General features: G+C 59.7%; 54 protein-coding genes and 1 other annotated feature (1 of these 55 cut by a window edge). Of the genes, 27 read left to right on the top strand and 27 right to left on the bottom strand.

Annotated elements, in window-relative coordinates; translation table 11 throughout:
• From FUU19_RS23745 to FUU19_RS23685, 13 genes are all read right to left on the bottom strand, one after another.
• A protein-coding gene (locus FUU19_RS23745; protein WP_141969151.1) for a glutathione peroxidase crosses the window boundary here: on the bottom strand, positions 1-420 show its 5' portion. It extends 132 nt beyond the left edge of the window; the window shows 420 of its 552 coding nt (coding positions 1-420); its start codon is at positions 418-420; its stop codon lies beyond the left edge, outside the window.
• 45 nt (positions 421-465) lie between these two features.
• On the bottom strand, positions 466-1,473 hold the full coding sequence (gene btuC / locus FUU19_RS23740; RefSeq protein ID WP_230490505.1) for a vitamin B12 ABC transporter permease BtuC: 1,008 nt from the start codon (positions 1,471-1,473) through the stop codon (positions 466-468).
• 179 nt (positions 1,474-1,652) lie between these two features.
• A complete protein-coding gene (locus tag FUU19_RS23735) occupies positions 1,653-2,069 on the bottom strand; it encodes a DUF2502 domain-containing protein (protein ID WP_049271951.1) in 417 nt (138 codons plus the stop codon).
• Between the two features lie 552 nt (positions 2,070-2,621).
• Positions 2,622-2,918: an integration host factor subunit alpha gene (gene ihfA / locus FUU19_RS23730; RefSeq protein ID WP_004931414.1), complete on the bottom strand. Its 297-nt coding sequence runs from the start codon at positions 2,916-2,918 to the stop codon at positions 2,622-2,624.
• A gap of 4 nt (positions 2,919-2,922) precedes the next feature.
• Entirely contained in the window at positions 2,923-5,310 is a 2,388-nt protein-coding gene (gene pheT, locus FUU19_RS23725; RefSeq protein WP_230490504.1) for a phenylalanine--tRNA ligase subunit beta, read from the bottom strand.
• A 14-nt stretch (positions 5,311-5,324) separates the two neighbouring features.
• Positions 5,325-6,308 carry a phenylalanine--tRNA ligase subunit alpha gene (gene pheS / locus FUU19_RS23720; protein WP_043143373.1) on the bottom strand — a complete coding sequence of 328 codons (984 nt, stop codon included), beginning with the start codon at positions 6,306-6,308 and terminating at the stop codon, positions 5,325-5,327.
• Between the two features lie 187 nt (positions 6,309-6,495).
• Positions 6,496-6,618 (bottom strand) — a sequence feature (Phe leader region).
• Positions 6,570-6,614, bottom strand: a complete 45-nt coding sequence (gene pheM, locus FUU19_RS23715) for a pheST operon leader peptide PheM (RefSeq protein WP_121626058.1) — start codon at positions 6,612-6,614, stop codon at positions 6,570-6,572. Its footprint overlaps the feature before it by 45 nt.
• Positions 6,619-6,731: 113 nt before the next feature.
• A complete protein-coding gene (rplT, locus tag FUU19_RS23710; RefSeq protein WP_004931417.1) occupies positions 6,732-7,088 on the bottom strand; it encodes a 50S ribosomal protein L20 in 357 nt (118 codons plus the stop codon).
• Positions 7,089-7,132: 44 nt separating this feature from the next.
• Positions 7,133-7,330 (bottom strand): 50S ribosomal protein L35, encoded by a 198-nt coding sequence (gene rpmI, locus FUU19_RS23705; protein WP_004931418.1) that lies wholly within the window; start codon positions 7,328-7,330, stop codon positions 7,133-7,135.
• 98 nt (positions 7,331-7,428) lie between these two features.
• Entirely contained in the window at positions 7,429-7,980 is a 552-nt protein-coding gene (gene infC / locus FUU19_RS23700) for a translation initiation factor IF-3 (protein ID WP_048233542.1), read from the bottom strand.
• Positions 7,981-7,983: 3 nt separating this feature from the next.
• Positions 7,984-9,912: a threonine--tRNA ligase gene (gene thrS / locus FUU19_RS23695; protein ID WP_141969159.1), complete on the bottom strand. Its 1,929-nt coding sequence runs from the start codon at positions 9,910-9,912 to the stop codon at positions 7,984-7,986.
• A gap of 218 nt (positions 9,913-10,130) precedes the next feature.
• On the bottom strand, positions 10,131-10,754 hold the full coding sequence (locus FUU19_RS23690; RefSeq protein WP_141969161.1) for a hypothetical protein: 624 nt from the start codon (positions 10,752-10,754) through the stop codon (positions 10,131-10,133).
• A 239-nt stretch (positions 10,755-10,993) separates the two neighbouring features.
• The gene (locus tag FUU19_RS23685) at positions 10,994-12,043 is read right to left on the bottom strand and encodes an AAA family ATPase (RefSeq protein ID WP_141969163.1); all 1,050 of its coding nucleotides are present in this window, start codon (positions 12,041-12,043) and stop codon (positions 10,994-10,996) included.
• Between the two features lie 520 nt (positions 12,044-12,563).
• Here FUU19_RS23685 and FUU19_RS23680 point away from each other — a divergent pair.
• Positions 12,564-13,250: a MarC family NAAT transporter gene (locus tag FUU19_RS23680; RefSeq protein ID WP_255703310.1), complete on the top strand. Its 687-nt coding sequence runs from the start codon at positions 12,564-12,566 to the stop codon at positions 13,248-13,250.
• A 37-nt stretch (positions 13,251-13,287) separates the two neighbouring features.
• On the opposite strand, the gene FUU19_RS23675 is transcribed toward FUU19_RS23680, so the two are convergent.
• From FUU19_RS23675 to FUU19_RS23650, 6 genes are all read right to left on the bottom strand, one after another.
• A complete protein-coding gene (locus tag FUU19_RS23675; RefSeq protein WP_141969167.1) occupies positions 13,288-14,421 on the bottom strand; it encodes an ABC transporter substrate-binding protein in 1,134 nt (377 codons plus the stop codon).
• Positions 14,422-14,571: 150 nt separating this feature from the next.
• Positions 14,572-15,855, bottom strand: a complete 1,284-nt coding sequence (locus tag FUU19_RS23670; protein WP_141997909.1) for an SLC5/6 family protein — start codon at positions 15,853-15,855, stop codon at positions 14,572-14,574.
• A gap of 257 nt (positions 15,856-16,112) precedes the next feature.
• Positions 16,113-17,450, bottom strand: a complete 1,338-nt coding sequence (locus tag FUU19_RS23665) for a c-type cytochrome (RefSeq protein ID WP_043143369.1) — start codon at positions 17,448-17,450, stop codon at positions 16,113-16,115.
• 12 nt (positions 17,451-17,462) lie between these two features.
• Positions 17,463-19,244, bottom strand: coding sequence for a GMC family oxidoreductase (locus tag FUU19_RS23660; protein ID WP_025302609.1), 1,782 nt, complete (start codon positions 19,242-19,244; stop codon positions 17,463-17,465).
• Positions 19,245-19,246: 2 nt separating this feature from the next.
• A complete protein-coding gene (locus tag FUU19_RS23655; RefSeq protein ID WP_049295472.1) occupies positions 19,247-19,972 on the bottom strand; it encodes a gluconate 2-dehydrogenase subunit 3 family protein in 726 nt (241 codons plus the stop codon).
• A gap of 307 nt (positions 19,973-20,279) precedes the next feature.
• Positions 20,280-20,945 (bottom strand): transglycosylase SLT domain-containing protein, encoded by a 666-nt coding sequence (locus tag FUU19_RS23650; protein WP_049295470.1) that lies wholly within the window; start codon positions 20,943-20,945, stop codon positions 20,280-20,282.
• 109 nt (positions 20,946-21,054) lie between these two features.
• Between FUU19_RS23650 and ghoS the strand changes: the two genes are divergently transcribed.
• From ghoS to FUU19_RS23620, 6 genes are all read left to right on the top strand, one after another.
• Positions 21,055-21,354 carry a type V toxin-antitoxin system endoribonuclease antitoxin GhoS gene (gene ghoS, locus FUU19_RS23645; RefSeq protein ID WP_038877599.1) on the top strand — a complete coding sequence of 100 codons (300 nt, stop codon included), beginning with the start codon at positions 21,055-21,057 and terminating at the stop codon, positions 21,352-21,354.
• 131 nt (positions 21,355-21,485) lie between these two features.
• Positions 21,486-22,430 carry a metal ABC transporter substrate-binding protein gene (locus tag FUU19_RS23640; RefSeq protein WP_100396324.1) on the top strand — a complete coding sequence of 315 codons (945 nt, stop codon included), beginning with the start codon at positions 21,486-21,488 and terminating at the stop codon, positions 22,428-22,430.
• A complete protein-coding gene (locus FUU19_RS23635; RefSeq protein WP_230490503.1) occupies positions 22,427-23,317 on the top strand; it encodes a manganese/iron ABC transporter ATP-binding protein in 891 nt (296 codons plus the stop codon). Before FUU19_RS23640 ends, FUU19_RS23635 begins: the two co-directional genes overlap by 4 nt.
• Positions 23,317-24,177, top strand: a complete 861-nt coding sequence (yfeC, locus tag FUU19_RS23630; RefSeq protein WP_141969173.1) for an iron/manganese ABC transporter permease subunit YfeC — start codon at positions 23,317-23,319, stop codon at positions 24,175-24,177. The genes FUU19_RS23635 and yfeC overlap by 1 nt, the downstream gene beginning before the upstream one ends.
• The gene (locus FUU19_RS23625; RefSeq protein WP_141969175.1) at positions 24,177-25,031 is read left to right on the top strand and encodes a metal ABC transporter permease; all 855 of its coding nucleotides are present in this window, start codon (positions 24,177-24,179) and stop codon (positions 25,029-25,031) included. Before yfeC ends, FUU19_RS23625 begins: the two co-directional genes overlap by 1 nt.
• A gap of 237 nt (positions 25,032-25,268) precedes the next feature.
• A complete protein-coding gene (locus FUU19_RS23620; protein ID WP_033642864.1) occupies positions 25,269-26,138 on the top strand; it encodes a fructosamine kinase family protein in 870 nt (289 codons plus the stop codon).
• Positions 26,139-26,173: 35 nt separating this feature from the next.
• On the opposite strand, the gene FUU19_RS23615 is transcribed toward FUU19_RS23620, so the two are convergent.
• Complete coding sequence (locus FUU19_RS23615; RefSeq protein WP_141969177.1) at positions 26,174-26,734, bottom strand: YniB family protein; 561 nt, start codon at positions 26,732-26,734, stop codon at positions 26,174-26,176.
• Positions 26,735-26,919: 185 nt separating this feature from the next.
• On the opposite strand from FUU19_RS23615, the gene FUU19_RS23610 reads away from it, so the two are divergent.
• The 4 genes from FUU19_RS23610 to FUU19_RS23595 all read left to right on the top strand — a co-directional run bounded on the left by FUU19_RS23610 (position 26,920) and on the right by FUU19_RS23595 (position 31,476).
• The gene (locus FUU19_RS23610) at positions 26,920-28,200 is read left to right on the top strand and encodes an HdeD family acid-resistance protein (RefSeq protein WP_202669396.1); all 1,281 of its coding nucleotides are present in this window, start codon (positions 26,920-26,922) and stop codon (positions 28,198-28,200) included.
• Between the two features lie 63 nt (positions 28,201-28,263).
• Positions 28,264-28,929: a hexitol phosphatase HxpB gene (gene hxpB / locus FUU19_RS23605; RefSeq protein WP_202669395.1), complete on the top strand. Its 666-nt coding sequence runs from the start codon at positions 28,264-28,266 to the stop codon at positions 28,927-28,929.
• A gap of 425 nt (positions 28,930-29,354) precedes the next feature.
• Positions 29,355-29,903 carry a metal-dependent hydrolase gene (locus FUU19_RS23600; protein ID WP_004931456.1) on the top strand — a complete coding sequence of 183 codons (549 nt, stop codon included), beginning with the start codon at positions 29,355-29,357 and terminating at the stop codon, positions 29,901-29,903.
• A gap of 181 nt (positions 29,904-30,084) precedes the next feature.
• Positions 30,085-31,476, top strand: coding sequence for an L-cystine transporter (locus tag FUU19_RS23595; RefSeq protein ID WP_038877619.1), 1,392 nt, complete (start codon positions 30,085-30,087; stop codon positions 31,474-31,476).
• Positions 31,477-31,539: 63 nt separating this feature from the next.
• Here the strand turns inward: FUU19_RS23595 and phnX are convergent, their stop codons facing one another.
• Together phnX and phnW are read right to left on the bottom strand one after the other, a co-directional pair.
• Positions 31,540-32,349, bottom strand: coding sequence for a phosphonoacetaldehyde hydrolase (phnX, locus tag FUU19_RS23590; protein WP_202669394.1), 810 nt, complete (start codon positions 32,347-32,349; stop codon positions 31,540-31,542).
• Positions 32,350-32,358: 9 nt separating this feature from the next.
• A complete protein-coding gene (gene phnW, locus FUU19_RS23585) occupies positions 32,359-33,462 on the bottom strand; it encodes a 2-aminoethylphosphonate--pyruvate transaminase (protein WP_197781813.1) in 1,104 nt (367 codons plus the stop codon).
• 155 nt (positions 33,463-33,617) lie between these two features.
• Here phnW and phnR point away from each other — a divergent pair, with 155 nt between their 5' ends.
• The 5 genes from phnR to FUU19_RS23560 all read left to right on the top strand — a co-directional run bounded on the left by phnR (position 33,618) and on the right by FUU19_RS23560 (position 38,327).
• On the top strand, positions 33,618-34,337 hold the full coding sequence (phnR, locus tag FUU19_RS23580; RefSeq protein WP_047576048.1) for a phosphonate utilization transcriptional regulator PhnR: 720 nt from the start codon (positions 33,618-33,620) through the stop codon (positions 34,335-34,337).
• Positions 34,338-34,512: 175 nt separating this feature from the next.
• On the top strand, positions 34,513-35,523 hold the full coding sequence (locus FUU19_RS23575; protein ID WP_197833886.1) for a 2-aminoethylphosphonate ABC transporter substrate-binding protein: 1,011 nt from the start codon (positions 34,513-34,515) through the stop codon (positions 35,521-35,523).
• A gap of 8 nt (positions 35,524-35,531) precedes the next feature.
• Positions 35,532-36,656 (top strand): 2-aminoethylphosphonate ABC transport system ATP-binding subunit PhnT, encoded by a 1,125-nt coding sequence (gene phnT / locus FUU19_RS23570; protein ID WP_230490558.1) that lies wholly within the window; start codon positions 35,532-35,534, stop codon positions 36,654-36,656.
• A gap of 1 nt (position 36,657) precedes the next feature.
• Positions 36,658-37,521, top strand: a complete 864-nt coding sequence (gene phnU, locus FUU19_RS23565; RefSeq protein WP_230490502.1) for a 2-aminoethylphosphonate ABC transporter permease subunit — start codon at positions 36,658-36,660, stop codon at positions 37,519-37,521.
• Positions 37,522-37,523: 2 nt separating this feature from the next.
• Entirely contained in the window at positions 37,524-38,327 is an 804-nt protein-coding gene (locus FUU19_RS23560; RefSeq protein ID WP_060419250.1) for an ABC transporter permease, read from the top strand.
• A gap of 46 nt (positions 38,328-38,373) precedes the next feature.
• Here the strand turns inward: FUU19_RS23560 and kdgR are convergent, their stop codons facing one another.
• On the bottom strand, positions 38,374-39,165 hold the full coding sequence (kdgR, locus tag FUU19_RS23555) for a DNA-binding transcriptional regulator KdgR (RefSeq protein ID WP_089194667.1): 792 nt from the start codon (positions 39,163-39,165) through the stop codon (positions 38,374-38,376).
• Between the two features lie 231 nt (positions 39,166-39,396).
• Between kdgR and FUU19_RS23550 the strand changes: the two genes are divergently transcribed.
• Positions 39,397-40,791: an MFS transporter gene (locus tag FUU19_RS23550; protein WP_230490501.1), complete on the top strand. Its 1,395-nt coding sequence runs from the start codon at positions 39,397-39,399 to the stop codon at positions 40,789-40,791.
• A gap of 51 nt (positions 40,792-40,842) precedes the next feature.
• On the opposite strand, the gene htpX is transcribed toward FUU19_RS23550, so the two are convergent.
• Positions 40,843-41,727 carry a protease HtpX gene (htpX, locus tag FUU19_RS23545; protein ID WP_016927998.1) on the bottom strand — a complete coding sequence of 295 codons (885 nt, stop codon included), beginning with the start codon at positions 41,725-41,727 and terminating at the stop codon, positions 40,843-40,845.
• Positions 41,728-42,097: 370 nt separating this feature from the next.
• Between htpX and FUU19_RS23540 the strand changes: the two genes are divergently transcribed.
• The 6 genes from FUU19_RS23540 to FUU19_RS23515 are packed head-to-tail and all read left to right on the top strand — an operon-like array spanning position 42,098 to position 47,941.
• Complete coding sequence (locus FUU19_RS23540; RefSeq protein WP_230490500.1) at positions 42,098-43,189, top strand: ABC transporter substrate-binding protein; 1,092 nt, start codon at positions 42,098-42,100, stop codon at positions 43,187-43,189.
• Positions 43,190-43,191: 2 nt separating this feature from the next.
• Positions 43,192-44,232 (top strand): FecCD family ABC transporter permease, encoded by a 1,041-nt coding sequence (locus FUU19_RS23535; protein ID WP_230490499.1) that lies wholly within the window; start codon positions 43,192-43,194, stop codon positions 44,230-44,232.
• Positions 44,229-45,014, top strand: coding sequence for an ABC transporter ATP-binding protein (locus FUU19_RS23530; RefSeq protein ID WP_197833889.1), 786 nt, complete (start codon positions 44,229-44,231; stop codon positions 45,012-45,014). Before FUU19_RS23535 ends, FUU19_RS23530 begins: the two co-directional genes overlap by 4 nt.
• A complete protein-coding gene (locus FUU19_RS23525; RefSeq protein ID WP_230490498.1) occupies positions 45,002-45,799 on the top strand; it encodes a nicotianamine synthase family protein in 798 nt (265 codons plus the stop codon). Before FUU19_RS23530 ends, FUU19_RS23525 begins: the two co-directional genes overlap by 13 nt.
• Positions 45,792-47,099, top strand: coding sequence for an opine metallophore biosynthesis dehydrogenase (locus tag FUU19_RS23520; RefSeq protein WP_230490497.1), 1,308 nt, complete (start codon positions 45,792-45,794; stop codon positions 47,097-47,099). Before FUU19_RS23525 ends, FUU19_RS23520 begins: the two co-directional genes overlap by 8 nt.
• Positions 47,096-47,941, top strand: a complete 846-nt coding sequence (locus FUU19_RS23515; protein ID WP_202669388.1) for a DMT family transporter — start codon at positions 47,096-47,098, stop codon at positions 47,939-47,941. The genes FUU19_RS23520 and FUU19_RS23515 overlap by 4 nt, the downstream gene beginning before the upstream one ends.
• A 67-nt stretch (positions 47,942-48,008) precedes the next feature.
• Here the strand turns inward: FUU19_RS23515 and prc are convergent, their stop codons facing one another.
• The 3 genes from prc to FUU19_RS23500 form a co-directional block, all read right to left on the bottom strand.
• Entirely contained in the window at positions 48,009-50,057 is a 2,049-nt protein-coding gene (gene prc / locus FUU19_RS23510) for a carboxy terminal-processing peptidase (protein WP_197833892.1), read from the bottom strand.
• Positions 50,058-50,076: 19 nt separating this feature from the next.
• Positions 50,077-50,787, bottom strand: coding sequence for an RNA chaperone ProQ (gene proQ, locus FUU19_RS23505; protein ID WP_063989661.1), 711 nt, complete (start codon positions 50,785-50,787; stop codon positions 50,077-50,079).
• A 96-nt stretch (positions 50,788-50,883) separates the two neighbouring features.
• Complete coding sequence (locus tag FUU19_RS23500) at positions 50,884-51,381, bottom strand: GAF domain-containing protein (RefSeq protein WP_141969212.1); 498 nt, start codon at positions 51,379-51,381, stop codon at positions 50,884-50,886.
• A gap of 255 nt (positions 51,382-51,636) precedes the next feature.
• Here FUU19_RS23500 and yebS point away from each other — a divergent pair, with 255 nt between their 5' ends.
• The 4 genes from yebS to FUU19_RS23480 form a co-directional block, all read left to right on the top strand.
• The gene (gene yebS / locus FUU19_RS23495) at positions 51,637-52,884 is read left to right on the top strand and encodes a membrane integrity lipid transport subunit YebS (protein WP_141969214.1); all 1,248 of its coding nucleotides are present in this window, start codon (positions 51,637-51,639) and stop codon (positions 52,882-52,884) included.
• Positions 52,853-55,483, top strand: coding sequence for a PqiB family protein (locus FUU19_RS23490; protein ID WP_141969216.1), 2,631 nt, complete (start codon positions 52,853-52,855; stop codon positions 55,481-55,483). Before yebS ends, FUU19_RS23490 begins: the two co-directional genes overlap by 32 nt.
• 102 nt (positions 55,484-55,585) lie before the next feature.
• Positions 55,586-57,022, top strand: a complete 1,437-nt coding sequence (rsmF, locus tag FUU19_RS23485; protein WP_197833894.1) for a 16S rRNA (cytosine(1407)-C(5))-methyltransferase RsmF — start codon at positions 55,586-55,588, stop codon at positions 57,020-57,022.
• Positions 57,023-57,294: 272 nt separating this feature from the next.
• A partial coding sequence (locus tag FUU19_RS23480; protein ID WP_347343977.1) for a spore coat protein U domain-containing protein occupies positions 57,295-57,671 on the top strand: 377 nt, incomplete at its 3' end.

Below are 57,671 nucleotides of genomic sequence, written 5' to 3'. Positions count from 1 at the left end.
GGCGTGCTTAGGCGCACGCCCTTTGCTGGTCATCCGCGCCAGGAACTCGCTGCCCTCCGGGGCGACGGCATCCGGCTGCGCGGCGATCAGCGCCTGGTATAGCGGATGACGATGTTCGCCGTTCACCTCAATCTTGGCGAACATCGGGAATTGCACGCCGAAGGTACCACGGCAAAACGCCAGGATCTCTTCGTTGCTGCCCGGCTCCTGGCCCAGGAATTCATTGGACGGGAATCCCAGAACGTCCAGCCCACGATCGCGATAGGCTTCGTACAGCGCTTCCAGCCCTTCATATTGCTTGGTCAGGCCGCACTCCGAGGCCACGTTGACCACCAGCAGCACCTTGCCCTGGTACGCGCCCAGCGTGGTCGCCTGGTTTTCGATGGTCTGTAACGGCAGGTTGTAGATTGGCTTGCTCATCGGTTGTCATCCTTTGGTTTTTTAATGGCAGGTGAATGAAGAAAACTACCTTACGCCCTTTGTCCGGGTCAGTAACCAGATAAATAGCGGCGCCCCCAGCGTGGCAGTCACCACGCCGATCGGCAGCTCGGCCGCCAGCAGCGCAACGCGGGCAATCACATCGGCCACCAGCAACACGCCGGCCCCCGCCAGCGCGCAGGCCGGCAGCAGATAGTGCTGGTCGGTCAGGCCGGTGAGCCGCAAAATATGCGGGATCACCAACCCGACAAAGCCAATCACTCCGGCGAGCGCCACGCTGACGCCGACCAGCCAGCCGATCGCCAGGACCAGCAGGTTACGCCACAGATGCAGCGACAGCCCAAGTTGCCGCGCCTGCACCTCGCCCAGCGCCATCAGGTTGAGCGCTTTGCCCTGGCCACACAGCCACAGCAGCACCGGCAGCAGAGCCAGCACCAGCCACTTTTGGCGCCAGTCAACGCCGCCGAAGCCGCCCATCATCCAGTACATCAGCTGCCGCAGATCGAGGCTGGTGCTGAAATAGACCGCCCAGGTCATCAGCGCGCTGCACACGATGCCCAGCGCCACGCCAACCAGCAACAGCCGCGCATTGGTCAGGCGCCGGCGCCGAGCGAAGCCCAGCAGCAAAAAGGTCATCGCCAGCGCACCGGCTATCGCGGCGGCGCTCATCAGCGCCACCGGCAACAAACCGTGCCCTAACAGCACGGTCAAGACCAGCGCGACGCCGGCGCCGTTAGCCACCCCCAGCAGACCGGGCTCCGCCAGCGGGTTTTCAAACAGCGCCTGCATCACCGCGCCCGCCACCGCCAGGGCGGCGCCGACCAGCATCACCGCCAGCGCGCGCGGTAAACGCAGTTGCCAAACGAACAGCTGCGCCCGATCGCTGAACCACGCTGACGGCCATATCCATTGGTCACCGGCGCAGAGGCTGAACAGCAACGCCACCGTCACGCCCAGCGCCAGCAGAGTGATCTGGCGTTTATCGCGGTAGCGCTGATGTTGCAACAGTAAGGTGAAAGTACGGCTGGTTGGCATGGCGCGGCGGTTCCCTGCCGGCCGCTGTCGTGGCCGGATAATTGACGTCTGAGTCGAATATTAGGGGGTTAACGCCGCAAGGGGAAGCCTTGCGTAGGCGATGGAGCAGGAAAGCAGCGGCTGGCCCTGCCCGTCATCACCATGATGATGGCAAAACCAGCCGCCGATAAACTCAGGGATTAACGATGCGGGCCGGCGTTGCCCGGAGGATAAGGCTGACCACGGCCGTCATCGCGCCGGTCATGGTCACCCCGATCGTCATGACGGCGATCGCGGTCACGATTATCGCGATCGCCGTGGAACGGATTGCCGCTGCGTTCCGGCTCGCGATGCTCATAGCCACGCGGCGGCGAAGGTTGCCAGCGTCCGCCGTCCCAGTACAAACCGCGCGCATTGCGCTCACCCAGACCGCGGCCCTGGTGCGCATGCCACCACTGCGGTGGACGCCAGTCGTAGCCATCCCAGTAGTAGCCGCGACGGTCCTGATCCCCCAGATGCAGGGAAACGCCCGGCACGTTAATATCGACGGACACATCGGCCTGCGCCGCCAGCGGCAGCAACAGCGGGAAACACACCAGCAACAGGATCTTTTTCATTTTACCTTCTCACTCTATTTTTCTTGCTGCAGTGGTTATATCAGCGTGCTTATTTAACGACTATCTCATCGATGCCTATTTTCAGATCGTTTTCGACGGCCTTACACAATCCCTACACTGTTTGCCGCCGCCTTTAATTATCATAACCACTGACAAGGTTTAACGAATAACTGACGTCTCTCAAGCTGAGCAGCAATTATAATTAAATGGATTCCCACCGGAGGATAATAAAATGATTAAACGTATAGGTATGTTGCTGGCCGTTGTGGCCCTGGCCTCAAGCCTCAGCGCCTGCTGCTGGGGCCCGCATTGGGGCGGCGGTCACCGCGGCGACGGCCCTGGCCATTATTACGGCCGTTATTGATTCGACAAATAAGGTCATCAACCAAATAAAATAAGATATAAGAATATTCCGCAATTAACATAAAATAAATTTTCGCCGTGGCGTTTTAATGAATAATGTTAATTCTTACTTAGCCCATTAGGAATAAACTGAATTTTTCCGAAAAAAGAAAAAGGCCGCGCAAGCGGCCTTTTTTGATGTCACGTCATTCACCCTTTCGGGCTGGCGTTTTCTACCCGGCTTTTCAGCTTCTGCCCCGGACGGAAGGTCACCACGCGGCGCGCCGTAATCGGAATGTCTTCGCCGGTCTTCGGGTTACGCCCCGGACGTTGGTTCTTGTCACGCAGATCAAAGTTGCCAAAACCCGACAGTTTTACCTGTTCGCCATTCTCAAGGGCCCGACGGACCTCTTCAAAGAACAGTTCCACCAGGTCTTTGGCGTCCCGTTTGCTAAGCCCAAGCTTCTCAAACAGGTGTTCTGACATTTCAGCTTTAGTAAGCGCCATAGGTTCAATCCCTCAAGGATGCTTGGAATCGCTGTTTTAGAGCCTCTACGCATTTTGCAACGGTAGCGGCTATCTCCTCTTCTTCCAGTGTACGAGCGGTATCCTGCAATACCAGACTGATAGCCAGGCTCTTGTCACCTTCTGCCACGCCCTTGCCACGGTACACGTCAAACAAGTTTACGCCAACTACCTGATTTGCGCCAACTTTCTTACACTCGGCCAAAATATCTTCTGCGGGGACATTTTCAGCCACCACAACGGCGATATCACGGCGGTTTGCCGGGAAGCGCGAAATCTCCCGCGCCTGAGGCACGGCGCGGCTCGCAAGCTTGTTCCACTCCAGTTCAAACACCACGGTGCGGCCGTTAAGATCCAGTTTACGTTCAAGTTCCGGGTGAACCACACCGATGAAACCTACGCGTTCGCCGTGCAAATAAATCGCCGCACTTTGCCCTGGATGCAGGGCCGGATTGGCTTCCGCCCGGAACTGAATTTCGGATAATTTACCGGTCAGCTCGAGGACAGACTCCAGATCCCCTTTTAAATCATAGAAGTCGACGGGCTTACGCGCCAGATCCCAATGCTCATCGTGCGTATGGCCGGCGATCACGCCCGCCAGCATGACGTCCTGACGGATACCCAGATTTGCCGCACTATCAGGCACAAAGCGCAGGCCGCTTTCGAACAGGCGCAGGCGCGTCTGCTGGCGGTTCTGGTTGTACACTACCGCAGACAACAGGCCAGTCCACAGCGACAGGCGCATCGCCGACATTTCGACCGAAATCGGGCTCGGCAGGATCAACGCTTCTTCATTCGGATGCAGCAACGCCTGCACTTTCGGATCGACGAAGCTATAGGTGATCGCTTCCTGATAACCGTGATCGACCAGCATGGTCTTCACGCGCTTGAGCGTCAGGTCGGCTTCGCGATGCTGAGTCATCACCAGATCGGCGCGCACCGGCACATCCGGGATGTTGTCGTAGCCGTAAACGCGCGCCACTTCTTCCACCAGGTCCTCTTCGATCTCCATATCGAAACGCCAGCTCGGCGCCACTGCCTGCCAGTTGTCGCCCTGTTCGGTCACCTGGCAACCCAGGCGGCGCAGAATGTCGCTAACCTGCTCGCTCGGCACCACGTGGCCGATCAGGCGATCCAGCTTCTCGCGGCGCAGCGTGATGGTAGCGCGTTTCGGCAGTTCGTTTTCATTGGTCACGTCAATAACCGGGCCGGCCTGGCCGCCGCAGATGTCCAGCAGCAGGCGCGTAGCGCGTTCCATCGCTTTGTACTGCAGCGCCGGATCGACGCCGCGCTCATAGCGGTGAGAAGCATCGGTATGCAGGCCGTGACGGCGTGCGCGGCCGGTGATCGACAGCGGGCTGAAGAAGGCGCATTCCAGCAGCACGTTCTGAGTTTCCCCGTTAACGCCGGAATGTTCGCCGCCGAAGATGCCCCCCATCGCCAACGCTTTTTGGTGATCGGCGATCACTAAGGTGTCGGCATTCAGTTTGGCTTCGTTACCGTCCAGCAGCGTCAAGGTTTCCCCTTCTTCCGCCATGCGCACCACGATACCGCCGTCGATGCGGCTCAGATCGAAGGCGTGCATCGGCTGGCCAAGCTCCAACAGCACATAGTTGGTGACGTCTACTACGGCATCGATAGAGCGGATACCGCAACGACGCAGTTTTTCACGCATCCACAGCGGGCTTGGCGCCTTGACGTCGATGCCTTTCACCACGCGGCCCAGATAACGCGGGCACGCCTGCGGCGCGTCAACGCGGATCGGCAGCGTGGCGTCGATGGTGGCGGCCACCGGGCTCATGTCCGGCTCGGTCAGCGCAACCTGGTTCAGTACGCCCACGTCACGCGCAACGCCGATGATGCCCAGGCAGTCGGCGCGGTTCGGGGTAACGCTGATCTCGATGGTGTTGTCGTTCAGTTTCAGATAGTCACGGATGTCGGTGCCGATTGGCGCATCCAGCGGCAGCTCAATGATGCCGTCATGATCGTCGGAAATGCCCAGCTCGGAGAACGAGCACAGCATGCCTTCCGAAGGTTCGCCGCGTAGCTTGGCGGCCTTGATTTTGAAATCGCCCGGCAGCACTGCCCCCACAGTGGCGACCGCCACTTTCAGGCCGGTACGGCAGTTCGGCGCGCCGCAGACGATGTCGAGCAGGCGATCGCCGCCTACGTTAACCTTGGTGACGCGCAGTTTGTCGGCGTTCGGGTGTTGGCCGCACTCGACCACTTCGCCCACCACAACGCCGTTAAACGCGCCGGCAACCGGGTCCACGCCGTCCACTTCCAGACCGGCCATGGTGATTTGATCGGATAATGCTTCGCTGCTGATGGCCGGGTTTACCCACTCGCGCAACCAGAGTTCACTGAATTTCATGTGATATTCCCGCCTTACTTAAACTGTTTGAGGAAACGCAGATCGTTTTCGAAGAATGCGCGCAGGTCGGTGACGCCGTAACGCAGCATCGTCAGGCGCTCCATGCCCATGCCGAAGGCGAAGCCGGAGTAAACTTCCGGATCGATACCCACGTTGCGCAGCACGTTCGGATGCACCATGCCGCAGCCCAGTACTTCCAGCCACTTACCGTTCTTGCCCATCACGTCCACTTCAGCGGACGGCTCGGTGAACGGAAAGTAGGACGGACGGAAACGAACCTGCAGATCTTCTTCAAAGAAGTTGTTCAGGAAATCGTGCAGCGTGCCCTTCAGGTTGGTGAAGCTGATGTCTTTATCGACGATCAGCCCTTCCATCTGGTGGAACATCGGAGTGTGAGTCTGATCGTAGTCGTTACGATAAACGCGGCCCGGCGCAATGATGCGGATCGGCGGCTGCTGGTTCTTCATGGTGCGGATCTGCACGCCGGAAGTCTGGGTGCGCAGCAGACGCGTGGCGTCAAACCAGAAGGTATCGTGGTCGGCACGCGCCGGGTGATGCCCTGGAATGTTCAGCGCGTCGAAGTTATGGTAATCGTCTTCAATCTCCGGGCCGGTGGCAACGGAGAAGCCCAGCTCGCCGAAGAAGGTTTCGATACGGTCGATGGTGCGGGTCACCGGATGCAGACCGCCGTTCTCCATACGACGGCCCGGCAGAGACACGTCGATGGTTTCAGCCGCCAGGCGCGCGTTCAGCGCGGCGCTTTCCAGCGCGTTCTTACGCGCGTTCAGGGCGTCTTGCACCTCTTGCTTGGCCTGGTTGATCACCGCGCCGGCCGCCGGGCGGTCTTCCGCCGGTACGTCGCGCAGAGACTGCATCTGCAAGGTGAAATGACCTTTCTTGCCAAAATATTCGACGCGTACCAAATCTAACGCGGCAACATCCTGGGCATCTTCTACGGCTGCCTTGGCACTGGCAACCAGCTCTGCGAGATGTGGCATTGCTTTCCTCTTCCTCTGGCCGGGATGGCCCTAAGTAATTGTTATCTATTATTCGAACACGCCTTTGAGCAATCTTCAAAGACTTTTCAATGCGTTGCCGGTCGGACGGCTCTCCTGCGCGGCGCAGGGCCGGCTGAGTACCCGCCGTTCTCACCGCAACGCTTTGCAAGGCGAGGCGATGGCCAAAAACAAAAAAGCCTCCACGAGGGAGGCTTAGGCGCTACTTTTCGTTTCTTTTCTTACGCGCAAAGCCTCCTGAAGTCAGGCGCTAAAGTAAAAAAAGAAACGAAAAATAGCTGCGTGCATGATTGCGGTACCTTGTCGATGATTGTCCACCAGTGATATAGCGGTGGCCAATAAAAGTCAATATTTGTCGCTGAAAACAAAGATTAAAAGAGGGAGCAAGCTCCCTCTTCTACTGACTTACGCCAGAGCTGCTTTCGCTTTCTCAACCAGTGCGCCGAAGGCCACTTTGTCGAAGACTGCGATGTCAGCCAGGATCTTACGGTCAATTTCGATCGACGCTTTTTTCAAGCCGTTGATGAATTTGCTGTAAGACAGACCGTTCTGACGAGCAGCTGCGTTGATACGTGCAATCCACAGCTGACGGAACTGACGCTTACGTTGACGACGGTCACGGTAAGCATACTGGCCTGCTTTGATTACTGCCTGGAAGGCAACACGATATACGCGCGAACGGGCACCGTAGTAACCTTTCGCCTGCTTCATAATTTTCTTGTGACGTGCGCGTGCAATTACACCACGTTTTACGCGAGCCATATGCTCTCTCCTAAAGTCTTATTCTAAATTCAAAAAAAAATGGCTTATGCGTACGGCAGGCACGCGGTAACCAGGACCAGATCGTTTTTAGACACCATGCCTTTCGGACGCAGGTGACGTTTACGCTTGGTTGCTTTTTTGGTCAGAATATGACGCAGGTTGGCATGTTTACGCTTAAAACCACCGCTGCCGGTTTTTTTGAAGCGCTTGGCTGCACCACGTACAGTTTTAATCTTTGGCATTTTAATTAAATCCACTTCGCATTGTTAAACAACGAATCAGTTGGGCGAATGGAACCCACACGGCGCAAGCGCCGCGCGGGTTCCATTACTTGTAAGCCTTACTGTTTCTTCTTAGGAGCGAGCACCATAATCATCTGGCGGCCTTCGATCTTCGTAGGGAAGGATTCGACCACTGCCAGATCCATATCTTCACACAGGTCTTTACGGACGCGGTTAAGCACTTCCATACCGATCTGCTGGTGCGCCATCTCACGCCCACGGAAACGCAGGGTGATTTTGGCTTTATCGCCATCTTCCAGAAAGCGAATCAGGTTGCGTAGTTTGACCTGATAGTCGCCATCATCGGTGCCAGGACGGAATTTGATTTCCTTAACCTGGATAACTTTTTGCTTCTTCTTCTGTTCTTTCGTCGACTTGCTCTTCTCGTAGAGGAATTTGCCGTAATCCATGATTCGGCAAACTGGCGGTTCGGCATTTGGGCTGATTTCTACTAAATCAACGCCCGCTTCCTCAGCTTTTTCAAGAGCTTCATTCAGACTGACAATACCAATCTGCTCGCCATCGACGCCGGTTAGGCGAACTTCTTGCGCGCGAATTTCTCTGTTAATGCGATTAGGACGCGCCGGTTGAACTCGTTTTCCGCCTTTAATACTTTATTCCTCCAGTTGATGAAGACTACGGCTGCGAATCTCTTTCAGCAGCTTGTCTACGACTTCGTTTACGTCCAGGCTTCCCAAGTCTTTGCCACGGCGGGTACGAACGGCAACTTTGCCTGCTTCGACCTCTTTGTCACCGCACACCAACATGTAAGGGACTCGACGTAAAGTATGTTCGCGAATTTTAAAGCCAATCTTCTCATTTCTCAAGTCCGCTTTCACGCGAATACCTGCATCCTGCAGTTTTTTGGTCAATTGCTGGACGTAATCAGACTGGCTGTCGGTGATATTCATCACCACCACCTGCACCGGAGCGATCCAGGTCGGGTAGAACCCGGCGTATTCTTCGGTAAGGATACCGATGAAGCGTTCCATGGAGCCCAAAATGGCGCGGTGAATCATTACCGGCACGACGCGATCGTTGTTTTCGCCAACGTACGAGGCGCCCAAACGGCCCGGTAAGAAGAAATCGAGCTGCACGGTACCACATTGCCATGCGCGATCCAAACAATCATGCAGGGTAAATTCAATTTTCGGTCCGTAGAAGGCGCCCTCACCCGGCTGATATTCAAACGGAATGCCGTTCTCGGTCAGCGCGGCGGCCAGGTCTTCTTCCGCGCGGGTCCACATGTCGTCGGTGCCGATGCGTTTTTCCGGACGCGTAGACAGCTTGACGGCGATCTTGTCGAAGCCGAAGGTGCCGTACACGTCATAGACCATGCGAATGCATTCGTTCACTTCGGCACGCACCTGCTCTTCAGTACAGAAGATGTGGGCGTCATCCTGCGTGAAACCGCGCACGCGCATCAGGCCATGCAGGGAACCCGATGGCTCGTTGCGGTGGCAGCTACCAAATTCGCCCATGCGCAGCGGCAAATCGCGGTACGACTTCAGGCCCTGGTTGAAAATCTGCACGTGACCCGGGCAGTTCATCGGCTTGATGCAGTATTCGCGGTTTTCCGACGCGGTGGTGAACATGGCGTCTTTGTAGTTTTCCCAGTGGCCGGTTTTTTCCCATAGCACGCGGTCCATCATGAACGGACCTTTCACTTCCTGGTACTGGTACTCTTTGAGCTTCATGCGCACGAAGGCTTCCAGCTCGCGGAAGATAGTCCAACCGTCGTTGTGCCAGAACACCATACCCGGCGCCTCTTCCTGCATGTGATACAGGTCGAGCTGTTTGCCGATCTTGCGGTGGTCGCGCTTGGCCGCTTCTTCCAGACGCTGCAGGTAGGCGTTCAGCTGCTTCTTGTCTGCCCAGGCGGTACCGTAGATACGCTGCAGCATTTTGTTTTTGCTGTCGCCGCGCCAGTAAGCGCCGGAGGTTTTCTGCAGCTTGAAATGGTGGCAGAAACGCATGTTCGGCACGTGCGGGCCACGGCACATGTCGACGTATTCTTCGTGGTGATACAGGCCAGGACGATCGTCATGGCTGATGTTCTCATCCAGGATCGCCACTTTGTAGACTTCGCCGCGCTCAGCGAAGGTGTCGCGGGCTTCTTGCCAGCTGACCTTCTTCTTGATGACGTCGTAATCCTTATCGGCCAACTCGTGCATCCGCTTTTCCAGCAGATCCAGGTCTTCCTGCGTCAGGGTGCGGTCGATGTCCACGTCATAATAGAAACCGTTGTCGATCACCGGACCGATCGCCATTTTGGTATCCGGCCACAGCTGCTTGATCGCATGACCCAGCAGGTGCGCGCAGGAGTGGCGCATGATTTCCAGACCGTCTTCATCTTTGATGGTGATGATGGCCAGCTGCGCATCTGATTCGATCAGATCGCCGGCATCAACCAGCTCGCCGTTGACACGGCCGGCGATACAGGCTTTCGCCAGGCCAGGGCCGATATCGCGCGCGACATCCATCGGGGAAACGGGGTGGTCGAAATGACGCTGACTACCGTCAGGAAGAGTAATAACAGGCATTAATAATTCCTTATCTACAGTGGTGACCCACACGACAGATCACATGCAGTACGAAAATTGGATTTTGGGTTTGGTCAGCCAGGTTTCAGATCTCGCCCACAATTGCCAGATTGAAACCTCACTGGGTATACAGAATGGAACGCATACCTTCTCAGCCGCATTCGGCTAAGCGAATAGTATCACTAAAATTGTTCCGGATAAATAAAGTGCCGCCGCCCTCACACTTTCGCCTTATTCGGCGCAAAAACGTCTTTCAGGTAGCTGAGGGTGGCCAACAGGCACAGGCCGTAGCCCAACAGTTCGCACCCCTCTTCCACCATGTTTTTCACCACCCGGTTATAGCCGTCCAGCATCAGCGCTTGCCACAGTGCGCCCATGCCGAACAGGCGTGAAAACACCAGAATGCACAGCAGGCCCGCGCACATCATGCCGTAGCCGGGATGCGTCACGAAATAGGCCAGGCCGCGCACCGTCGCCGCAACATGCCTTCCGGCATGCCACAGGCAGGCCAGGGCAACCGCCAGCGCGAACCACACCCAAGCGCCGTGCCACAGCGCATCGAAGGCGAAGTCCATCTCGCGGATCAGCATGCAGAGAAAGAAGCCGCCGACCAGCATCCAGGCGGAGCGGCGTTCAGCCTGCCGCCAGGCCGCAGCGAAGAAACCGCCGGAGATGGCGAGCAGCAACAGTTCCTGCGCCGCTTCGGTCAACGAGGTTTCATGCACGAAGTTATGCAGCCAGTGTACGTCGATAAACACCAGGCCGACCAAGGCCGCTAAAAAAGCGCCGTAGAATAGAAAAGCAACGGCCTTCCCCAGCAAAATATGCAGTTCTTGTTTCATAATCACACTCATTATTATTTACAGCGCATCTATGTTATCCACCTGTTCTCAGGGATCGTGGCAATTGATGCCTAATACCGTACACCGCGATAAAGGTGGTCATTAATCACGCCGCAAACAATAAAAACCCCGGCACATGGCCGGGGGAAGCGCCAGTCTTTCCTGGCTGTCATTTCATCACCGTCAGTATTTCAGGCTCTCATCCCTCTATCATCGAGACGCGCAAACGAGCCTGGAAATTACGCCTGCGGAGATGATACGGTGACACGCCGGGCGTTGGTGTTAACGCCCCACAAACCTGCCAATGCACTGACCACTGCACCAATCAACAATGCAAAGAATGACCACAGAGCAGCCCGAGACAATTCGTCCGCAGCCGCGGCAGCCTGTTCGCGCGCTTTCTGTTTCAGCTCAGCATACTCCTGTTTTGCCTGATTGATTTTTGCTTCGGCTTCATCCAAACGCTGATTAACCATCTGCGCAGTTTTATTTTTGGCGTCGACCAAATTCTTCACAGTCTGGTCTACTTCCTGCGGCGTCATATTGGTATTTTCAACCAGCGCTTTTTTCAGTGCGTCTTGATCCACATCTTGCGAGATGGCCTCACCATGTTTTTTAAGCTTGTCGACCAGTTGCTTAATAATCGCATCGCTATTGTCGGGCTGAAGTGCCAGGGCTTTTACTGCGTCTGCCAAATCAGTCTTGGCCGCATTCAACTGTTGCTGCATGAATTCCGGCTGCAATGACGGAATACCACTTTTTTTAAGCGCCGTAACCACATCACCATGCAGCTGTTCAGGTTCCAACGTGGTGTCTATACCCAACTTGTCAAACACCTTGCCACCCACGTCCGCTAACCCGGTTGCCCCTTTGCCAATCGCTGAACCAGCACCGGAGAGCAAGCTGCCAGAGGTCGAAGCGATAGCACCCAGCGCATTGCCGGTGGCCTTCACTGCAGACCCGACCAGCATCCCGCCCAGCACCGCCGCCACAATAAGTGACGTAGCCCATACCAGGAAGCCATGAATAAGGCCGTCATTAGCAGCCAAACGTCCGGCAATAAAAGCGCCGGCAGCCAAGCTAATAATGATTGAAACAGCGGACCAAATCACTACGGTGGTACCGGCTCCATTGATTGGATCGTCTGACGTGGGATCCACGATGGAAAATCCAAGGCTGGTGCCCAACGTCGACAGCAACAGTGAAACAGCCAATACGGTGATAACACCACCAATGACGCTGCCCCAGGAGATTTTTTTCGCCGCTACCCATTCTTTTGCCACTTCCATAGTAAAACTCCTTTTAAGCTTTTCGATTATAAAGAAATGCCACAAAGCCTTACCAGTATAGAAGTTTTTAAACTCTTAAGCGGTTAAATGGTAAAAACAGTTAAAAATAATTAATAATAATTACAGCACGGACGTGCCTACTCTCGGCGACAACACGCTGACAGAGCGTCTTGGCATCACTATCCTTACGTTATTCACTGGTGAACAGGTCTTGAGCTCATAATATGAACCGGTTACTCGCAGTCCTCGTCGTGCTATGCGCGGTATTAGCGACGCTGTATGGGCGGGTGCATTTTGGCGCACGTTCAGTACCACGAGCGATTGCGGTCAACGAAGCGCCGCTGGGGTGTGAGGATGAACCAGAGCTCGCCGGCGAGTGCAACGGCGAAGATGAAACACCGGCTGACGGCTAATTAACCTTACGAGCTATCCCCATTGCCGCCAGGCACGCGGCAGGCTAGGCTGTTCAGCTCATGGGCCGCCGCCTGGCGGCTTGAACGTTGCACAGGGAGTCTATTTTATGACGGGTATTTTGCAGTTATTCCAGGCCATCGGACTGGGTTTGGTGCTGCTGTTGCCGCTGGCCAACCCGCTGACCACGGTAGCGTTGCTGCTCGGTTTGTCCAGCAATATGACGCGCGAAGAGCGTAATCAGCAGTCGCTGATGGCCTCGGTTTATGTGTTCTGCATCATGACGGTGGCGTTTTACGCCGGGCAGGTGGTGATGAACACCTTCGGTATTTCTATCCCCGGCCTGCGCATCGCCGGCGGCTTGATCGTCGCCTTCATCGGTTTCCGCATGTTGTTCCCCCAACAGAGCCCTGAAGAGGCGCCGGAGGTGGAGAGCAAGTCGCACGAGCTGCGGCATAAGACGTCGGCCAACATCGCCTTCGTGCCGTTGGCCATGCCGAGCACCGCGGGGCCGGGCACCATCGCCATGATCATCAGCTCGGCGTCGAGCGTCAAAGCGAACTCGCTGGGTTTTGAACCCTGGGTGCTGGCGGTGGCGCCGGTCGCCATCTTCCTGACGGTCGCGGTGATCCTGTGGGGTTGCCTGCTCAGTTCCGGCGCCATTATGCGCTTGGTGGGGAAAAGCGGCATCGAGGCTATCTCGCGCCTGATGGGCTTCCTGCTGGTGTGTATGGGCGTGCAGTTCATCATCAACGGCGTGCTGGAGATCATCTCCACCTACACACCGGCCGCCTGACGATAAAAAACGGGCGCGACGATCGCGCCCGTTGCCGTTATTTCCCCGCCGGCGCCTGCGCGCCCAAAATGCCCTTGCCTTCCGGCACTTCGGTAAAGCGGCTGAGGATCTCGCTGTAGGTCTTGGCCGGATCCAGATCCGGGAACTGCGCCGGATAGATAAACTTCGCCAGATACTCCAGCCCGACGATGTTGTACGGGTGGTTGTAGAAGTTATGGTAGATGCCGTAGAACCGCCCTTCCTTCACCGCCGACAGCTGCGCGAACCCCGGGCGCTGTTTCATGCGGTTGAAAGCCTCATCCACCTGCTGCTGCGTCACGCCATAGCCGAACGGCACTGCGGCGTTGGTCTTGCTGGCCCACTGTGAGCCGGAAACGATGTAGGCATCCGGCTTCATGCTGATCACTTTCTCCAGCGCCACATCGCCGGTCGCCCCCGGCAGCAGCGCAGATCCGATGTTGCGCGCGCCGACCGCCTCGACCAGCGCCCCCCAACCGACATGGGCATGGGTAAAGCAGCAGGATTCCAGCCCGTTCAGGCCGGCCTTGGCTTCAAAGAACACCAGCGGCTTGGGTTCCACCGCCTGCGTCTTGGCCAGAATGGCCTGATAGTGCTGCTGATAATAATCGGTATATTGCTTGGCCTCACTTTCGCGGTTGAGGGTTTCCCCCAGCAGCGTCACGCTTTTGGGCGTGTTTTCCACCGGCTTGAGCATGGTGTCGATAAACAGCACCGGTACGTTCAGCGCCTTCAGCTTATCCAGCACGCCAGTTTGGCTCAGCGACGGTTTGGAGCGCAGCTGGGCGATCATCAGGTCGGGGCGTTTGGCGATCACGCTCTCCAGATTCACTTCACCTTTGTCGCTGAACCCCATATCGATGATGTTTTTCGCCGCCGGCCATTTGCTCTGCAAAATATCCCAGGTCGCCGCGTCGCTTTTCTTCAATAAGTTATTCCAGGCCACCAGCCGGCCGAACGGGTTGGCGCGATCGAGCAGCGCCAGCGTGAGAATATCGCGCCCGTCCTGCACCACGATGCGTTTCGGCTCTTGCTGGAGGGTGAGTGTCTGCCCGGAGGTGTCGGTCAGGGTCAGCGGATAGGTGGTGGCCATCGCCGGAGAGGCGAGCAAGGCGGCGCAAACCAGCGCCGGCAAAGTGATTCGACGGTGCACGAAAGACTCCTTAGTCATGAACACAATCAGGAAATACTAATGAGAATGGCTTGCATTATCAAAGATAACGCCCGGCAACCCGGCGATTAATTGCAAAGGGATGTGTAGAGCGCGGTTGAGAGGCGCGCCAGAGGCGGCGCGCCCAGGGGATCATACCAGGCCGTAGATCAGCGCCGACAGCGCAATCAGGCCCATCACCAGCACGAAGACGTTGCTCGCCGCGCGGTATTGCCGCATGGCCGGCACCGCACGCACCGCGTACATCGGCAGGATGAACAGGATCGCCGCAATCAGCGGGCCGCTGATGGTTTCGATAATGTGCAGCGCGCTGGGATTCCACACCGTCGCCGCCCAGGTGAGCAGGAACAGCGACACCGCCGAGATGCGGTGCGTCATACGCGAGCTGAGCGGTTTGCCGACCGCGCGCGTGACACCGTCGATCAGGCTGGTCGCCCCTTCCGTCACCCCCAGCGAGGTGCCGAGATAGGATTTAGCCATTGCCAGCATCGCCATCACCGGGCCGAGATAGGCGATCAGCGGGTTGGAGAACTTGTTGGCCAGGGTGGTCAGCACCGTGATGTTCTGATCTTTGGCCTGCTGCATGTCTTCATGGGACAGGCTCAGCACGCAGCTGAACACGAAGAACAGCACGGTAACGCAGATCAGCACATAGCTGTAGCGCATGATGCGCGCGCAGCGGCGTTCCGCCTTATCGCCATACAGGCTCTTCTGCGTCGAGGCGAAGGAAGAGATGATCGGCGCATGGCTGAAGGAGAACACCATCACCGGCACCGCCAGCCACAGCGAATGCCACAGCCCCGGCGTGTCGAAGCGGGTGGCAGCCAGGCCATTAACGAAGTTGGCGGTATTCCAGCTCGGCATCAGGTACAGCGAAATGCCCATCAGGAACACCAGCAGCGGGAACACCAGCATGCCCATTGCCGCCACGATGCTGTCTTTGCCGCGCAGCAGCACCAGATTGAGCACCACCACCACCGCCAGGCTCAGCCAGATGCGCGGCAGCGGCGCCACATGGAACTGATGGATCAGGAAGCTGTCCAGCGCGTTAGTGATCGAAATGCTGTACACCAGCACGATCGGGAAGAACGCCATCAGATACAGCACCATGATGATTTTTCCGGCCAATACGCCGAAATGTTCCACCACCACATCGTGAATATTGCCGTCGCGGCTGGAGCCGGAAAGCACGAAGCGGCTGAGCGCGCGGTGCGGCAAATAGGTCAGCGGGAAAGCGAACAGCGCCATCAGCAGCAGCACCAACGGGCCGTTCAAACCGGCGTTGATCGGCAAGAACAACGTGCCGGCGCCCACCGCGGTGGCATAAAGACCGAACATCCAGACGGTGTCGGTTTTGTTCCATTTGGCAGGCTGAGCGGCCGTCAGCGTGCCTGAATCGGGAGAAATCGTACTCATGAGACAGTCTACCTTAATCTGCGGCGCCAACGATTGCGCCTAACGGGATATCCTTCTCCGCGAATTTTTTAATAGTAATCAGTGAATTAAAGCGATATTTCATACTTACGCCTGATGAAAGGACGGCAAAGGATAATGAAAAATCCGCTGCGGGTCTATGTTTTATCGGCCGAACGAACGATTTGTGAACAGAAAATGCTGGAAAAAACGGCGCAGACAGAAAAAACTAAGGGCCCCTTGCGGAGCCCTTAAGCGGTTTACTTCTTCGCGTCCGGATGGTCCGGCACCTCGGCGCTGCCCATCTCCTTCTCGTCGCGGATCATCGAGCGGTCTTTACGCACGTCGGCCACGTCGGAGGCGCTCACCGGTTTGGCACTGTTGCCCCAGCTGGTGCGGATGAAGTTCACCACGTCCGCCACCTGCTGATCGTTCAGACGCCAGCCGAACGGCGGCATGGTGATGTTGGACACCGCCCCCTGCACCGCCGGCGTAGTGTTGCCGGTCAGCACGATGTGGATCAGCGAGGTCGCGTCCTCGGTCTGCACCACCGGGTTGCCCTTCAGCGACGGGAAGGCGCGCTTGTAGCCCACGCCGTCGGTGCGGTGGCAGGCCGCGCAGTTATCGACATACAGCGCCGCGCCGGGCTTGCTGTCGTCACCGCGCCACAGATCCTTGGCCACGCTGTCTTCGACCGGCGCCGCCTGCTGCTTGCCGTCTTTCGGCGGCAGCGATTTCAGGTAGCGTGCGATGGCGGTCAGATCGTCGTCGCTCAGGTATTGCAGGCTGTGCTCCACCACGTCGCTCATGCCGCCAAACACGATCGCCTTATCGTTACGGCCGGTTTTCAGGAACTCGGTCAGCTCGGCTTCGCTCCAACTGCCCAGGCCATCCTTGCGGTCGCTGCGCAGGCTGGAAGCCACCCAGCCGTCGATCGGCGCGTTGCTGCCGGACAGGTAGTCGTCGCTTTCGCTGTTGCTCAGCGCTTTTTCCTGCATGGTGATGCTGCGCGGGGTATGGCAGGCACCGCAGTGGCCCAGGCCTTCCACCAGGTAGCGGCCGCGCTCAATCACCGGATCGGCCTTGGCGTCAGCGACGAAGTCCGCCGGCGACGGCGCGAACATGCCGCGCCAGATGCTCAGCGGCCAGCGCATCGACAGCGGCCACGGGATGTCGGAGTCCTTATTGGCCTGCTCCACCGGCTGCACGCCGTGCATGAAATAGGCATACATGGCCCGCATGTCGTCCTCTTTCACCAGCGCGAACGACGGGTACGGCATCGCCGGGTACAGGGTGCTGCCGTTTTTGGCTACGCCCTTACGCACCGCGTTGTCGAAATCCTCGAAGCTGTAATCGCCGATGCCGGTTTTCTTGTCCGGCGTGATGTTGGTGGAGTAGATGGTGCCGATCGGCGTCTCCATCGCCAGACCGCCGGCGAAGGTTTTGCCGCTCTTGCCGTCGGTGTGGCAAGCCACGCAGTCGCCGGCGCGCGCCAGGTATTCACCGCGCTTGATCAGCTCGCTGCTGACGGTGGCGTCCTGCGCCCAAACGGAAAAACTCACTGCACTGAGAACCAGTGCCGGTACAAATGCTTTCATCGTTCGCCGTCCTTATGCCTGCACCAATGGGCCTGGGTTTTTCAGATACTGCTCGCGAATGGCGCGGGCAGACCAGTAAGCCAATGCCGCCACGGTGCCGGTCGGGTTGTAGCCCAGCCCCTGCGGGAAGGCCGATGCGCCGATCGAGAACACGTTGTGCACGTCCCAGCTCTGCAGATAGCGGTTGACCGCGCTGGTCTTCGGATCCTCGCCCATTACCGCGCCACCGTTCATGTGGGTGGTCTGGTAGCTGGTGGTGTCGAAGTGGCTGTTGGCGTTTTTCGGGCTGCCGGCGATCAGTTTCGGGTTCATCGCCTTGGCGATCGGCGCCATCTTGTCGTACATGAACTGCGCCATCTTGATGTCGTTTTCCTGCCAGTCGAACGTCATGCGCAGCAGCGGCTGGCCAAAGACGTTCTTGTAGTTGGGATCGAGATCCAGATAGTTGTTGCGGTACGACTGGTGCGCGCCGTGGGCGTCCATCGAAACATGGTGGGTGTAGGCATCCGCCACCGCCGCTTTCCATTTGCTGCCCCAGGCCGGGGTGCCCGGCGGCGTCGGCAGGCCGGAGATCGGCTTGGTGCCCGCCTGGTTGACCCAGAACGGCGAACCGCCGACGAAGCCTTCTTTAGCGTGGTCGAAGTTATCGGCGTTGAAGTCGTCCACGCCCACGCCGTTGCCGCCGGCGCCGATGAACGGGTTGGTGAACACGTCTTTATCGAAGAACGCCTTGATGGTGGTCATGTTCTGGTAGGCGAAGTTGCGCCCGACCACGCCTTCGCCGGTCACCGGATCGTAAGGCTTGCCGATGCCGGACAGCAGCATCAGGTGCACGTTGTGGAACTGGAACGCGCCCAGGATCACCAGATCGGCCGGCTGTTCAATCTCGCGGCCCTGCGCATCGACGTAGTTCACGCCGGTGGCGCGAGACTTGTCGTCGGTCAGGTTGACCTTCAGCACGTTGGCGTTGGTACGCAGCTCGAAGCGTTTTTCCATGCGCAGCGCCGGCAGAATGTTGACGTTCGGCGAAGCCTTGGAATACATGTAGCAGGCGTAGCCGCTGCAGAAACCGCAGAAGTTGCACGGGCCCATCTGCGCGCCGTACGGGTTGGTGTAAGAGTCCGAGGTGTTGGCGGACGGCAGGTTGTAAGGGTGATAACCCACTTCCAGCGCCGCTTTCTCGAACAGCTGGGCGGAGTAGGTATTTTTCTGCGCCGGCAGCGGGAAGTCGCTGGAGCGATCCGCCGCAAAGCGGTTGCCGCCCTTCTGCGCCACTTTCTGCCCTTTGATGGTCCAGGCGGTGCCGGAGGTGCCGAACACTTTCTCCGCTTTATCGAAGAACGGTTCCAGTTCGTCGTAGGTCACGCCGAAGTCCTGGATGGTCATGTCCTTCGGAATGAAGTTTTTGCCGTAGCGCTCTTCATAGTGGCTGCGCATGCGCAGTTCGATCGGATCGACGCGGAAATGCACGCCCGACCAGTGCAGGCCGGCACCGCCAACGCCGGTGCCCGGCAGGAACGCCGCCAGCTGGCGGTAAGGCACCGCGGTCTGGCTGCTGTTGTGGCGAATGGTGACGGTGCTTTTCGACAGATCCTGGAACAGTTTGCGGCGGATGTTATAGGTTAGCTCGTCGATCACCTGCGGATAAGAACCGTCCGGATAGGTGTCGCGCATCGGGCCACGCTCCAACGCCACCACGTTGAGGCCGGCCTCGGTCAGCTCTTTGGCCATGATCGCACCCACCCAGCCGAAGCCGACGATCACCGCGTCTACTTTTTTCATTACCGTTGCCATGCTTAGCCCCTCTCCCCTCGAATCGAGACCGGCGGGAAGGGATAACGCTCCCCTCGCTCAACCCAGTCCATAAAATCGGCGCGCGCGCCCGGAAAATTAATCAGCTTCCAGCCCACCATGTCTTTGTTACCGCCATGGATCGGATCGCTGAAGAAACCTTCACGGGTGTTTTGCAGCAGATAGGAGAAGAACAGTTTCGACGGCAGCTGCTGGAACTCCGCCTCGCCGGACTCGAACTTTTGCAGCATGGCGTCTTGCTGCGCGCCATCCAGTTCGGCGAAGGGCTTGCCGGCGGTTTTCTTGCTGTAGGCGTCGGCGTCACTGATGCCGAGGTTGTAGATTTGCTTGGGCACCAACGGCAGCTGATAGCCCATTTCCTTCGGCACATCGGGGTTAAACGGCCCTTGCATGTACCAGATGGAGCCGGTGGCGTACGGGGTATTCATCTGGCGATCGATAAACTCCGGCACGCCGGCTTCCAGTGCGCCAGGGCCGCGTTCGTCGGCCGGGATCAGGCGCGCGACGGCGGCCTTGATGAAGGCCCACTCTTCCGGGGTGAAAAAGGTCGGTTGGTAATCGTTCTGCGTTGAAGTGTTCGGGGCCGCGACCGCTGGTGCCGGTGCCGTCAGCGCGCCAACGCCACTGCCACCAATTACCGCCGCAGGAATTAAGGTCATCGATTTCAACAAGAAATCGCGCCGCGAATTGTTGGTTTTATGATTCGACATGTCACATTCCATCCAAAGATAGTCACAACTATTTAACCGCAACCTTGCGATCGATACGGGTTTTTAAAATAATTTGTTACTTATTTGTATATTTATTGAAGGTCAGAATGCGCGCAAAAGCAAAAATGTTACCGGTAACTTATTGAATGAACGTAAAGATTTATCCGCTAACGTAAATTTAACTTTTTGTGCGGTTTTTCTGATAACCGATGAGGAAATAACGAAAAATGAGAGGCAGGTCGCGCTATAAACTAACGCAGGAAACAGAATCGGCCGCGTTTAGCGGCCGATTCAAAGAAGGATGGGGCTACGGCGACATCGCCTGATAAGCGGTGGTCACCTTCCACAAATAGCGCGGTGCCTGCGGCGCCGGGTGCTTTTTCTGGATGTGCTGATAAAACTCATCCGGACTCATCTGATTGATGCGATTGACCGCCACGCGCTTGTCCGAGGAGAAGGTGCGCAACATGGCGCCCGCCCCGTTCACGTACGAAACGATGGTGGCGTAACGCAAAGTCTGTGGGTTGTTGATCCCGGCTAGCTGCTGGCTTTGAAGAATATTGATATAGGCCGTTCCCAGATCAATATTGACCGCCGGATCCTTCAGCTCACGCGAGCTGGGTTGCCCGCTTCGTCCTTTCATGCGATAGGCGTCGCGGCCGGCGGTAGAAGCCTTAAGCTGCATCAATCCCACTGCGTTCGAGGTGCTGACCACGTTCGGGTTAAACCCGGACTCCACCTGAATAATCGCTTTAATCAGCGTTTCGTCAACGCCGTAGTTGCTGGCGGCCTGACGAATGTAATCGTTATAAACAACCGGCGTGCCTGTGCGGTTTACCGGTGCCTGCGGAGGGGGTTTTAACCAACCGCCGCGCGTTGTGCCACTGCCTGAAATATTGCTTGCCGTTTGCGGGTCTTTGGCGCACCCCGACAAAAGTAAAATTGCCGTAAGGCAACCTATTTTTGTTTTCACAGAATCCCTCACTCCTTTCAATGAGTTGCGTAGCATATACAACTTGTAAGGACACCTGCAGTAATTTTTTGGACTAATCTCAAGCTATCCATATACCAAGAGGTGATTTATGAGTCAATCTGCAACAAGCTGCTTTGTGGTGACTTTTCGCTATCAGGAAGAAGGATTGACCGACCTGGCGAAGCTGACCGGGCAATTGACGCGTGAGGGTTTTGTCACGTCGGTGACAGACGAGAATGGCGTTCACCACGAACTCGGCAGCAACAGTTTTGCGTTTATAACCGTGCTGGATCAAGAGGATGTACAGCGTCTGGCGCAGGGGTTCGGGCAGTTGGCATTGGGAAAACAGCCGGAGGTGGCGATATGCAGCTGTAAGGACTACCTTCAGCGGTTACATACTGATACATAAAATGCTATAACTCCCCGGACGGTATTATTTTTTCAGTTGGAGAAATACCCCGCCGGCGGTGGGCAAGTGACGCTTGACTTCGCTTCAATTGATATTGATAATCATTTTCATTTGAACCAGGAGACGTCATCATGCCATTGATAAGTTGCGCTTTTCGTCGCAGTCGCCCTTCCCGCGCTGCCGCACTGTTACGCCCTTTCACGCTCGCCTGCCTGCTGCTCGGCGCCGCCTTGGTCAGTCAACACGCGCTGGCGGAAAAAAAGCTGCGCGTGGTGACCACCTTTACCATCATTCAGGACATTGCCCAGAACGTGGCCGGTGACGCCGCCGTGGTGGAATCTATCACCAAGCCGGGCGCCGAGATCCACGACTACCAGCCCACGCCGCGCGACATCGTCAAGGCGCAGCACGCCGATCTGATCCTGTGGAACGGCATGAACCTGGAACGCTGGTTCCAGCGCTTCTTCGAGAACATCAAGCAGGTGCCAGCGGCGGTCGTGACCGAAGGCATCACCCCGCTGCCGATCCGCGAAGGGCCGTATAACGGCAACCCGAACCCGCATGCCTGGATGTCGCCGAGCAACGCGCTGGTGTATATCGAGAACATCCGCAAAGCGCTGGTGGAACACGATCCGGCCCATGCGGAAACCTACAACCGCAACGCCAAGGCCTACGCAGAGAAGATCGGCGCACTGGACGCCCCGCTGCGTGAACGCCTGGCGCGCATTCCGGCCGCACAGCGTTGGCTGGTGACCAGCGAAGGCGCTTTCAGCTACCTGGCGCAGGACTATCAGCTGAAAGAAGTTTATCTGTGGCCGATCAACGCCGATGAGCAAGGTTCGCCGCAGCAGGTGCGCCGGGTAATCGACGCGGTGCGCGCCCACCATATTCCGGTGGTGTTCAGCGAGAGCACCATTTCCGACAAGCCGGCCAAACAGGTGGCGAAAGAAACCGGCGCCAAATACGGCGGCGTGCTGTACGTGGATTCGCTGTCCACACGCGATGGCCCGGTGCCGACCTATATCGACCTGCTTAACACCACCGTGCAAACCATCGCCAAAGGATTCGATCAATGACCCATGAACCGTTTGTCCGCCCTGAATTGAACGTGGACGACGTCACCGTAACCTACAATAACGGACACACCGCCATTCATAACGCCAGCTTTACCCTGGGCGGCGGCTCGATCTGCGCGCTGGTCGGCGTCAACGGCAGCGGCAAATCGACGTTGTTCAAAAGCATCATGGGCCTGGTCAGGCCAACCAGCGGCCGGGTGTCGCTCAGCGACAAACCGGTGGCGGACGCGCTGAAAAAGAACCTGATCGCCTACGTGCCGCAGACCGAAGACGTCGACTGGAACTTCCCGGTGCTGGTGGAAGACGTGGTGATGATGGGCCGTTACGGCAAGATGAACTTCCTGCGCATCCCGTCGCGCGAAGACCGGCTGCGGGTCGACAAGGCGCTGGAGCGCGTCGGCCTGAGCGAGCTGCGCAGCCGGCAGATCGGCGAGCTGTCCGGCGGCCAGAAAAAACGCGTGTTTCTGGCGCGCGCGCTGGCGCAACAGGGCACGGTGCTGCTGCTGGATGAACCGTTCACCGGCGTGGATGTGAAAACCGAGAATGCCATTATCGAGCTGCTGCGCGCATTGCGCGACGAGGGGCATCTGATCCTGGTCTCCACCCACAACCTCGGCAGCGTGCCGGAGTTTTGCGATCGGGTGATCCTCATCAACCGCACGGTGCTGGCCGCCGGCCCGACCGAGACCACCTTCACCCAGAGCAACCTGGAGCAGGCGTTCGGCGGCGTGCTGCGCCATATCAACCTCTCAGGCCCGGATCTGCACGACGACAACGATCCGCGCACCGTTACGGTGTTGACCGACGATGAGCGCCCGGCGGTGTTCTACGGTCACACCAAGAGCGATCCGCCGGCCAACAGCCAGGCCAGGGAGAAACAATCCTGATGCTGGACCTTCTGCTGCAACCTTTCAGTTATAACTACATGGTGAAAGCCATCTGGGTCAGCGCCATCGTCGGCGCCGCCTGCGCGTTCCTGTCCGCCTATCTGATGCTGAAGGGATGGTCGTTGATGGGCGATGCGCTGTCGCACTCGGTGGTGCCCGGCGTGGCCGGCGCCTACGCTCTCGGCCTGCCCTACGCCGCCGGCGCCTTCTTTACCGGCATGCTGGCGGCGCTGGCGATGACGCTGGTGCGCCACATCACCCGGCTTCGCGAAGACGCCATCATCGGCTTCATCTTCTCCACCTTCTTCGCCGTCGGTCTGCTGATCGTGTCGCTCAACCCTACCTCGGTCAACGTACAGTCGATCATCTTCGGCAATATCCTTGGCATCGCCGACGAAGACGTGCTGCAGGTAGAAATCATCATCGGCGTTTCGCTGCTGATCCTGTGCCTGGTGTGGAAAGACCTGCTGGCGGTGTTCTTCGACGAAAGCCACGCGGTCTCGATCGGCCTGTCACCGCTGAAGCTGAAGATCCTGTTCTTCACCCTGCTCAGCGCCTGCACCGTCGCCGCGCTGCAAACCGTCGGCGCCATTTTGGTGATCGCCATGGTGATCACCCCGGGCGCCACCGCCTACCTGCTGACCGACCGCTTCAGCCGGCTGGTGATCATCGCCATCATCATCGGCGCATTGACCAGCGGCATCGGCGCCTATCTGAGTTTCTTCCTCGACGGCGCCACCGGGGGCGTTATCGTCACCCTGCAAACGCTGGTGTTCCTGGCGGCGTTCTTCTTCGCGCCGAAACACGGCCTGCTGGCGTCCCGGCGTCGTGTGGCACAGTCGCAAACCGGAGGTCGCTGATGGACACCCTGTATCAACTGCTGAGCGAACCCTTCGCCTACCCGTTCATGCAGCGGGCGATCGTCGCTGCCATCGTCACCGGCGTAGTGTGCGCCGTGCTCTCCTGCTATCTGGTGCTCAAAGGCTGGTCGCTGATGGGTGACGCCATCTCGCACGCGGTGCTGCCCGGCATCGTGGTGGCGTTCGTGGTCGGCATCCCGCTGGCGATCGGCGCGTTCCTCTCCGGCATCTTTTGCGCGGTAGCCACCGGCTACCTGAAAGAGAACAGTCGGGTGAAAGAAGACACGGTGATGGGCATCGTTTTCTCCGGCATGTTCGCCTTCGGCCTGGTGCTGTTCTCGCGCATCGATACCGACCAGCACCTGAGCCACATTCTGTTCGGCAACATGCTGGGCATCACCGACGGTGAGCTGAAGCAAACCCTGCTGATCGCCGGCATCACCCTGGCGGTGGTGTTACTCAAGCGCAAAGACTTCATGCTGTACTGTTTCGATCCGCACCATGCCCGGGTGATTGGCCTGCCGGTCAAGCTGCTGCACTACGGGCTGCTGTGCCTGCTGGCGATGACCATCGTCGCCTCGCTGCAAGCAGTGGGGGTGATTTTGGTGATTGCCATGCTGATCGCCCCCGGCATCATCGCCTTTATGCTGTGCCGCCGGTTTGATCGCATGCTGATGGTGGCGACGGTGGTGTCGGTGTTCTCTTGCGTGCTCGGCACCCTGATCAGCTTCCATATCGACGGCGCCACCGGGCCTTGCATCGTCATCGTGCAGGCCGTGTTGTTCGTTATCGCCTTGTTGTACAGCAAGCTGCGTCCGTTACAGGGTAACCAAAACGTGCCGATGGGCAGTTAAACGCCCCTCTGATGCGGCGGTGTTCCCCGCCGCATCCTATTCCTCCGCTGGCTTATCCATTATCATCAAGTAGCAATCGGTATTGCGCTTAAATTAATCAATAGGGTATATACTTTGAGCTGGCGAGGCGCTGAAAAAATCGCCACCTTTGACGCCGGCTGTGCGCCGCGTCGTGTTTTCACCACGGGAAAGACGCTAACCTAATGAATTATCAGGCAGCACAGAGGGGGAAATACCATGTGGCAAGCCGTTAGCCGTCTGTTAAGTGAACATCTTGGCAGCGCAGAGATACGCGAAAGGATTGAACTGCCCGGGGGCGACATTCACCCGGCGTGGCGCGTGAGTTACGGTGACAACGAGGTGTTCGTGAAATGCGATGCCCGTGAGCAACTGCCGATATTCACCGCCGAGGCCGATCAGCTGGCGTTGCTGGCACGCAGCAAAAGCGTACGGGTGCCGGAAGTGTATGGCGTCGGCAGCGATCGCGACTACAGCTTCCTGCTGCTGGAGTATCAACAGCTGAAACCCCTCGACGCCCACGGCGCCTACTGTCTGGGCCAGCAGTTGGCGCACCTGCATCAGTGGAGCGAGCAACCGCAGTTTGGTCTCGACTTCGACAGCGATCTGACCACGACCCCGCAACCCAACGCCTGGCAGCGCCGCTGGTCGGAATTTTTCGCCGAGCAGCGCATCGGCTGGCAGCTGCAGCTGGCGGCGGAGAAAGGCATGACCTTCGGCGATATCGACGACATTGTCGATCGGGTGTATCTGCGTTTGCAGCACCACCAGCCGCAGCCTTCGCTGCTGCATGGCAACCTGTGGCCGGGCAACTGCGCGATGACCGCCAACGGGCCGATCCTGTTCGACCCGGCCAGCTACTGGGGCGACCGAGAGTGCGATTTGGCGATGCTGCCGCTGTATCCGGAGCTGCCGCCGCAGATCTACGACGGCTATCAGAGCGTATGGCCGCTGGGGGCCGGGTTTATTGAGCGCCAGCCGTTGTATCAGCTGTACTACCTGCTTAACCGCAGCAACCTGTTCGGCGGCCAGCATCTGGTGGCTGCGCAACGTGCGGTGGAGGCGCTGTTGCAGCCCGAAGCGTCGTAACGTTCCAGGGCGCCGCTTGGCGCCCCGTTCATGGCTCAGGCCGCGCCGGCCAACTGCCCCAACAGGCGGATCACGAACCAGGCGATCACCGCAATCACGATCGGCAGGATGTACAGCGGGAAGTACTGCAGGAAGATGGTGTGGTGCGGCAGCGTGATGCGCTGCTCCAGCTGTTGGCGCGTGTGCCCTTCGCTGCCCTTGGCCTGCTCCAGGATCATCTGGTCTTCCAACCCTTCGCGGATGAACTTGACCTGGCGCGACATGCGTGCGCCTGAAGCCTGCAGCGCCAGCCCGACGAAGATCAGAATATAGATGATGATGAACATCAGATTGGCGCCGCTGAACAGGCTTTTATCGACGTCAGGCACCGGCGAGTTGTACCAGAAAAGGTTCAGGAACGGCGTGTTGAAACGCACCATGTCCACCATCACGTGAACAAAATCCAGCATCACCGCGTTGATGCCCTTGGTTTTTTCACTGTGCTGGTAGACAAAGCCCAGCACGGAAATCAGCGTTGACAGCAACGCCGGGATAAAAACCACCCATCCGAGAATGCGTTTCAAAATGGCGATACGCCCGGCCTGTTGATACGTCATGTGTTCCCCTTGTTAGCGACGTAACCGAATCGGCTAAGTCTACCTGCAGTTGGCGAAACTCGCCCACCGTTTTCTTCATTCCCGCTGTGCTACAAGCTTAGCCGAATTCGCCGAAATCAACTGCTTAACGACGTCCGGGCACTATCATTGAAGAAATCACGTTATCCGTTTAGTCAGAGGCCGCCATGATTCGACTGATTATCTTATTGCTGGGCGCACAGGCGCTGCACGGCCAGCGCCGCCTGCTGCTGCTTTTCGGTTGGCTGTGGATAGCCGCAGGGGCGCTGATGTTGTTCGACATACTGCAGGATGGCCGCTCGGTGCTGGCGCTGGATGCGCTGGCGGTCATCCTGGCGCTGGAGGGGCTGGTGGCGATATCCGCCGCGCTGGTGATCGGCTCTTCGGCCAGCAGGCCGGTGTTGCTGAAAGGGCTGGGCTTCGTGTTTATGGCCTTTTTAATGTTGGACGTGCCTGCAGACGATAACATCGTCGCCACCGTGGTATTTGGCAGCGCGCTGCTGCTTGACGGTGCCGTGCGCATCGCCTCCTCCACGGTGATTCAACACAGTCGATGGAAAGCCGTGGCGCTGGCGGGCGGCGGCGAGATCCTGCTTTCGTTGATGATTTTTGTCGGCTGGCCGGCGCCGCATCGGATGACGGTGCCCTTTTGCCTCGGCGTGATGATGGTGCTTTCCGGCTGGGCGTTATTGCGTATCGCCCGGAGACTGACAAACTTCTCTCTGAATCAGCACCCCACGCGGCAGCCGCCGCACCCGGCGGATGAGGCTGTGCCGCTCACGGTGTACGTCTGGACACCGATTGGTGCGGCTAAAGATCCACGCCGGCGTTACATCGTCGACCGATATATCGCGGCGGTCGATGGCGGTGGCAATATCTCCACCGGTCATGCCGCCCTGGCGCTCGCGCCGGATGTGTATATCAGTCACTACCCGCTCAACGACATCAGCCATTCCGTTCAGGATTTCCGCCAGTTGTTGCATGCCGGCGAACAGAACAACGTCGACGGGCGTTTTCTGCCCGACCTGTCGGGCGAGATCGCCGCCTGGTGCCCCCCGGACAAGAAAATTCAGTTCTATCGCTATAACCCGGCGGCGCTGCGCGCATTCTGGCTGCATTATCGGCAAGACGCCACCTACAATCTGACCCGGCGTAACTGCTCCACCACGGTCATCGGCGCGCTCGACAGCGCGCTGGAGGGCGTGCTGGGCGATAAACATCTGTGGCGCCGTTTTCTGTTACTGGTGCTGGATCCCAATCTATGGATGCTGGCGGTACTGCGTAGCCGTGGCGAAAGCATGACCTGGACACCGGGGTTAGTGCTGGACTATGCGCGCATGTTGCAACAGGTCACCGAGCGCCAACACCAACGCTGGTGGCTAAAGTTACGCGAGATGTGGAACATCCTTCGCTTTGGCAAAAGCCAAACGCGCAGGCAAAGATTTTAGTCTCGCCGCCGGCGATGATAGAGTGTCGGCACATTCATCCGCGCCGGCAGGAGTTAACCGCTAATGGCTTATTCGCAACGCATTGAAACCGCAATTTTTGATATGGACGGCTTGTTGATCGACTCGGAACCGCTGTGGCTGCAGGCCGAGCTGGATATCTTCGGTGCGCTGGGTTTGGATCTGTCCGACCGTCACAAGCTACCGGACACGTTGGGGCTGCGCATCGATCTGGTGGTGAAGATGTGGTACCAGGCGATGCCCTGGCAAGGGGTTTCGCTCGATGAGGTGTCGGCACGGATTATCGAACGCGCCATCGAACTGGTGCACGAGACGCGCCCGCTGCTGCCGGGCGTTCGGCAGGCGCTGGAGCTGTGCCGCAGTCAGGGGCTGAACATCGGTCTCGCCTCCGCCTCACCGCTGCACATGCAGCAGCAGGTGCTGAAGATGTTCGATCTTGAAGGTTACTTCGATCAATTGGTTTCCGCCGAATACCTGCCGTACAGCAAACCGCACCCCGAGGTCTACCTGATTGCCGCCGAGCGCCTGGGCAGCGATCCGCTGCGCTGCATCACGCTGGAAGACTCCTTTAACGGCATGATTTCCACCAAGGCCGCGCGCATGCGTTCCATCGTGATCCCGGCCGCCGAATACCGCCACGATCCGCGCTGGGCGCTGGCGGACCACAAGCTGGACACCCTGGAACAGCTCACCCCCGCCCACTTTGCCTGACCTGCGGCGCCGGCCACCGGCGCCCTGACTTTTCCGTTCTGCGTCATAAAAGGGATCCGTGCCGCAAAACAAACGAAACAGCGTTTCATTATTATTGAATCGGCATGCTGTTGTTATTATGCTGGGTGGCAGGGAAAGCGACGGTCCGCGAAACGTTGTCACTGCCACGCAGCGCTCTTCGCGGCCGCCGCTTCCTCCCGCCGCTGCGTACTGAAAACCGCCCTTATTTCTCTCCGTTCCGCACAGCCCATTGCCCGCTTTTTGTTCACGCCCGTCAAAAGCGATGATTTGTTACGTATTGCCGTAACAAGCCGTTGTAAAACCGGGAAAAATAAACAATTGGTTACAGGGTAACTGCTTCCACTACTGGGAATTTTCCCATATACTGGATAAATTAACAGTTTACCAGCCGGAATCGCAACAGCATGACTGCGGAAGGACATCTCATTTTCTCTGTCGCTTGCGCGATCTTCGCCAAGAAGGCGGAAGTCACGCCAGAGCTGGCTACCGGCGACTGGTGGCACATCATACCCGCCGCGCTGCTGACCTCGCTGCTGCCGGACATCGATCATCCCAAGTCGGTACTGGGCCAGCGTCTGCGCTGGATTGCCCTGCCCATCGCCCGCGCCTTCGGCCACCGCGGCTTCACCCACAGCCTGCTGGCGATCGCCGGCGGCATGGCGCTGTTCCAGCTGGACGTGCCGCGCAGCTGGCCGATCCCGGCCGACGCGCTGCACGCCATGATCATCGGTTACTTCAGCCATCTGCTGGCCGATATGCTCACTCCCGCCGGCGTTCCGCTGCTGTGGCCATGCCGCTGGCGTTTTCGCCTGCCGCTGCTCAACTCGCAAAAAGGCAACCAGCTGGAGCGCGTGCTGTGCCTGTGCCTGGTGGCGTTTGCCATCTGTTGGCAAGGTGATTTCACCCTGCCGGTGCAATCCTATGTCGAGCAAATCAGAAATATCAGACTCTGATCACAAAAACCCGCTCAACCCATCACCTTCATGTATATAAAACAAACAAAAACACACAAAAAGCTATATCAAATTCCATTTGGATATAAGTAGGCCACTCGGCAAACTGTTACGATATTTACATCGCGACATACGTGATGCGTAGTCGTTTTTATAAGAAAGATTATTGGAGACATTGGGGATGAATCTTCCGCTCGTGATTAACGTGCTGGTGTTTGTCGCGCTCCTGTTGCTGTTGGCGCAAACCCGCCACAAGCAATGGAGCCTGGCGAAAAAAGTGCTGGTCGGCCTGGTGGTCGGCGTGGTGTTCGGCCTGGGCCTGCAGCTGGTGTACGGCTCCGACAACCCGGTGCTGAAAGAATCCATCAGCTGGTTCAACATCGTCGGCAACGGCTATGTGCAACTGCTGCAAATGATCGTCATGCCGCTGGTGTTCGCCTCGATCCTGAGCGCGGTGGCCAAGCTGCATAACGCCTCTTCTCTGGGCAAAATCAGCGTCCTGACTATCGGCACGCTGCTGTTCACCACGCTGATCTCGGCGCTGGTGGGCGTGCTGGTCACCAACCTGTTCGGCCTGACCGCCGAAGGCCTGGTGCAGGGCGCGCAGGAAAGCGCGCGTCTGACGGCGATCCAGACCAACTACGTGGGTAAACTGGCCGATCTGACCGTGCCGCAGATGGTGCTGTCGTTCATCCCGAAAAACCCGTTCGCCGATCTGACCGGCGCCAGCCCGACGTCTATCATTAGCGTGGTGATTTTCGCCACCTTCCTCGGCGTGGCGTCGCTGCAGCTGCTGAAAGACGACAAGCCGAAAGGCGAACGCGTGCTGGTGGCTATCGACACCCTGCAGGCCTGGGTAATGAAGCTGGTGCGTCTGGTCATGAAGCTGACGCCTTACGGCGTGCTGGCGCTGATGACCAAAGTGGTCGCTGGTTCCAACATTCACGACATCGTCAAGCTCGGCAGCTTCGTGGTGGCCTCGTACATCGGCCTGGCCATCATGTTCGTGGTACACGCGGTCCTGCTGGCCTTCACCGGCGTTAACCCGATGAAGTTCTTCCGCAAAGTGTGGCCGGTGATCACCTTCGCCTTCACCAGCCGCTCCAGCGCCGCCAGCATTCCATTGAACGTGGAAGCGCAGACCCGTCGTCTGGGCGTGCCGGAATCCATCGCCAGCTTCTCGGCGTCGTTCGGTGCCACCATCGGCCAGAACGGCTGTGCGGGCCTCTACCCGGCGATGCTGGCGGTGATGGTTGCGCCGACCGTCGGCATCAACCCGCTGGACCCGGTGTGGATCGCCACCCTGGTTGGCATCGTCACCATCAGCTCCGCCGGTGTGGCGGGCGTGGGCGGCGGCGCCACCTTCGCCGCGCTGATCGTACTGCCGGCGATGGGCCTGCCGGTGACGCTGGTCGCGCTGCTGATCTCGGTCGAACCCCTGATCGACATGGGCCGTACCGCGCTGAACGTCAACGGCTCCATGGCAGCAGGCACCATCACCAGCCAGCTGATGAAGCAAACCGACAAAGCCGTGATGGACAGCGAAGACGAAGTCGAATTGGCTCACCGCTAACGCCGTCTCAGAACGAAAAAACCGGGGATTATCCCCGGTTTTTTTATGCCCCGCGTTCGGTCGTTACGGCCGCTCGCCGTTCGCCAGCCGCCGGTTGATATCGGCGATCGCGCCCGGCAATTGCGCCAGTGTGTCTATCACATAATGCGCGCCCGCCGCGTACAGCTTATCGGCGGCCGCCGTGCGGCGCTGCTCTATTTCTCCTGCCGCCATTTGACGGTACTCCGACCAGGTAGCGCCGAACTCGTTGCCGGACAGCGCCAGCCCGATGCTCCACATCCCGGCGTTCAGCCCTTCGGCAATGCCCGGCACCGCGTCATCCACCTTCACGCAGTGCGCCACCGCATCGATGCCCAGCGCGATGACGTTCTGCAATGCCATCCACGGCCCCGGTCGGCCGCCGGCCGCAAGATCGTCAGTGGCGACCCAATAATCCGGCGCATAGCCGCGCTGCGCGGCGGCAGGCACCAGCACCTCCATCACCGCACGCGGATAGCCGGAGCAGGAACCGATTTTGATGCCCTGTTCACGCAGAGCGGCGATCGCCTGCGGCACGCCCTCAATGGGATCGGCGAAATCGATCACTTTGGCGATTTGCAGCGGCATAAACGCCTGATACAGCGCGTCGATGTCTTGATGGCTCATCGAGCGGCCCAGCTTCTGCCGCCAGCGTGCGTCGACCGCCGGCAGTTTGCCCAGCGCCTCGATGTGCTGCCATTTGCCGAGCCCCATCGGAATGCGCGCCTCCGCCAGGCTGATGTCGATATCGAAGGTTTGCTTGAACGCCTCGACAAAAATCTGCGTTGGCGCAAAGGAGCCGAAGTCCACCGTGGTGCCGGCCCAGTCGAGGATCACTGCGTTGATCTGTTTCATGGTCAATCCTTATTGATTCCAGTACATCGCCTGCCCGACGGCCGCCAGCAAGCGTTCGATATCCTGCGGATAAATTTCCCCGATGTTGCCGATGCGGAAGCAGTCGCTCTGCGACACTTTGCCGGGATAGATCACAAACCCTTGCTGCTTCAGGCGCTGATAAAACTCGGCGAAGCGATAAGTGTCGGCCTCAGGCGAATAGAACGCGGTGATGATCGGCGAATGCAGCGCATCGTCCAGCAGGGTCTCAAAGCCCAGCTCGCGCATACCCGCCACCAGCCGACGCTGATTGGTCTGATAACGGTGGTGGCGCGCGGCGATACCGCCCTCTTGTTCCAGCTCTTTCAGCGCCTGCGCGAAGGCCAGCACGGTGTGGGTCGGCGACGTAAAGCGCCATTTACCGGCCTGGTCTTCCATACAGCGCCACTGGGCATACAGATCCAGCGACAGCGAGCGTGAACGGCCGGCACATTTCTCCAGCTCGCTGCGGCGGGCGATGACGAAAGCGAAGCCCGGCACGCCCTGAATGCATTTATTGGCGGAGCTGATCAGAAAATCGATGCCCAGCGCATCCACATCCAATGGGATGCCGCCGAAGCTGCTCATGGCATCGACGATGAAGGTCTTGCCGTTGCGCGCCGCCAGGCCGGCGACTTTCTGCAGCGGGTTGAGCATGCCGGTGGTGGTTTCGCAGTGCACCATGGCGATATGGCTGATGCGCGCATCGCTTTTCAGCACCGCCTCCATTGCCGCCACGTCCGGCTCATTGACCTCTCCGCAGTCGAAAGCGTGGTGGTCAATATCCATCAGCCGCGCCATTTCGATCATCCGCGCCCCGTAGGCGCCGTTGTTGACGATCAGCAGCTTGTCCTGCGGGCCGATGACCGTGCCCAGCACGCCTTCCACCGCAAAACTGCCGCTGCCCTGCAGCAGCACCGAGGTGTACCCGGCGGACGGTGTCGCCAGCGCCACCAACCGTTGGCGGATGCGCTGCACCACGCCCAGGTTGTAATCTTCATCCCAGGTGCAGCTGTCGAACAGCATCGCCTCTTTTACCGTTTTCGACGTGGTCAACGGGCCGGGGGTCAACAGCAGGTAGTTACGATCGGACATGTCATTCACCTATTTGGTCTATACCAGATTGCAGGCATTGTGGCGGCAAATTCCTTCCCCGGTCAAACGACAAAGCGCGGTGAAACAAAAAATTCATCTGGCTATGTATAATAAGCGCGTGCCGGAATGTCGGGCCGATGCCATAGCGAGATGAAATGAAAGAACATCAGGGCGATATGCCCCATTACCTGCAGATCAAGGATCAGCTTCAGGCGCGCATCACCCGCGGCGCGCTGCAGGCGGGCGACAAGCTGCCTTCGGAGCGCGAGCTGTGCGCCATCTTCTCCACCACCCGCGTTACCATTCGCGAGAGCCTGGCGCAGCTGGAGGCCACCGGCGCCATCTACCGCGCCGATCGCCGCGGCTGGTTCGTCACGCCGGAACGGCTGTGGTTGGATCCGACGCAGAACACCAACTTCCACCGCCTCTGCCAGGAGCAGGGCCGCGCGCCGCGCACCGCGCTGCTGTCCGGCGAAAAAACCACGGTGCCGCTCGACGTGATGCAGCCGCTGGCGCTCGAGCCGTTCGATCAGGTGTATCTGCTGCGCCGCGTGCGCTATGCCGACGGCCGCGCCATCTGCTATTGCGAGAACCACTGTCTGCCGCAGCGGGTACCGGAACTGCTGAGCCACGATCTCAACGGCAGCTTGACCGAGGTTTATCAGCAACATTACGATTTGATTTACAGCAACATGCACCTGTCGTTCTACCCGACCGCCCTGCCTTACCGCGCCGCCAACGCGCTCGGCGCCATGGTCGGTCTGCCCGCCTTATTGCTGCGCCGCTTGAATTACGATCAGCACGGCCGCATTCTCGATTTCGACATCGAATACTGGCGCCACGACAGCCTGCGCATCGAGGTCGATACGCTTTAATCCCCAGCATGACGGGGCTGCGCCCGCCGCTCCGCCTTTCTCTCCCACGCCCAATTCCCGTTGTCGGCAACTCTATTTTGCCGCTTTCATTTGTTTGTCATATTCGCCGATTAGCTTGGCCGCATGTCTGGTGTATACCAGTTTCGCATTAACCCGCAACAGTGAGGCTGAAGCTATGAAACTTTCTCGTCTGGTCGTGATGACCGCCATCGCACTCGGCGCCGCGCCGGCCTGGGCCGCCGACGCGGTGGTGACCGTCTACTCCGCCGATGGCCTGCACGACGGCGATCACAGCTGGTATCAAACCCAGTTTGACGCCTTCACTCAGGCAACCGGGGTCAAGGTGCAGTACGTCGAAGGCGGTTCCGGCGCCATCGTCGAGCGCCTGTCGAAAGAGCGCAGCAACCCGCAGGCCGACGTGCTGGTGACGCTGCCGCCGTTCATCCAGCGCGCCGCCGCGGAAAAACTGCTGCAGGATTTCACCCCGCAGGATGCGGTGCAGATCGCCGGCGCCCAGCCGCAGTTCGTGCCGCTGGTGAACAACTACCTGAGCTTCATCTATAACGCCAAACTGTTGCCGCAGGCGCCCGCCAGCTATCAACAGCTGCTGGACGCGCAGTTCCGCAACAAGCTGCAGTACTCCACGCCGGGCCAGGCGGGTGACGGCACCGCGGTGATGCTGCAGGCGTTTCACAGCTTCGGCAGCAAAGACGCCGGTTTCGACTACCTCGGCAAGCTGCAGAGCAACAACGTCGGCCCTTCCGCTTCCACCGGCAAGCTGACCGCGCTGGTCAATAAAGGCGAGCTGCTGGTGGCCAACGGCGATCTGCAGATGAACCTGGCGCAGATGCGCAGCAACCCGAACGTGAAGGTGTTCTGGCCGGCCGGGCCGGACGGCAAGCGCAGCACGCTGGTGCTGCCTTACTATGTCGGCCTGGTGCAAGGCGCGCCGCAAAGCACCAATGGCAAAAAGCTGATCGACTTCCTGCTGAGCAAAGAAGCCCAGAGCAGCGTCAGCGCCATTTCCTACGGCATGCCGGTGCGTAAGGACGTCACCCCGACCGACGATAACTTCAAGCAGTCGCAGGCGGCGCTGAAAGGCGTGGAGATCTGGGCGCCGGACTGGAATCAGGTGGTGAGCAGCCTGTCCGCCGATATCTCCCGCTGGCACCAGGTGACCGAATGACGCTGACGATGCCTTCTACCCTCTCTTCCCGCGCCGAGGCGCGGGATAGCAGCCAGGACATCGCCGGGCCGTCGGGCATTCAGCTCGATCGCGTCAGCGTGTCGTATCGCGGCACCGAGGTGCTGAAACCCCTCACGCTCACCATCGCCCCCGGCGAAGTGCTGGCGCTGATCGGCCCCTCCGGTTCGGGCAAAACCACCGTGCTGCGGGCGATCGCCGGATTCGTGCAGCCGTCCGCCGGGCGTATTGCCATCGGTGACGTCGATGTCACCGACGTGCCGCCTTATGAGCGCGGCCTGGGCATGGTGGTACAGAACTACGCGCTGTTTCCGCATATGCGCGTCGAAGACAATGTGGCGTTCGGCCTGCGCGCCCAGGGCAAGCCGCGCGGCCTCACCGCCGAGCGCGTCGAAGAGGCGTTGGCCATCGTCGGCATGTCCGCCTACGCCAAGCGCTATCCCAGCCAGCTTTCCGGCGGCCAGCAGCAGCGGGTGGCTATCGCTCGCGCCATCGCGGTGCGCCCCAAAGTGCTGTTACTGGATGAACCGCTGTCCGCGCTGGACGCGCAAATTCGCCACAGCATGGTGGAAGAGATCGCCCGCCTGCACCGCGAGCTGCCTGACCTGACCATCCTGTACGTCACCCACGATCAGGGCGAAGCGCTGACGCTGGCGGACAAGATTGGCATCATGCGCGACGGCCACCTGATCGCCCACGGCGAGACCCGCGCGCTTTACCATCATCCCACGAACCGCTTCGCCGCCGAGTTCCTCGGCCGCGCCAACCTGCTGCCGGCCACCGCGCTGGAGACCACTACCGGGCAAGGCATGACCACCGTCAGCTGCGCCGGCAAAGTGATCGGCTGCTTCACCTACGGCGCACAACGCGGCTTCGACAAACTGCTGTGTATTCGGCCGCAGCATATTGCGCTCGATGCCGACGCCCAGCGCAGCAACTGCCTCATCGGTACGCTGCGCGATATTCACTGGCAGGGGGAATTGACGCACCTGCAGTTCGACGCGCAAGGCCATCCGCTGCGCGTGGTCACCACCCACCGCAGCCGGATGCCGCAGATCGGCGAGCGCGTGCCGCTCTATTTCGCCCCCGACGACGCGGTACTGATCGAGGACTGACATGACCGACTCTACGCTTATTCGCCCGGCCCTACGGCTGCGCTTGCCGCGCCGCCTGTGGATCCTGCTGCCGCTGCTGGTGCTGGCGACGCTGTTTTTCTATCCGCTGGCGCTGATCGTCAAACAGGCGTTTACCGACGAGCAGGGGCTGTTCAGCGCTGCCGCGCTGCACCAGGTGTTCGAATCCCGACGCTTTGTCGGCGCCCTGCTCAACACGCTGCAGATTGCGCTGCTGGCAACGCTGGGCTGCCTGGTGCTCGGCACCCTGCTGTCGCTGCTGCTGGTGTTCACGCCGTTCCCCGGCAGCCGATTGATCGCCCGGGTGATCGATACCTTTATCGCCATGCCAACCTTCCTGATCACGCTGGCCTTCACCTTTATTTACGGTTCCGCCGGCCTGCTGAACGGCACGCTGATGGCTACCTTCGGTTTTACCCTGCCGCCGGTGGACTTTCTTTACTCCATTTGGGGCGTGATCCTGGCGGAAATCATCGTGTTTACGCCGCTGGTGATGCGCCCGCTGATGGCGGCGCTGTCGCAGATCGATCGCAGCCAGCTCGAGGCCGCCAGCATCCTCGGCGCCCGGCCGGGGCGCGTGGTGCGCCAGGTGATTTTGCCCGCCGCGCTGCCGGCCTTGCTGGCCGGCGGCAGCCTGTGTTTGCTGTTGACCACCAATGAGTTCGGCATCGTGCTGTTTATCGGTGCCAAGGGCGTCACCACGCTGCCGATGATGGTCTATTCCAAAGCAATTCTGGAGTCGGATTACGCCGTCGCCTGCACGATCGCCGTCGTGAATATCGCGCTGTCGCTCGGGCTGTTCTCCCTTTACCGCTACGCCGCGGCGCGCGCCGGGCTGAGGAACTGACGATGTTGATTTGGTCTCGCACCGGCCGCACCCTGACCTGCACGCTGGCGGTCACGCTGTTCGCCCTGTTCTTCTGCCTGCCGCTGGCGGTGATCCTGATGTCCAGCCTCAGTGAACAGTGGAACGGCGTGCTGCCGAGCGGCTTCACCCTCAGCCATTTCCGCCAGGCCTTCAGTGGCGCCTCCTGGGACGCGCTGGTCGCCAGCCTGGCTATCGGTTTCAGCGCCAGCCTGTTCGCGCTGCTGTGTGGTACCTGGGCGGCGTTGGCGCTGCGCCACCATCAGGGGCGCGGCCAGCGCCTGCTGAGTACGCTGTTCTTCATACCCAGCGCGGTGCCTTCGGTGTCGATCGGTTTAGGGATGCTGGTGGCATTCAGCCAGGGGCCGCTGCAGATGAACGGTACCTTCCTGATCGTGCCCGTCGCCCACTTCGTGCTGATTTCCGCCTTCACCTTCGGCAACGTGATGGCCGGGCTGACCCGGCTTTCGAGCGACTACGAAAACGTCGCCGCCAGCCTGGGCGCTTCGCCGCTGTTTCGCCTGCGTCACGTCACCCTGCCGATGATCGCTCCCTATATGATCTCCGCCTTCGCCCTCAGCCTGTCGCTGTCAATGGGGGAGCTGGGCGCGACCATGATGATCTACCCGCCGAGCTGGGCGACGCTGCCGGTCACTATTTTTAGCCTGACCGATCGCGGCAGCATCGCCAACGGCGCGACGCTGACCATGATCTTGGTGGCGGCCACGTTGCTGTTGATGTTAGTGCTGGAGCGGATTGCGCAGCGGCTGACGCCGGGCGCAAAATAACAAAAAGGCGCTGCCATGGCAGCGCCTGATTCTTCGACGTGAAGGGTCAGAACGGGTAGTCGTGATAGCCCTGCTGTTCACTGATGCGCCGGGCGGCGACGTGCAGCAGCGCCACATACTCCTTCCGCGCCGCGTCGGAAAAGCGCAGCGTCGGGAAAGAAATGCTCAGCCCGGCGATCGCCACCCCGAACCGATCGAAGACCGGCACCGCAATGCAGCGGATCCCTACCTCCTGTTCCTCGGCATCTTCGCCGTATCCCTGCTCACGCACCCGTTCCAGCACCGGCAACAGCTCGGCGGCGCTGGCCAGGGTATGCTCGGTGCTGCGGGTAAATTCAATCTGCGACAGGATCTGCGCCACCTCATCCCGATCGCGCCAGGCCAACAGCACTTTACCGATGGCGGTGCTGTGCAGCGGGTTGCGGCGGCCGATGCGCGAATACATGCGCAGGTTATACATCGCGTCTATCTTGTGGATGTAGACGATGCCATCTTCATCCAGGGCGCCAAGGTGAATGGTTTCGCGGGTATGATTCGACAGTTCGCGCATCTGCACGTCGGCGCTGCGGATCAGATCGACGTTCTGCAACGATTTGGCGCCCAGCTCGAACAGCTTGAGCGTCAGCGCATACTTTTCCGTCTCCCCTTCCTGCGAAACGTAGCCCAGCGCTTTCATGGTCTGCAGAAAACGGTAGACGGTGCTTTTAGACATCATCACCCGCTGGGACAGTTCGGTAATGCCAATCTCGCGCTCATCGCCGAGCGCCTGCAAAATGCCGAACACTTTCATCACGGATGAGACGGCATCCGGCTGCTTGTCTGAATCTGCGTTAGCCATGGTGCATACCCTACTTAACGGTTTTGTTTCAGGAAATTTAAACAAGGGTTTCAGTATAATCGGAACAGATCGCGACGCGCAACGCACATGAATGCTAAGTGATTGAAGCCAATTGGATAACCGCCGACCTGCTCATCGCCGTTTACAATTAAGCAGACAAGGGGCATGCAATCGCAGGCGATTATGATTAGCATGATAATACTCCCCTGAATAAACACCGCTGAGACCAACATGCGTCCTTGTTCCGACGGCCTCCCCGTCCCGCAACGCTATGGAGCGATCTTCGCGATCGCCCTCGGCATTACCGTATCCGTACTCGACGGCGCGATAGCCAACGTAGCGCTGCCCACCATCGCGCGCGATCTCAACGCCAGCCCGGCCAGTTCCATCTGGGTGGTCAACGCCTATCAGTTGGCGATCACCGTGTCTCTGCTGTCGCTGGCGTCACTCGGCGATCTGGTTGGCTACCGCCGCATCTATCAGGCCGGGTTGCTGGTGTTCAGCATTACCTCACTGTTCTGCGCCCTGTCCGACTCGCTGCTCACGCTGACCATCGCCCGCGTGCTGCAAGGCTTTGGCGCCGCCGCTATCATGAGCGTCAACACCGCGCTGATCCGCATCATCTACCCGCAGCGTTTTCTCGGCCGCGGCATGGGCATCAACTCGTTGATCGTCGCCTGCTCCTCGGCGGCCGGGCCAACGGTGGCGGCGGCGATCCTGTCGGTCGCATCCTGGCAATGGCTGTTCGCCATCAACCTGCCGATCGGCATCGTCGCGCTGCTGCTGGGGATGAAATTCCTGCCGGCCAACGGCCAAAAAAGCGATAACCGCCGTTTCGATCCCACCAGCGCCGTGCTGAACGCGTTGACGTTCGGCCTGCTGATCACCGCCATCAGCGGTTTCGCCCAGGGCCAAAGCCTGACGCTGATCTTCAGCGAGATCGCGGCGCTGCTGGCGATTGGCGCGGTGTTCGTGCGCCGTCAGCTGCGCCAGGAATTCCCGCTGCTGCCGGTCGACCTGCTGCGCATCCCGATCTTCGCCCTGTCGATGGGCACCTCAATCTGCTCATTTGCTGCGCAAATGCTGGCGATGGTGTCGCTGCCGTTCTTCCTGCAAAGCGCATTGGGCCGCGACGAAGTAGCGACCGGGCTGCTGCTGACGCCGTGGCCACTGGCGATCGTGGTGATGGCGCCGATCGCCGGCCGGCTGGTGGAGCGCGTGCACGCCGGCCTGCTGGGCTGTATTGGGCTGGCGGTGTTCGCGCTCGGGCTGTTCTCGCTGGCGCTGCTGCCCGCGGCGCCGTCGGATGGGGACATTATCTGGCGCATGGTGCTGTGCGGCGCCGGCTTCGGCCTGTTCCAGTCGCCCAACAACCACACCATCATCTCCGCCGCGCCGCGTAACCGCAGCGGCGGCGCCAGCGGCATGCTGGGCACCGCGCGCCTGCTGGGGCAAACCTCGGGGGCCGCGCTGGTGGCGCTGATGTTCAACCTGTTCCCCACCTCCGGCACCCACGCTTCGCTGATCCTGGCCGGCGTGTTCGCCACCCTGGCGGCGGCGGTCAGCAGCCTGCGCATCACCCAATCGACGGCGCAAACGGCGCAGCCAAGCCGCGAGGTGAAATAGCGGACATAAAAAAACCCCGGCAAGCCGGGGTTTTTCCTTTCATTCAGCCGATTACTTCAGGTACTGGCCGGAACGCAGCGCTTCGATGCGCTTGTCGAGCGGCGGGTGCGACATGAACAGCTCGCTGAACGACTTGGATTTACCGTTGATGCAGAACGCCATCATGCTGCCCGCTTCCTGCGGTTCGTAGCTGGTTTTCAGGCGCTGCAAGGCGGCGATCATCTTCTCGCGGCCCACCAGCTTGGCGGAGCCGGCGTCGGCGTAGAACTCACGGTGACGCGAGAACCACATGGTGATGATGCTTGCCAGGATGCCGAACACCAGTTCCAGCACCATCGACACCGCGAAGTAAATCATCGGGTTGCCGTTGCCTTCCCCTTCGCCATCACCGTCGCGGTTGCCGAGGAAACCGGCGGCGACCTGCGCGATCAGGCGCGAAATGAAGATGACGAAGGTGTTCACGATGCCCTGAATCAGGGTCATGGTCACCATATCGCCGTTGGCGACGTGGCTGATTTCGTGCGCGATGACCGCTTCCGCTTCGTCGCGGCTCATGCTCTGCAGCAGGCCGGTGCTGACGGCGACCAGCGAGGCGTCGCGGCGTGCGCCGGTGGCGAAGGCGTTGATGTCCGGCGCGTGATAGATAGCGACCTGCGGCATGGCGATGCCCGCCTGCTGCGACTGACGGCGTACCGTTTCCAGCAGCCAGTTTTCGGTTTCGTTACGCGGTTGTTCAATCACTTCCCCGCCGACGGAGCGCAGCGCCATCCACTTGGACATCAGCAACGACACGAAAGCGCCGCCGAAGCCGAACAGACCGGCCATGATCATCAGGCCCTGAACGCTACTGGATTGGATTCCTGTCAGGCTGAGCACCAGCCCGAAAACCAACATCACCGCCAGGTTGGTGAGCAGGAACAGAGCTATACGCATCATAAAATGTTTACTTCCTCATAAATGTTAACAAAACGCTGTCTAAGATACCCTAGATCGTATGGGCATTCGTCACAGTTTCAAGAGTCGCGCGTCATTAACCTACTAAAAATACGAAACTTTACAAAAACGACGCGCGACCGGGATTTGGCAAATTGTAAACGATTGTTGCGCAAGGCGGAGGGATTTCTCAGAAAAAATTCCTGGCCCACGCAAAATGACGTCGAGAAAAATTGCCCGCACACTTTTTATGGCCGCCAGGCCCTCACCGCCTTCGCTCACGCAGCGCTAGCCTCGCCTGACAGGAAAGTTTGAATCCCGCGATTAATTGTTACATTATAACATCACAATTAATCGTAAAGGGATGTCAATCATGTTACCTCGCTTGGTCTGTCTGCTGACTGCGTGGCTGCTCTTTTGCCACGTCGCGCAAGCTGAAATCCACCTCACCGACGCAGAAGGACGCCAGGTCACCCTGGCCGCCCCCGCACAACGCGCCTATATCGGCTTTTACTACGAAGATTTTCTGGCGGTGAACGGCCCGGACAGTTTTCAACAGGTGGCCGCCTTCTCTAAAAGCGACTGGGCCTTGCGCACCAGCCAATGGCCGCGTTATCAGGCGGCTCTGCCGCGGCTCGCTCAGCTGGTCGATGTCGGTTCGCTCTACAATCAGAGCTTTGACTTCGAACGCCTGCTGACCACGCGGCCAGACCTGCTGATCCTGGCGAAATGGCAGCTCGACGGCTTCGCCAACTACCTGCCGGTGCTGCAACAGCTCAACATCCCTTACATCGTCGTCGACTTCAACCAAGGTGCGGAAGTCAAACTCGCCAGCATTCGGGCCATGGGTCAGGCGATGGGCCACCCCGAGCGGGCGGAACGGCTGGCCAGCGAGTATCGGCAGAGCCTTGAAGATACTCAACGGCGTATTCGCAAGGCGCAGCTGCCGCCACCGACCGCTTATATCGAACTCGGCGATAAGGGGCCCGGCGAATACAGCAGCAGCTATGGTGCCTCCGTTTGGGGGCCGCTGTTACAGCTGGCCGGCGCCCGCAATATCGCCGCCGGCGTCGTCGGTAGCCCCGCGCCTTTACGCGCCGACTATGTGCTGACCCAAAAGCCGGACGTCATTTTTCTCGCCGGCGGCGACTGGGAAAACATGCCAAACGCCGTACCGATGGGCTACGGCGCACAGGCTGCCCCCCTTCAGGCACGCCTCGCTCAGTACGCCCGGCGTGCCGGTTGGCCGCAGCTGCCGGCGGTAAAAGACCAACGCCTCTATGCGCTCTACCATGGCGGCGCGCGCACGATTTACGACTTCATTTTTGTTCAGTATCTGGCGAAAGCGCTCTATCCCGCCGCGTTTGCCGATGTCGATCCCGCGCGCAATCTGGCGCAGTTCTACCGCCAATATTTACCGATAGAGGCAGACGGCGTCTTCCTGCAACGCTGGCAAGGAGAGTAACCGTGGTTCACACAGGACGTGCGTTTTTGCAACGGCGCAGACTGCGCCGCGGGTTATTGACGCTGGCGCTGCTCGGCGCGCTGTTGGCGGCCGCCGTCATCGATCTGACCGTCGGTGCCGCCCACCTAAGCCTCACGGATATCGTGCGGATGCTCTGGCCCGGCTCCGCGCCAGGCAACGAGCTGCATCAGGTGGTTTTCTGGTCGATTCGCTTGCCGATGACGCTCACCGCGTTGGTCGTCGGCGCCAGCCTGGCGCTGGCCGGTTTGTTGATGCAGACCGTGCTGGCCAACCCCCTCGCCAGCCCCTATACGCTGGGGATCTCTGCCGCGGCGGGGTTTGGCGCGGCGCTGTCGATCATCACCGGATTCAGCCTGGGCGGCGCGCTGGCGCTGGGCACGCCGCTGCTGGCTTCGCTGATGGCGTTGCTCGCCTGCGTGCCTATCTATCTGCTGGGACAGCGCCGCGGCATGACGCCGCAAATTTTGGTGCTGAGCGGCATCGTGGTGCTGTTCTTCTTTCAGTCGCTGCAATCCCTGCTGCTGTTTATAGCCTCGCCGGAAGCCATGCAGCAAATCGTCTTCTGGCTGTTCGGCAGCCTGCTCAAAGCCAATATGCACGGCGTGGCGATCACCGGCGGCGTCCTGTTCTGCGCGCTGGTCGTCAGCCTGCGGCTGGCCTGGCGCCTGACCGCACTGTCCGCCGGCGAAGAACAGGCCCAGGGGCTGGGCATCAACGTCAGCGGGCTGCGCAAGCTGGCCTTTCTGCTGGCGACCTTGCTGACGGCCGCCTCGGTCTCGTTTGTCGGCACCATCGGGTTCGTCGGGCTGATCGCCCCGCATTTCGCCCGTTTTCTGGTGGGCGAGGATCAACGCTATCTGATCTGCATTTCCGCCCTTTGCGGCAGCCTGCTGCTGCTGTGCGCGTCGATCGTCGCCAAACTGGTGCTGCCGAACGGCGTAGTGCCCATCGGCATCGTTATCGCCTTAATCGGCGTGCCGGTGCTGTTCTACTTCGTCACCCGACAGGTTAAACGCCCATGACTCAACTGACCCTCACCGGCGTCGGCGTCACGCTGCATCGACGTCAGCTGTTAGCCGACGTTTCATTGGCCTGGCCGGAGGCAAAGCTCGGCGGCATCATCGGCCCCAACGGCGCCGGCAAATCCACGCTGCTCAAAGCAATCAATCGCATGCTGCCGCACAGCGGCGCTATCGCTTACCGCGAGCGCCCGCTCGATCCGAAAACCAGCCGCATCGCCTATGTGCCGCAGCTGAATCGCAGCGAGTCGGCGTTGACCGCGTTTGAAATGGTGCTGCTGGGTAGGGTACGCCAGTTGGGCTGGCGCGTCAGCGCCGCCCAGGCCGACGCGGTCGAACAGGCGCTGGCGGAATGCGGCATTTCGGCGCTTGCCGATCGCCCCTTCAACCGCCTCAGCGGCGGCCAACGGCAGTTGGTGATGCTGGCGCAGGCCTTCGTCTCTCAGCCGCAGCTCATTTTACTCGACGAGCCCACCAGCGCGCTGGACATCCACCATCAGCTGCGCGTGCTCAATCAGATCGCCGACTACAGCCGGCGTCATCGCTGCATCACGCTGCTGGTGATCCACGATCTGGGGCTGGCGCTGCGCTACTGCCATTCTCTCACCTTGCTCGAGCACGGACGCGTCATTTGCCACGGCGACACCCATCAGATGATGGGGCACCCGATGATGTCCCGCGTATTTGGCGTCGGTATCGAAAGCGGCATCAGCCCCCAAGGCTACCCCTTTCTGCTGCCGACACAGCTGTTACACGCACACGGAGAAACCCCATGTACACTCTGACCAAGGCGGACATGCTGGCGCAACTCGCCGGCTTGCAACAGGAAATCCACCAGCTCCACCGTTCCGCCCGGCAAGATCGGCGCCATTTTTCCCTGCTGGAACGGCGCTTCAGCCGCCTGCAGGCCTTTAACGATCTGCCGCAGCTGCAGGCCTATCGCCGCAAGCTGGAAAACGACCGTTTGATAACGGCGCAGATCGCCCAGCTGCGAGCAGTCGCCAATGCCGCTTTGTGCGATTACGAGAAGCATCGCGTTTCGACGCTCTGCCGGGAGCAGGCGCAGGCCAACGCCTACCTGAACAGTTTCGATAGCGCCCTGCAACTGGAGATCGCCGCCGCCGGCATCAAACCCGGCGAACGGGTGTTGCTGGTGGGCAGCGGCGCCTTGCCCACCACCGCGCTGGCGCTGGTCGCCAGGCTCTCCGCTACCGTCATTTGCTACGATTGCGACCCGGCGGCCCAGCGTTTTGCCCGCCGCCTCACGCACCATCTGGGGCTGTCACGGCAAATCCCCTGCATCGATAAATTGAACGGCCTGACCGACTGCGACATCGATCACATCATCATCGCCTCTCTGGTGGCGGACAAACAAACCCTGCTGACGCAGCTGCGGCCTTTACTGCCTCAGCGCGGCAAACTGCTGCTGCGCTACGGGAACGGCCTTAAGTCGATCTTCAACTGCCCTTATCACCATCTGGCTGACAGTTCACCCTGGCGCGTCAGCGGTAAACCGGTTGCCACCCCGCTGTACGACCTCTTGATTTTGGAGTCTCATCGCCATGAATAACGCCTTTCCTACCCTGATCCTCGGCGCCGGTCCGGCGGCGATCCAATTGGCTGCGGATATCCAGGCCACGGCCGACACGCGCATCGGCCTGTACAATCGCGCCAGCGAGAAAGGGCAACGCCTGAAGGCGCATCTGGCGCACACGCCCACTCTATCTCTGGAAGGCGTCGGCAAGGCGCAGCAGACCCAGCGCGATGCGCAGGTGACGATAGCCAGCTACTGTGACGATCTGTCGCTCATCGGCGGCGACTGGCAACGGCTGATCCTCGCCGTGCCCACCGACCACTATTACGACGTGTTGCGGCAGGTGCCGTGGGCTACCTTGCCCCACCTGCGGTCGTTGATCCTGCTTTCCCCGTCCATCGGCTCCGGCCTGATGGTGCAAAACCTGCTGCAGGCGGCCGGCCAATCCCACGTCGGAATCATCAGTCTGTCCAGTTATTACGCCGACACCAAATATCAGGATGCGGCGCAGCCCTACCGTGCCTATACCAAGGCCTTTAAACAGCGGATCTATCTCGCGGCCCAAAGCCCGGCGTCAGACGGCGCCGAACTCGACTGGATCTGTTCGGTGCTGGCGCATCACGCTATCGACGCCCGGCGCTGCGACAGCCTGCTGGCCGCCGAGCGCTTCAGCATCACCAACTATGTTCATCCGCCGCTGGCGCTGGCCGACACCACGCTGCAGGCGATATTCCAGCCGCAGGCACCGGTGCAATACCTGTATAAAACCCACCCCGAGGGCCCCATCTGCCCCGAGGTGATCGCTGATATGCTCGAACTGTCGGAGGATTACAAAAGGCTGCTCAACCATCTCGGCGTCGAGGGCATCAACCTGCTGCGCTTTTTGAACGACGACAGCTACCCGGTTCCCTCCCGCATGGTGAGCCGCCGCTGGATTGACCATTTCCCGCAGCTCGCGCCGGCGGAGCAACGCTATGCGCTGTTTACGCGCTATACCGCGCTGCTGGTCGATCCCTATTCCGAACCGGACGCGCAGGGCCGCTACTATGATTTTTCCGCCGTCAGGGTCGCCCGCGTCTTTCAAGATGCGCAGGGGCTATGGCGGCTACCGCGCGTGCCGCAAGAGGACGTGCGCAAACTGCGCGTTCTGGTCTTGCTGGCGGAACGGCTTGGTGTCGAGATGCCCGCCGCCCAGCGCCTGTTGGCGCGCTTTCAGCAGGCGCTGCAGAGCTTCGTCACGCGGATCGGCGCCGAACATTGCCATCATTCGTTGCTGGACGATACCTGCGACGAACAGGCGGCCATCACCTACCGTCAGTGGCGGGGGCAAGCATGAATCAGGGTGCGCTGCTGGCCATTTTCGCCTCGCTGATTTTCAGCGTCATGAATGCGCTGGTCAAAACCATCGCCGACGACATCCCCACCGGGGAAATCGTGTTCTTTCGCAGCAGCATCGGCTGCCTGCTGGTTCTGCTGCTGATGTATCGCCACGGCGTCGCCTTCAGCCGCGAAGACCGGCCGCTGCTGGTATTACGAGGCACTATGGGCGGACTGTATCTCATCTGTTATTTTTACAGCATCGCCCACCTCACGCTGGCCGACGCCAGCATGCTGGCCTACCTGTCGCCGTTTTTCTCCATTCTGCTCTCCTTGCTGGTGCTGCGTGAACGGATCAGCGCCAACACCGCATTTTGGCTGGCGCTGGTCATCATCGGCGCCGTGCTGCTGGTGCGGCCGTGGCACTTCTCGGCCTATACCCTGGCATCGCTGGTGGGCGTGATGAGCGCGGTATTCGCCTCGATCGCCTATCTGTCGGTCAACAAGCTCAGCAAGCGCCACCACAACTACGAGATCGTGTTCTATTTCCTGTTTATCGCAACGCTGATTTCGCTGCCGCTGATGTGGAACGCGTTCGTCTGGCCCAACGTCTACCAGTTTGCCATCCTGCTCGCCATCGCCCTGGTGTCGCTGTTGGGACAGGTCGTCTTAACCCAGGCCTTTTCCTCCGATAACCTGATCGTGGTTTCGGTGGTGCGCTATATCGGCATCGTTTTCAATATCGCCTGGGGCTGGCTGTTCTGGCACGAAGTTCCGCTGTTGCTGTCGCTGATCGGTTGCCTGCTGGTGGTGGTTTCCTGCATCCAGCTCGGGCTGCGCCACCGCAAGAAAGCCGTCTGAGCCGCGCGTGACGCGGCCATAAAAAAACGCACCCGAGGGTGCGTTTTTCATCCTGCCTGACGCGGCCTTATTTGGCCGGCGTTGGCTGCTGAGCGGGCTGATCTTTTTCCAGATGAGCCAGGTCCAGCGCGATATGCACGGTTTCATCCAGGTACGGATCCGGTTCCTGGTAATCCTTCGGCAGATCGTCGAGCGATTTCAGCGGCTTCTTGCCCGCGCGTTCCAGGCGCTCGTTGATGCGTTTCAGACGGGTCGCATCGTCATCATGGTTCTCTTTCTCGCGTACCGCCAGATTGAGAGACACGATGTTGCGTTTATCCTTCAGCGCCTTGTAATGCGCGATATCCTGCGCGATGTACTGGAACTCCGGATTTTGCGCAATGCGCTGCTGGTGATCTTTCAGCAGCTCCGGCTCGAACGGCGTCAGATCGCCGGTCTTGCTGTAGGTCGCCGCATTGATGCTGTCCCACGGCATGGCGTTGTCTTCAAACGCTTCGCCGGTTTCCGCCGGATCGACACCGGTCGGCATCAGAATATCCGGCGTCACGCCCTTGCGCTGGGTGCTGCCGCCATTGACGCGGTAGAACTTCTGAATGGTGTACTGCACCGAACCGAGCGCCGGCCACTCAGGGCGCAGCATCTGGTCGTAGATGCGGTTCAGCGAACGGTACTGCTGCACGGTGCCTTTCCCGAAGGTCGGTTCGCCGACGATCAGCGCGCGGCCGTAGTCCTGCATCGCCGCCGCGAAGATCTCGGAGGCGGAGGCGCTGAAGCGATCGACCAGCACCACCAGCGGACCTTTGTAGTAAGTTACGCCATCGGTGTCGGCGTCTTCACGCACTTTGCCGTTGTTGTCGCGCACCTGTACCACCGGGCCGCTCGGAATGAACAAGCCGGACAGCGACACCGCTTCGGTCAGCGCACCGCCGCCGTTGGTACGCAGGTCGATGATCACGCTCTTGACGTTCTGCTTGGCCATCTTCTGCAGCTGCACTTTCACGTCATCGGTCAGACCGACGTAGAAGCCGGGGATGTCGAACACCGCCACCTTCTCTTTGCCGACGGTCTTGATGGTCATTTTCACCGCGCGGTCTTCCAGACGGATGCGCTCGCGGGTCAAGGTGACCACGCGGGTTTTGGTGCCCTTGCCGGCCGGCAGGACTTCCAGGCGCACCTTGCTGCCTTTCGGCCCTTTGATCAACGACACCACATCGTCAAGACGCCAGCCGATCACGTCCACCATCGGTTTGCCGGCCTGGCCGACGCCGACGATGCGATCGCCCACGGTGATCGCCTTGCTCTTCGCCGCCGGACCGCCCGGCACCATCGAGTTGATCAGGGTGTAGTCGTCATCCATCTGCAGCACCGCGCCGATGCCTTCCAGCGACAGGCTCATCTCGGTGTTGAACTGCTCGGTATTGCGCGGAGACAGATAGTTGGTGTGCGGGTCGATTTCATGCGCAAAGGCATTCATCGCCAGCTGGAAGACGTCTTCGCTGTTGCTTTGCGTCAGGCGCTTGATGGCGAACTGATAACGCTTGGTCAGCGTGTCGCGGATTTCTTTGTCGGTCTTGCCGGTCAGCTTGAGGTTCAGCTCGTCATAGGTGACTTTCGCATCCCACAGGCTATCCAGTTCGGCCTTGTCTTTCGGCCACGGCGCTTTGCTGCGGTCGAGATCGATAGTGCCATTGCCGGTGAAGTTCATCGGCTTTTCCAGCAATGACAACGCATAGGTGTAACGCTCAAAGCGGCGTTTCTGCGCCAGATTGAACAGCGCGTAGAAGGTGTCCAGCTTGCCGGTTTTCAGCTCTTCGCCAACCTGATTGCGTTTGCCGGCGAACTGCGCCACGTCGGAGGCCAGCAGCACGTTATGGTTGTAGTCCAGCATGTTCAGGTAGCGATCGAAGATCTTGCCTGAAAACTCCGCATCGAGGGCAAACTGGCGGTAATGAGAGCGAGTGAAGCGCGAGGTAACGCGCTCACTCACCGTAGCGTGCTGGGGTTCCTGTTGCAGTTGGGGCAGTTGGCCGATGCGGATGTTGGCTGTTTCCGCGCCGTAACTGACACCCGCCCACAGCAGCCCTGCAATCGCTGTTAATCTGACGAATTTGTTCATGCCTTGGTTGGCCTCCGTATCAGAACTGCAAGTGTTCTGCGCGCACAATCATCGCCAGACCGGAAGAGAGCTGCACACGTACGCCATCTTTAGCGATTTCGAGTACGGTAGCATCCATCGCGCTCTTGCCTGCTCTGACTTTGATTTCCTGGCCAATTTGCAGTTTAGAGATATCCGTGACTGGCGCATAACGCGGCTGGCTTTCCTCTTTTGCTTCACGAGGTTGGCGAGCGGGCTGTGGGCGAGTTTGTGGGCGCGGCTTGCGGTTTTCCGGCGCGGCTCCGCCTTCGCGACGTGCAGCAGGCTTTTTACCAGCTGGACGCGGACGGCGCGGAGCGGCATCGGCGGATTCGCCGGCGGCTTCACGTTTTTTGGCGTTTTGTTCGGCACGCTGTGCCTGAACGCGCGCTTTGGCTTCTTCAAGCTGCTGGCGAGCATGATCGACATGCTGCTGCTCAAGTTCACCGCACGGATTGCCGTCCAGATCGACGCGCTGTGCGCCAACCTTGACACCGTACAGATAACGCCAGCTTGAGGTATATAGGCGCAGGGCAGAACGCAATTGCGTTTTGCTGAGATTCTCTTCCCCCTGCACGCGCTCTACCAAATCCTGAAAAATACCGATTTTCAGCGGACGAGCTTCGCCTTCGGCGCTAAAGCAGAGCGGAAAACGCTCGGCAAGAAAAGCAATGACTTCTTTACTAGAGTTCAACTTAGGTTGATTTTCCATGAAATTTCCTGATTACAACGGTATTGCCAACAAGCCACAGGCATGAACAGGCGTCATTATAATGACGCCATCGGTAATTGCCACGTTAACCGTCGATCAACTTGCCGCTACAGTCACATATTTCGCACTGTCGCACTGTTCCAGTTGCTCACAAAGCCCCGTCACCACTGCTTTCAGGCCCGCTTCATCCTGTTCGTCGAAGCGTTGATAAACCGTGCTGTCGATATCCAAAACGCCGATCGTCCGGCCGCCAACCGCCAACGGCAGCACGATTTCCGCATTGCTGGCCGCATCGCAGGCGATATGGCCCGGGAATGCATGCACGTCGCCGACGCGCTGCACGCGATTTTCCGCTACCGCCGTGCCGCACACGCCCTTGCCCACCGGGATGCGCACGCAGGCGATCTTGCCCTGGAACGGCCCCAGCACCAACTGGTCGCCCTCCATCAGATAGAAACCGACCCAGTTCACGTCATCCAGACGCTCGTTGATCAACGCGCTGGCGTTGGACAGCGCCGCGATAAAGTTGGTCTCCCCGCCGAGCAACGCGCTCAGGTCACGTTTTAATTCCGCGTAGAATTGTTCTTTTGTCATGTGTTAACCATTGAAACAGTGAAGATGGCCAGAAGCCCAAAGCTTAGGCTCTATAAAATAAGCATTAAATGCGTATAGCCACAAGGTTAATCATCTGTTGCTTCACAAAACCCTCCCGATCGGGGTATGTTTGCCGCTCAGAATCCCGGTTTACCTCGTTTTACCGTCCGGCGCCCGATCGCCGGTGACGCGGCCGGTTTATTTTTCAGCTACGCTGACACTTCCGGCGGGCTCAAGGGCAGCGACTTGTCAAAAATGAAAATACACGCGATCACCGCCCCCCTTTCCAAAGCGCGCCACCAGCGCTGCTGCGAGTGCGACCTGCTGTTCGTGCTGCCGCCGCTCAGCGGCAATCAGGCCGCCTATTGCCCGCGCTGCAACGCCAAGGTGGTGAACGGCCGCGACTGGTCGATGACGCGCCTGACCGCCATGGCGATCGCCATGCTGCTGCTGATGCCGTTCGCCTTCACCGAACCGCTGATCAGCATCCGCTTGCTCGGCACGCGGATCGACGCCAGTTTGCTGGAAGGCATCTGGCAAATGAGCCGCCAGGGCGATCCGCTTACCGCCAGCATGGTGGCGTTCTGCACCCTCGGCGCCCCGCTGACGCTGGCGCTGTCGCTGCTGTACCTGCGCGTCGGCCACGCGCTCGGCATGAACCTGCGCCCGGTGCTGCTGATGTTGGAGCGGCTGAAAGAGTGGGTAATGCTGGACATCTATCTGATCGGTATGGCGGTGGCGGCGATCAAGGTGCAGGATTACGCCGAAATTCAAGCGGGCAGCGCGCTGATCGCCTACCTGTCGCTCACCCTGCTCAGCATCCTGACGTTGATCCACGCCAACCTTGAGCAGTTGTGGGAGCGTTACTATCCGCAAGAACAACCGGAAGGTCCGCCGGCGGCGCTGCACATTTGCCTGTCTTGCCACTATACCGGCTATCCCGACGCGCGCGGCCGCTGCCCGCGCTGCCACGTGCCGATGTGCCACCGCCAGCCCTACAGCCTGCAGAAAACCTGGGCGGCGCTGATCGCCGCGATGATCCTGTTGATACCGGCCAACCTGCTGCCGATTTCCATCATTTACGCCAACGGCGTACGGCTCGAAGACACCATCTTCTCCGGCGTGGTCTCGCTGGCCACCTCCGGCAACGTGCCGATCGCCGCTATCGTGTTCATCGCCAGCGTGCTGGTGCCCTTTACCAAGGTGATTGTGCTGATCACGCTGCTGTTCAGTATCCATTTCAAAACCTCGCACAGCCTGAAAACGCGCATTCGTCTGCTGCGCCTGGTCACCTGGATCGGCCGCTGGTCGATGCTCGATCTGTTCGTTATCGCCTTGATGATGTCGCTGGTAAACCGCGACCAGCTGTTATCTTTTACTATGGGACCGGCCGCGTTTTACTTTGGCTCGGCGGTCATTTTGACTATTCTTGCCGTTGAATGGCTGGATAGCCGATTGATTTGGGATGCACATGCAACAGGAAACGCCGACTACACCGACTGAAGCGCGGGTTAAGAACAAACGCCGCATTTCACCGTTCTGGTTACTGCCGTTCATCGCCCTGCTGATCGCCGGGTGGCTGGTCTATAACAATTTCCAGGAACGCGGCACCACCGTCACCATCGATTTCCAATCGGCGGCGGGCATCGTCGCCGGCCGCACGCCGGTGCGTTACCAGGGCGTTGAGGTCGGCACGGTGCAAAAAATCAGCCTGAGCAAAGATCTGCGCAGCATCGTGGTGGAAGCCAGCATCAAAAGCGATCTGGAAGACTCGCTGCGCGAAGGCACCCAGTTCTGGCTGGTGACGCCCAAAGCCTCGCTGGCCGGGGTCTCCGGGCTCGATGCGCTGGTCGGCGGCAACTATATCGGCATGATGCCCGGCAGCGGCAAGGCGCAAACCCACTTCGCCGCGCTCGATACTCAGCCGAAATACCGTCTGAACACCGGCGAACTGATGATTCACCTGCACGCCGACGATCTGGGCTCGCTCAACAGCGGCTCGTTGGTCTACTACCGCAAAATCCCGGTCGGCAAGGTGTACGACTACACCATCAGCGAAGGCAATAAGGGCGTGACCATCGACGTGCTGATCGACCGCCGCTTCGCCCATCTGGTGAAAAACAACAGCCGCTTCTGGAACGTCTCCGGCTTCAAAGGCGATTTCAGCCTGTCCGGCGCGACGGTGCAGATGGAGAGCCTGGCGGCGCTGGTCAACGGCGCCATCGCCTTCGATTCACCGGCCGATGGTCAGCAGGCCAAGGGCGATCAGAGCTATTCCCTGTATCCTGATTTGGCCCACAGCCAGCGCGGCGTCAATATCCTGCTGGATTTGCCGAGCGGCAACAGCCTGAGTGAAAACCGCACGCCGCTGATGTACCAGGGGCTGCAGGTCGGCACCCTGACCAAGCTGACGTTGCAACAGGACAGCAAAGTGGTCGGTGAACTGACCATCGATCCTTCGGTGGTCGATCTGATGCGCAGCGGCACCCGCATCGTGATGCGCAGCCCGCGCATCAGCCTCAACGACGCCAAGCTCAGTCAGCTGCTGACCGGCACCACGCTGGAGCTGGTGCCGGGTGAAGGCGAGCCGCAGCAGCGCTTCAACGTGCTGGACAGCAGCGAAACGCTGTTGCAACAGCCGGGCGTGCTGACCGTCACGCTGAATGCGCCACAAAGCTACGGCATCGACGTCGGGCAGCCGCTGGTGGTGCACGGCGTGAAAGTCGGCCAGATCCTGAGCCGCACCCTGACCGCCGGCGGCGTGGTGTTCACCGCCGCCATCGACGCCCAATACCGCGGCCTGCTGCACAAAGACAGCAAGTTCGTGGTCAACAGCCGCCTCGACGTCAAGCTGGGCATAGACGGCATGGAAGTGCTCGGCGCCAGCGCCCAGGAATGGGTAGACGGCGGCGTGCGCATTATTCCGGGCAGCAAGGGGGAACCGGGCGGCCAATACCCGCTGTATGCCAACAGCGAGAAAGCCGAGGCAGGCATCGTCGGTAACGCCCCGGCCACCACCTTGACCCTCAGCGCCACCAGCCTGCCGGACGTGCAGGCCGGTTCGGTGGTGCTGTATCGCAAATTCCAGGTGGGCGAGATCGTTAACGTTCGGCCGAAGGCCAACGAGTTTGAGGTGGACGTCTACATCAGCCCGGAATACCGCAAGCTGCTGACCCGCGAAAGCATCTTCTGGGCCGAAGGCGGCGCCAAGGTGCAGCTCAACGGCAGCGGGCTGACGGTGCAGGCTTCGCCGCTTAACCGCGCGCTGAAAGGCGCCATCAGCTTCGACAACCTGCAGGGCGTGACGCTGAACAAGGGCGCCAACCGCGTGCTGTACGCCAGCGAAACCGCCGCACGCGCGGTGGGCAGCCAAATCACGCTGAAAACCTACGACGCCAGCAAGCTGTCGGCGGGCATGCCGCTGCGCTACCTCGGCATCGACGTCGGCCAGGTGGAGTCGCTGCAGTTGGCACCGGAGCGCAACGAAGTGTTGGCCAAAGCGGTGCTGTATCCGGAATACGTGCAAACCTTCGCACGCCTGGGCAGCCGTTTCTCGATCGTTTCGCCTGAGATCTCCGCCGCCGGCGTCAGCAACCTCGATACCCTGCTCCAGCCTTATATCAACGTGGAGCCGGGGCGCGGCCGCGAGCTGCGCACCTTCGAGCTGCAGCAGGCCAGCATCACCGACTCGCGCTATCTCGACGGCCTGAGCGTGGTGCTCGACGCCGCCGAAACCGGCTCGCTGCAGATCGGCACGCCGGTGCTGTTCCGCGGCGTAGAGGTCGGCACCATCACCGGCTTCTACCTTGGCGCCATGTCAGACCGGGTGCACGTCGCGCTGCGCATCAGCAAGAAGTACCAGCATCTGGTGCGCAACAACAGCGTGTTCTGGCTGGCTTCGGGGTACAACCTGCAGTTCGGCCTGACCGGCGGCGTGATCAAGAGCGGCACCTTCCAGCAGTTCATCCGCGGCGGTATCGCCTTCGCCACGCCGCCGACCATTCCGCTGGCGCCGAAAGCGACGCCGAACAAACACTTCCTGCTGAATCCTGAAGAGCCGAAGGACTGGAAAACCTGGGGCACCGCCATTCCGCGCGATTAAATTTCGCATTTTCTTCAGGGCCCGGCATTGCCGGGCCCTGTTTTTTTCCGCGTTGTGATAAACTCTCGCCCTTGTCTTTATTGCACCCTGAGAGTTCGCCCCGTGGCCAAATCCACCGCCGTTTTTCTGCCCCCCGCTTTCCTTGACGCCACCCGCGCCATCATGCCCGCCGAGCTGGCGATGGAAGATTTTATCGCCGCCTGCCAGCGCCCGCTGCGCCGCAGCCTGCGCGTCAACACGCTGAAAATCAGCGTCGCCGACTTCCTGGCGTTGGTGCAGGATTACGACTGGCGACTGGAACCCATCCCCTGGTGCGCGGAAGGGTTCTGGATCGAGCGCGACGATGAAGAACTGCGCCTGGGCAGCGCCGCCGAACACCTGAGCGGCCTGTTCTACATTCAGGAGGCCAGTTCGATGCTGCCGGTCAGCACGCTGTTCGCGGGCGGCGCGGCACCGAATCGGGTGCTGGACGTGGCGGCGGCGCCAGGCTCCAAAACCACCCAGATCGCCGCGTTGATGGGCAATCAGGGCGGCATCGTCGCCAACGAATACTCCGCCAGCCGGGTAAAAGTGCTGCACGCCAATATCAGCCGCTGCGGCGTGAAGAACACCGCGTTGACCCACTTCGATGGCCGGGTGTTCGGCGCCGCGCTGCCGGAGAGCTTCGACGCCATTCTGCTCGATGCCCCCTGCTCCGGCGAAGGCGTGGTGCGCAAAGATCCGGATGCCATGAGCAACTGGTCGCCACAGAGCGTGGCCGAGATCGCCGCCACCCAGCGCGAACTGATCGACAGCGCGTTTCATGCGTTGGCGCCGGGCGGCGTGATGGTTTACTCCACCTGCACCCTCAATGCGCAGGAAAACCAGCAGGTGGTGCGCTGGCTGCTGGACACCTACGGCGACGCGGTCAGCGTCGAACCGCTGGGCGAGCTGTTTCCCGGCGCTGACAAGGCATTGACCGCTGAAGGCTTCCTGCACGTCTTCCCGCAGATTTACGACAGCGAAGGCTTTTTCGTCGCCCGCCTGCGAAAACAGCACGCCGTAGCGCCGTTGGCGAAGCCGACCTACAAAGTGGGTAAATTCCCGTTCAGCCCGCTGTCCGGCAAAGAGGCGGCGCTGGTCGCCCATGCCGCCGCCGCATCCGGTTTAACCTGGGGCGATGACAGCCGGCTGTGGGAGCGCGACAAAGAGCTCTGGTTGTTCCCGGCCGAGCTGGAACCGCTGTTCGGTAAAGTGCGCTTCTCACGTATCGGCCTCAAGCTGGCGGAACGTTTCCCGAAAGGTTTCCGCTGGCAGCATGAGGCGGCGATCGCGCTGGCGAGCGCCGGCGGCAAAACGCATTTTGAGTTGGACCCCGCGCTGGCGCAGGAGTGGTATCACGGCCGCGATCTCTACCCGGAGCAGCCGCCGGCCGGCGACGAATGCATCGTCACCTACCAGGGCCAGCCACTGGGCATCGCCAAGCGCATCGGCAGCCGCATCAAGAACAACCTGCCGCGCGAGCTGGTGCGCGACGGCGCGCTGGATTTTCACCTGTAATCGATCCGGTGCCGGGGAGCCGCATTCCCCGGCGCCAAAATAACATTAATAATATTCCTATCGCCATTCGTTATTATTCTAATCATTTCCAACTTGCACTATTCCGCCTCTCCGCCCGTATTTCTCCGCCGGAAAAGAAAAAAGTTTTTAGCCTTTGATCAAGACAATTTCGCGTTCTTATCCTATTAATTTAAATGTAAGTAAATTAATGCGTTCAACTCAGCTCTGGGTGGCGTTTTTGCGGGCTTTCTCTGACACGGCAAGGAATCATGATGAAAAAAACTCTGATGGTTTTGACCTCGGTAGCACCTCTGCTGTGCATCAGTGGCACAGCCAACGCAGCGGGCACCATTCAGGGCACGGTGGGGGTGACGATCACCATCGGCGCCGGCTGTGTGGTCACCGGCGGTAACAGTTCCGGCACCACCAACGACTTTGGTTCGATCAGCTTCGGGACCTACTCTTCGCTGGCCAACGTCATCACCGCCAGCGCCACCGGCAGCGGCGGCACCGGCACGCTGGGGCTGAACTGCACCACCGGCACCAACTATACCGTGGCGCTGGACAACGGCCTCAACGCCACCGGCAGCCAGCGGCGCATGGCCAGCAGCGTACCGGCCTACATCAGTTACAACCTTTATCAGGACAG

It is taken from the genome of Serratia montpellierensis, assembly GCF_020858655.1.
Lineage (GTDB): Bacteria > Pseudomonadota > Gammaproteobacteria > Enterobacterales > Enterobacteriaceae > Serratia > Serratia montpellierensis.
The sequence above is the reverse complement of the archived record's forward strand: the minus strand, read 5'-3'. Positions and strand labels throughout refer to the sequence as shown.

Bases quoted from the DNA above. Each gene is read 5' to 3' on its own strand.
- FUU19_RS23615 (WP_141969177.1), bottom strand. From the start codon at position 26,734: ATGACGTATCAACAGGCCGGGCGTATCGCCATTTTGAAACGCATTCTC.
- pheT (WP_230490504.1), bottom strand. From the start codon at position 5,310: ATGAAATTCAGTGAACTCTGGTTGCGCGAGTGGGTAAACCCGGCCATC.
- phnX (WP_202669394.1), bottom strand. From the start codon at position 32,349: ATGAAACAGATCAACGCAGTGATCCTCGACTGGGCCGGCACCACGGTG.
- ghoS (WP_038877599.1), top strand. From the start codon at position 21,055: ATGAGTCAATCTGCAACAAGCTGCTTTGTGGTGACTTTTCGCTATCAG.
- kdgR (WP_089194667.1), bottom strand. From the start codon at position 39,165: ATGGCTAACGCAGATTCAGACAAGCAGCCGGATGCCGTCTCATCCGTG.
- FUU19_RS23690 (WP_141969161.1), bottom strand. From the start codon at position 10,754: ATGAAACAAGAACTGCATATTTTGCTGGGGAAGGCCGTTGCTTTTCTA.
- pheS (WP_043143373.1), bottom strand. From the start codon at position 6,308: ATGCCACATCTCGCAGAGCTGGTTGCCAGTGCCAAGGCAGCCGTAGAA.
- proQ (WP_063989661.1), bottom strand. From the start codon at position 50,787: ATGGAAAATCAACCTAAGTTGAACTCTAGTAAAGAAGTCATTGCTTTT.
- thrS (WP_141969159.1), bottom strand. From the start codon at position 9,912: ATGCCTGTTATTACTCTTCCTGACGGTAGTCAGCGTCATTTCGACCAC.
- phnW (WP_197781813.1), bottom strand. From the start codon at position 33,462: ATGTCCGATCGTAACTACCTGCTGTTGACCCCCGGCCCGTTGACCACG.
- rpmI (WP_004931418.1), bottom strand. From the start codon at position 7,330: ATGCCAAAGATTAAAACTGTACGTGGTGCAGCCAAGCGCTTCAAAAAA.
- FUU19_RS23525 (WP_230490498.1), top strand. From the start codon at position 45,002: ATGTACACTCTGACCAAGGCGGACATGCTGGCGCAACTCGCCGGCTTG.
- FUU19_RS23560 (WP_060419250.1), top strand. From the start codon at position 37,524: ATGTTGATTTGGTCTCGCACCGGCCGCACCCTGACCTGCACGCTGGCG.
- phnU (WP_230490502.1), top strand. From the start codon at position 36,658: ATGACCGACTCTACGCTTATTCGCCCGGCCCTACGGCTGCGCTTGCCG.
- FUU19_RS23515 (WP_202669388.1), top strand. From the start codon at position 47,096: ATGAATCAGGGTGCGCTGCTGGCCATTTTCGCCTCGCTGATTTTCAGC.
- btuC (WP_230490505.1), bottom strand. From the start codon at position 1,473: ATGCCAACCAGCCGTACTTTCACCTTACTGTTGCAACATCAGCGCTAC.
- phnT (WP_230490558.1), top strand. From the start codon at position 35,532: ATGCCTTCTACCCTCTCTTCCCGCGCCGAGGCGCGGGATAGCAGCCAG.
- phnR (WP_047576048.1), top strand. From the start codon at position 33,618: ATGAAAGAACATCAGGGCGATATGCCCCATTACCTGCAGATCAAGGAT.
- FUU19_RS23550 (WP_230490501.1), top strand. From the start codon at position 39,397: ATGCGTCCTTGTTCCGACGGCCTCCCCGTCCCGCAACGCTATGGAGCG.
- rplT (WP_004931417.1), bottom strand. From the start codon at position 7,088: ATGGCTCGCGTAAAACGTGGTGTAATTGCACGCGCACGTCACAAGAAA.
- FUU19_RS23595 (WP_038877619.1), top strand. From the start codon at position 30,085: ATGAATCTTCCGCTCGTGATTAACGTGCTGGTGTTTGTCGCGCTCCTG.
- FUU19_RS23520 (WP_230490497.1), top strand. From the start codon at position 45,792: ATGAATAACGCCTTTCCTACCCTGATCCTCGGCGCCGGTCCGGCGGCG.
- ihfA (WP_004931414.1), bottom strand. From the start codon at position 2,918: ATGGCGCTTACTAAAGCTGAAATGTCAGAACACCTGTTTGAGAAGCTT.
- htpX (WP_016927998.1), bottom strand. From the start codon at position 41,727: ATGATGCGTATAGCTCTGTTCCTGCTCACCAACCTGGCGGTGATGTTG.
- FUU19_RS23665 (WP_043143369.1), bottom strand. From the start codon at position 17,450: ATGAAAGCATTTGTACCGGCACTGGTTCTCAGTGCAGTGAGTTTTTCC.
- FUU19_RS23610 (WP_202669396.1), top strand. From the start codon at position 26,920: ATGATTCGACTGATTATCTTATTGCTGGGCGCACAGGCGCTGCACGGC.
- yebS (WP_141969214.1), top strand. From the start codon at position 51,637: ATGAAAATACACGCGATCACCGCCCCCCTTTCCAAAGCGCGCCACCAG.
- FUU19_RS23540 (WP_230490500.1), top strand. From the start codon at position 42,098: ATGTTACCTCGCTTGGTCTGTCTGCTGACTGCGTGGCTGCTCTTTTGC.
- FUU19_RS23735 (WP_049271951.1), bottom strand. From the start codon at position 2,069: ATGAAAAAGATCCTGTTGCTGGTGTGTTTCCCGCTGTTGCTGCCGCTG.
- FUU19_RS23600 (WP_004931456.1), top strand. From the start codon at position 29,355: ATGACTGCGGAAGGACATCTCATTTTCTCTGTCGCTTGCGCGATCTTC.
- FUU19_RS23625 (WP_141969175.1), top strand. From the start codon at position 24,177: ATGGACACCCTGTATCAACTGCTGAGCGAACCCTTCGCCTACCCGTTC.
- FUU19_RS23685 (WP_141969163.1), bottom strand. From the start codon at position 12,043: ATGGAAGTGGCAAAAGAATGGGTAGCGGCGAAAAAAATCTCCTGGGGC.
- FUU19_RS23530 (WP_197833889.1), top strand. From the start codon at position 44,229: ATGACTCAACTGACCCTCACCGGCGTCGGCGTCACGCTGCATCGACGT.
- yfeC (WP_141969173.1), top strand. From the start codon at position 23,317: ATGCTGGACCTTCTGCTGCAACCTTTCAGTTATAACTACATGGTGAAA.
- FUU19_RS23500 (WP_141969212.1), bottom strand. From the start codon at position 51,381: ATGACAAAAGAACAATTCTACGCGGAATTAAAACGTGACCTGAGCGCG.
- FUU19_RS23640 (WP_100396324.1), top strand. From the start codon at position 21,486: ATGCCATTGATAAGTTGCGCTTTTCGTCGCAGTCGCCCTTCCCGCGCT.
- hxpB (WP_202669395.1), top strand. From the start codon at position 28,264: ATGGCTTATTCGCAACGCATTGAAACCGCAATTTTTGATATGGACGGC.
- FUU19_RS23635 (WP_230490503.1), top strand. From the start codon at position 22,427: ATGACCCATGAACCGTTTGTCCGCCCTGAATTGAACGTGGACGACGTC.
- FUU19_RS23490 (WP_141969216.1), top strand. From the start codon at position 52,853: ATGCAACAGGAAACGCCGACTACACCGACTGAAGCGCGGGTTAAGAAC.
- FUU19_RS23620 (WP_033642864.1), top strand. From the start codon at position 25,269: ATGTGGCAAGCCGTTAGCCGTCTGTTAAGTGAACATCTTGGCAGCGCA.
- FUU19_RS23680 (WP_255703310.1), top strand. From the start codon at position 12,564: ATGACGGGTATTTTGCAGTTATTCCAGGCCATCGGACTGGGTTTGGTG.
- FUU19_RS23660 (WP_025302609.1), bottom strand. From the start codon at position 19,244: ATGGCAACGGTAATGAAAAAAGTAGACGCGGTGATCGTCGGCTTCGGC.
- FUU19_RS23575 (WP_197833886.1), top strand. From the start codon at position 34,513: ATGAAACTTTCTCGTCTGGTCGTGATGACCGCCATCGCACTCGGCGCC.
- FUU19_RS23670 (WP_141997909.1), bottom strand. From the start codon at position 15,855: ATGAGTACGATTTCTCCCGATTCAGGCACGCTGACGGCCGCTCAGCCT.
- prc (WP_197833892.1), bottom strand. From the start codon at position 50,057: ATGAACAAATTCGTCAGATTAACAGCGATTGCAGGGCTGCTGTGGGCG.
- FUU19_RS23655 (WP_049295472.1), bottom strand. From the start codon at position 19,972: ATGTCGAATCATAAAACCAACAATTCGCGGCGCGATTTCTTGTTGAAA.